The sequence below is a fragment of the Bifidobacterium thermophilum genome (assembly GCF_002846655.1).
Lineage (GTDB): Bacteria > Actinomycetota > Actinomycetes > Actinomycetales > Bifidobacteriaceae > Bifidobacterium > Bifidobacterium thermophilum.
Genome location: NZ_PCGX01000009.1, coordinates 1 through 56,182, shown reverse-complemented (window position 1 = coordinate 56,182; position 56,182 = coordinate 1). Strand labels below are relative to the sequence as shown.

Below are 56,182 nucleotides of genomic sequence, written 5' to 3'. Positions count from 1 at the left end.
CCTTTTTGCATATGGATGCGACTTCCTAGTTGCGACTTCCTGGTGATGCGGTAGCCACCATTGGTCGCGTTTCAGTGGTCGGTACTCAGCGGTGCCGTGTGTTCCAGGCTGGCTGATTTCCGGTGCCGCCAATCGACTCGTACCGTGCTGTCATATTCCTCAGCGATTTCGGTATCACGTCGAAACGGACAGGTATTCTTCCCTTTGACGCGTCAAGATATCGACAATGGGACTCGCCGCACACCGATTGTCGGTGTGACATCTGTTCCTAACCGCCACGAGGAGGCCACCATGCCGCAAGAGCATCCGTATGTGTCTGAAGCCAAAGAAGGCAAACCGGTATGTGAATGGATCGTGGCGCTGTTGGTATGTGTCAGTGGCATCCTTGCCGCCTTCGGATATACGATGGCCGCCACAGCGTTGCTCGCTGCGACGGCCATCGTCTTGGGAACAATGCGCATCATCCTACGTGAACGCAGCCCATGGAAGGTCCGGTCCGTGGCATTCGATGCGTCAATGTCCCTGTGTTTTGGTGTCGGAGTCTCACTGCTCGATCTGAGCATCCGCGTTATGCTCTGAAGCCGCGGACGTTTCCTGCTCGGCATGCTCGGCAGCGGTTTGCGCCGCATCGTTGCCGGTCTGGGTGAGTGCATCGGTATCAGCTACATTCTGTTGCGCGGCGGTGTCATTGACAACCTGCTGCTTGGCGTTGGCATTGTCACGCAGCAACTGCGCACCGATCATGACCATCGCGACAATCGCCGCAGCGAGAATCGGGCAAATCCAGAATACCCACAGCTGCTGCAGCGGGTTCTGAGACAGTCCGGCGTTGCGTGCGAACAGGGCGATGCCGGTGGAGCGTGCGGGGTTCATGCCGGCTCCGGTGACCGGATAGGTCATCGCGGCGCCCAGACCATAGGCGAAACCAATGGCCGCAGCGTGCGAAACCGCCGTGGTCTCCTTGTCCATGGTCGTCACAGCGGCGGCAATCACCACAATGCTTGCGATGATTTCGACCACGACAGCCAGGGTGATGTCAAAGGAGGCGCTCACGCTGCTCAGCGTGGATGCGGAGACGGAGCCGTTGCCGAAGCCGTTGACGGCATCGGTCAGCCAGATCTTCGCGGTGAGGGTTTCGGTCGTCGGCAGGATACGCACAATCAGCGCGCCGGCGGCGATACCGCCCAGCACCTGGGCGATGATGTAGAGGATACCGTCGAGTACCTTGGTCTTGCCGGTCAGTATTGCAGCGAGGGTGATCGCCGGGTTCAGCTGTCCGCCGGACACCTTTGAGAACACCAGTGTCACCGCGGCGTACGCGATACCGGTGGCCAGGGCGATGAACGCCATATTGATGCCGAACAGGGCGGTTCCGAAAGTTGTGAAGCTGTAAATCGCGAAGAATACGATGAAGCTTCCCGCAAGTTCAGCGCCCACGCGTACCGCAAGTGGTTCCTTCGTGCATGATGCCGCGTCACTGGCGCGCTGCGATCCCGTATCAGTCATTGATTGTTCTTTCTCTAGGGGAATAGCGGACAAGGCTCCGGCCTGAAGCGCGGCCATATCCGCCGGACGTGTGACATTCTACCAGCAGGGACGCTTTTCTGTGCCTTACGCTACAATATCTATGTCGTGTGTCTCGCAGTTCATGCCATGGCGAGTACCGTTGCGAGTGCATCACGACACCAGATATCTATCCATGACGGCTCCGATGGCGCCGTCCGGCCACGTTGGGAGAACGATGCCAAACGCATATTCTCGTGCATTGAAAGCACATGACAATAATCAAGAAGGCATTCGCCTGCAGAAGATCCTCGCACAAGCCGGTTTCGGTTCGAGGCGCAAGTGCGAGCAGATCATCCTCGACGGTCGTGTCGAGGTTGACGGCGAATTGGTGACCGAGCTCGGCACCCGTGCCGATCCGAGCAAGCAGGAGATTCGTGTCGACGGCTCCCGCGTCCGCCTGAACCCTAATCACATCACGCTTGCGCTTAATAAGCCGCGCAAGGTGCTCAGCACCATGGACGACCCCAAGGGGCGTTATACCTTGCGGGACATCGTCGGCGACAAGTATGAGCGCATCTTCCATATGGGACGCCTCGATTATGACTCGGAAGGGCTCATCCTCATGACGAATGACGGTGAACTCAGCCAGCATGTCATGCATCCCAAATACGAGGTGGAGAAAACCTACATCGCCACCCTGCAGGGCAGGATCAGCGGCAATGTATGCCGGCGTCTTGTCTCTCAAGGCGTGCAGCTAGACGACGGCTGGATTCGCCTTGACCATTGCGCCATCATCGACGCCAACCATGACACGACCTTGGTAAAGGTCGTATTGCATTCGGGCAAGAACCGGATTGTCCGTCGTATTTTCGACGCGGTCGGGTTCCCCGTCAAGCGCCTGGTGCGCACGCAGATCGGCCCGATCAAGCTCGGTGATCTCAAATCAGGTTCATACCGCGTGCTGTCTCAGACTGAGGTTCGTTCACTTGCCAAGGAGGTCGGACTGTGATCCGTGTCGCCATTGACGGCCCCGCCGGTGTCGGAAAATCATCCACGGCGAAGGAACTGGCCAGACATTTCGGTTTCGCATACCTTGATACCGGAGCCATGTATCGCGCATGCGCATGGTGGTGCCTCAATCAGGGCATCGATCTTGACGCCGCGCAGATTGATGAGCAGCAGATTACTGAGACGGTGGGGGAGTTCTTCACCGAAGACCATTTCGATATCTCAGTAGACCCTGACCGTCCGATTGTGCTCGCCGACGGTGAGGACATCAGCGAGGACATCAGATCTTCCGAGGTGTCCACCCATGTGTCGCGGGTGTCGGGCATCATCCCCGTCCGCCATGTGCTCATCGCGGCGCAGCGCGCGTATATCGCCCGTGAAGCGTCGGGGGATTCCTTCTCGCAAGGACGTGGCATCGTCGCTGAAGGACGTGACATCACCACCGTCGTGGCCCCCGATGCCGAAGTACGAGTGTTGCTGACCGCGCGCGAGGAAGTGCGTCAGGCACGCCGGAGCGGGCAATCCGCGCAGGGCGTTGGCGCTGAGGATGTCGCGAAACGCGATCGCATGGACTCGAAGGTCACCAGTTTCCTGACCGCCGCCGATGGGGTCGTGACCTTGGATAACTCGGATCTGACCTTCGAACAGACCTTGGACCAGCTCATCGCATTGGTTGATCAAGCGATCGAGGAGCAGCAGTACCAGGAGTACGCCGCGAATCTCGAAGGATACGAGCTCGACGAGGAAGACCGAGAACTCATCGCGGGCGAAGACGAAGGCGACGCCGATGCCGGTTCAGGCAAGCAGGTCGGTGTCATCGCGGTGGTCGGACGGCCGAATGTCGGAAAATCCACGTTGGTGAACCGTATTCTTGGTCGCCGCGCGGCGGTCGTTGAGGACACCCCGGGGGTCACCCGCGACCGCGTCAGCTACGACGCCGAATGGGCAGGTACCGATTTCAAACTCGTCGACACCGGTGGCTGGGAAGCCGACGTTGAAGGCATCGCCTCGGCGATTGCGTCCCAAGCGCAGGTGGCGGTAAGACTCGCCGACGCTGTGATTTTCGTGGTGGACGGGCAAATCGGTATGACCGACACCGATGAGCGGATTGTCAACATGCTGCGGGCGGCCGGCAAGCCGGTGACGCTCGCGGTCAACAAGGTCGACGACGCGCAAAGCGAGTATCTCACCGCGGAATTCTGGAAGCTTGGCCTCGGAGAGCCCTATGGCATCTCAGCCATGCACGGCAGGGGAGTCGGCGAGCTGCTTGACGCCGCGTTGGACTCCCTGAAGTCCGCTGACCGGACATCGGGATTCCTGACGCCGTCGCATCTGCGGCGTGTCGCGCTCGTCGGGCGGCCGAATGTCGGCAAATCATCGTTGCTCAACCAACTCGCCCACGAGGAGCGTTCGGTTGTCAATGATCTAGCCGGCACCACAAGGGATCCGGTCGATGAGATCATCTCGATGGATGGCCAAGACTGGCTGTTCATCGATACCGCCGGTATCAAGCGTCGCCAGCACAAGCTGTCCGGCGCGGAATACTATTCCTCACTGCGCACCCAAGCGGCTATCGAGCGTGCGGAACTTGCGTTGGTCCTGTTCGACGCGTCCCAGCCGATCGCCGATCAGGACCTGAAAGTCATGAGCCAGGCGGTTGACGCCGGCCGAGCAATCGTCCTGGTGTTCAATAAGTGGGATTTGATGGACGAATTCTCCCGTCAGCGGCTGGAGCGTCTGTGGGCAACCGAGTTCAACCGGGTGACGTGGGCTGAACGCGTCAATCTCTCGGCGAAGACCGGGTGGCATACGAACCGCCTGTCTCGTGCTATGCAAACGGCTCTTGAATCTTGGGACAAGCGCATACCCACGGGCAAGCTCAACGCATTTCTCGGGCGGATCCAGGCGGCGCATCCCCACCCGCTGCGAGGCGGCAAGCAGCCGAGAATCCTCTTTGCGACACAGGCTTCGACACGGCCGCCGCGGTTCGTGATTTTCGCGACCGGATTCCTCGAGCACGGCTATCGGCGGTATCTGGAGCGTCAGTTGCGCGAAGAATTCGGATTCGAAGGCTCGCCTGTCCAGATTTCCGTCAAGGTCCGTGAAAAGCGGCGGAAGTAGGCGCCTACCGAAATCGGAAGGGTACGCCACGCCGGGTTGCGTAGACTGAACTGCTGTGGTAAGTTAGCTCTTCGGCGCGTACAGCGCCGATCGGGCCGTAGCGCAGTTTGGTAGCGCACTTGACTGGGGGTCAAGGGGTCGCGGGTTCAAATCCCGCCGGCCCGACCGGAAAGCCGCGGAATCACAACGATTCCGCGGCTTCTGTTTTCCGCCCGGAGGGCGAACGTGCGACAAACGTGCGACACCGCCTACATATCCACGTCCGAATTGCCCTGCGGCGCCTGGGTCTGCGGGGCGGGTGCCTGGGGTTGCGGGGCCCGGTAGGTCTGCCTCGGCGCGGGCGCCCGATAGGTGCGGCGTGGTGCGGGTGCCTGGTGGGTGCGGCGCGGCGTGGGTGCGGCGGTCCGTTTCGGCGTGCTCTGCTGTGCTTTCCGCTGCGCCTCGGCTTCGGCCTGCGCCTGCGCCCTGGCTTGCGCCTCAGCTTGCGCCTGCGCCTGCGCTTGGGCTTGGGCTTGCGCCTGGGCGGCCGCGTCGGCGGCGGCCTTGTCGGCCTTCTCCTTGTCGGCCTTGGCTTGCGCGCTCTTCGCCTGCTCGGTCAACGCCTTGGCCTGGGCGCCCATGTCGGCCAGTTCGCCGGCCGTCCGGGGGGTGCGGGCGGCGAGGTTTTTCGCCTGGGCCAGGGTCGACTCCCCGCCGTCCGGGTAGGTGGAGGCGAGCGCGTTCAGCCCGTCGGCTATCGGCTTCCATTTCGCCTGCACCGCCTTCTGCAGGCTCTGTTCGAGCGCGTCGTCCCGGGTTTTCAATTGGCTTGTCGCGCGTTTCGCCTTGGCCGCATCCTGCGGGCATGAGACGGGTGCCGCGCCGGCCGTCACGCCGAGCGTCTTGGCCTGGGAGGCCAGGGTGCGGGCGCGGGACGCCTCGCTGTCGTACGTCTTGCAGGCGGCGGTGACGGCGGCCTGCCGGGCCTTGGCCGCGTTGGAGCGGCGGATCATGCCGACACCGGCGGCCGTGCCGAGGATCAGGGCGATGGCGAGGGCGACGATGAGGGCGATGCGCCCGATGCGTTTCAGGTCGGCCGGGTCGCGCGGCGGTTTCCCCCCGTCCGGGTCGTACATCGGCTCGTCGTCCCCGTCCCACGGGTCGGAGGCGCCCGGGGTGGCCGGCGTATCATCCGCGGCGTTCCACGGGTCGGTGTCCTCCGGTTCTGGTTCAGGCTCCGGTTTGCGGCGGTTGCGTGAGAACGGGCTGCGGCGTTCCGGCTCCGGTTCGGCGGGCGTATCATCCGCCAGTTTCCACGGGTCGGGGTCCTCCGGCTTCGGTTCGGGCTTGCGCCCGGACGGGTCATGCCGTTCCGGCTCCGGTTCAGGGTGCGTGTCCGTCTCCCGCCCCCACGGGTCGTCTCCTGCAGGCGCATCGCCCGGCAGTTCCCACGGGTCGGTATCGTCCTGTCCCCACGGGTCGGGGTTCTTCGGCTCCGGTTCGGGCTTGCGCCCGGACAGGCCGTGCCGTTCCGGTTCCGGTTCGGCGGGCGTATCACCCGGCAGTTCCCACGGGTCGGTATCGTCCAGTCCCCACGGGTCGGGGTTCTTCGACTCCGGCTCGGGTTCGGGCTCGTGATGTTTGCGCCCGAACAGGTTGTGCCGTTCCGGCTTGGTGTTGGCGGGCGCGTCCGTCTCCTGCTCCCACGGGTCGGGGCCGGCCTGGGGCGCGGGGGCGTCCTCCCCGTCGTCCGACCAGTCGAGGTCGAGCGGTTTGGAGGGTTGGGCGTGGGTCAGCCAGTCGGGTGCGCCGACCGCGCTGGCGAACGCCGCCGCCTCGTCATCCTCCTGCGGCGCCTGGCGTTCCGGCTCGCCGTCGTCCGTCGGGGCGGGTGCCGGTTGCGGCGCCGGTTCCGCCGGATGCTCGGGCATGTCATCGTACAGATCCGCCCACTCGTCACCTCCGGCCGACTGCGATGCAGGTTCCGCCGGTCGCGGTTCAACGGGTTGTGCCGGTTGTGGTGCGGGTTGTGGTTCAGGCCGCGGTGCCGGCCGCGCGGGCACATCATCGTACAGATCCGCCCACGCATCGTCTTCGGCGGACTGCGGTTCGGTGGGTTTCGCCGGTCGTGGTTCAGGCCGTGGTGCGGGTTTCGCCGGTTGCGGTTCAGGTTGGGACTTCGCGGGTTGCGGGTCGGGCTGTTTCGACCCGCCGTTCGCCGGTTGCGCCGGTACGTCGTCATACAGGTCGGCCCATTCGTTGTCCGTCGGGGCGGGGGCGGGTTGCGGCTTCGATGCGGCGGGCTGTTCCGGCTCCGCCGCCTGATCACCCCAGGCGGCCGCCCAGTCATCCTCGTCCGCTACAGGCGCAGGCGCGGGCGTGGGGGTCTTCCGGGGTTGGGCGCCGGTCCCGGCCGCCGGCTTGAACGGGTTGAAAGGCATACCCGCCCCTATGCAAGGGTCGTCTGCACCGGCGTGTCCAGCCGTTGGTCGATGAGCGGCAGGTCGAGCGGGTCAGACTCCACGCCGACCGCCCGACGTCCCTCCGCCAGGGCCGCCTGCAGGGTCGTGCCCGACCCGGCGAACGGGTCCAACACCAGCCCGCCCTTGGGACAGGCCAGGGTCACGAGATGCCGCATCAGGGCGAGCGGCTTCACCGTCGGATGGGCGAGCCGGCGCCGCCCCGCCGGACGGGTCAACGCCAACGCGCCCGCATCCAGCACGGACGCCGGATACGCCTTCGCGTCCGGGACCAGCCCCAAGCGGTCACACACCCCAAGCCATCGGGGGTCTTCGGGGTCGCGGGGGGCGGCCAGAGGCGCGTCCACGACCGGCCGGTCCGCCCCGTGCGCATGCCCGCCATACCACCAGGAGCGACCGGGCAGCGGCACGTCCGACACCGCGTCCGAAACGGCGGGGAACGCGCCCGTACCCCACACGGCGAGCGTATGCCCGAACGTGTCGTCACGCGGCGCCCGGGCCACCAGGATCGGCTCCCAGGCGGGACGCAACCCCGAGGAGAACCCCTCCCACGCCCGGGCAGCGTCGGTCCGCGGCCGGTACCGGTCGCGGTAGCGGACCCGGCGCGCGTACGTGCCGCCGCCACTGTCCGCGCGCACCCGGCCCTCCTTCACATCCACGCCCGCCTCACGGTCCAAGGCGTGCGGCGCGGTCTCCGACGTGTCCATGCCGTCGTCGAACAGCCAGGCGATCTGGTCGACCGGCTCCCAGCCCGCATCCTCGACCGCGCACACCATCCGATGCCAGAGCCGCCGGGCGCCGAACGCCAGGAGAATCCCGCCCGGACGGGTCACTTTCAGCAGTCCCGCCCAGAACGCGGGGTCGAACGCGATGCCCTGCCGGTCCCACGCGCGGGCGCCGAACCCCAGCTCGTACGGCGGGTCGGTCACCACCGCGTGCATGCTTTCGGGCGGCAGACACCCGGGGATGCGCCGCGCATCCATGTTCCACACTTCGGCGGGGTCCATTCGATACGGTCTCATGCCCGGCCCATATGCGTCCGCATAGCCGTATGGCATGGAACAGCCACGAAAACCAGCGGGAAGCCCCGGCGCGACCGGCGGCCAGTACGATACCGTCAAAGGCGGCGGGACGGGCGACCTGCCCACCCTGTCCCATCGCAAGCAGGTCAAAGAAGAACGCGCACGCCGGTTCCGCGAGGAACCCGGATGGATCTACAAGGAGGAGAACCTGCGCGCCACCCGGGGCGAACACGCCGGCGAAGCCGTCTGCTCGCTGACCGAGGAGGTCAGCATCGCCGAACGGTACACGCCCCGCCTCGCCGCCAGCCTTGAAAAATACTTCGGCCCCGAACAGGCGCGGGACATCGCCGAAACCTACATGACCAACACGCTCATCGAACTGCGCACCAACGTGGCCGAGGACCCGGAACGCTGCTATTCCGCCGCGCTCGTCAACGCCGTCGCCTGCAAGCCCGTCCACGCCGGCCGCATCCTGTGCAAGCCGCCGTGGAACCTGTCCGAACACCGGATGCGCGCCGGCCTGAGATTCAAGAAACGCTACAAGCAGTGGTGCGCCGACCATCACGTCGACGTGGCGCCCAGCCGTATCCGCGACCGGCTGTGGGACGAGGAGATGGACGCGTACGTCGCCGACAAGCGGGCGCGCGGCGTATCCTTCGGGCGCGGCCTCAACTATTCGGACGGGCGGAGCGCATCCAGCCCGGACAGCCCCGTCACCTACATCGACGAGAGCGTCTACCCGCCGAAACGCACGCGCGTGGCGACCAACCCGGACGGGTCGAAACGCCGCGTGTTCAACGGGCGCAAGGACTTCGAGGTCATGGTCGACCGCGGGCTGGGCCACTCGGAGAAAAGCACGGACATGCCCGACGGCATCGCCGACACCGGCGGGGGCGCCGGGGACGCGGAGGCCGCCTTCAAACTCGCCCTCGACCGCGGGCTGGACGAGCGTCGCGTCATGGACGCGCTCCACATCGGTGAGGAGCAGGCCGACCGGTGGCGCACCGAATGGGCCATGCACTCCACGCCCGGCGTCCGGGACGCATGACAGGGTGAAAACCGGGACGCATGCCCCGGGTGTCCCCTGACAGGCAGGATTGATTGAAAGGAGGCCATCATGGGACTGTTTCTACTGGGATTCTTCCTTACGCTCGGCGTGGGTGGCCTGCTCATCCTCGCCTTCCGCGTCATCACCGCCGTCATCGGCACCGTCCTCGGCATCGGCCGCGGCTTCTACAATGCGGCGACCGGCCAGGAGGGCGCGGGACGCAAGCTGACGGTCGAGGAGCGGGTGCGCCGCGAAAACGCGCGCATCGAGGCCATGCGGTCCGGCCGGCGCTGAGGCCGGCCGTTCACACGGCCGTCGGGCCGGCCACCGTCCCCACACGCCGCAACCACACCAGGCCATGCCCCTTGCCGTCCAGCGTCCCGTTGGCGGACAGGGGCTCGTCGTCATACCACCAGACCAGCCCGTCCGGGCCGCCGTCCACATGCAGATTCGCGCCATACAGGCCCTCACCGTCCGGGTCAAGGCCGGCGGGGCGGAGCATCCCGGCGAACACGCGCTCCAGCGCGGCCGCCTGCAAGGCATTCATATTCGTTCTCATACCCCGCCTATATGCGTCCTTACAACAGGGAATTATTGATGTCGATCTCCACGGGGATCGCCGACCCGTCCAGGCCGATATAGTAGCCGATGGAGCCGCGCAGCAGCCGGCCCGACTTCGGGTCGCGGCACGGGTAGAGGCTCGCCCAGTTCGGCGCGTGCGTCTCCGGGTTCGTGAACGGGTCCTCCGCCAGGCGCGCCCGCATCCGGTCGTTGTCCGTCTGGTTGAACAGCTCCAGCGCCGCATCCACCTGCGAGCCGCGGCCCGACATCTCGTTCTTCGAGCCGAACCCGTGGAGGATGCCACGGCCGATGAAATCCTGGAGACCCGCGTTGTTGAACTCGTCGACCTTCTGGCTGGCGAGCAGGAACATGTAATGCTGGTCGCGGGCGATACGGCCCATGCGGTTGCACACCTGCACGCCGAACTGGTCGCCCAGCAGACTCCACGCCTCGTCGATGACCAGGTAGCCGTCACGGCCGGCGACCGCCGCCGCCGACCCCAGGGCCGCCATGCGCACCACCCAACGCTGGATGTCACTCGGCGCGGCATCCGTCTTGTCCGCGATGATGTTCGCCGTCCCCGCGCTAAGGAGCGTCAACCCCTGCCCGATGGCCAGGCGCCGGCCGCCATGCCGGGTCGCGTACACGAGCCGGAACAGCCGGTTGTTCTTCGCCAGGCGGGACAACTGGGGGAAGATCGCATCCACCAACGGGTCCACGTCGTTCGCGTCCGGCGCCCCGTCATGCCGGGCCCGCCACGCCCGGTACACGGCCTCGCCCGTGCAGTCCGCGCCATGCCGCCGCCCGTAGCCGATGATCGAATACAGGGCGAGTTGGCGGGCGCGGTCCTCGAACTGGCCGCCCGTCACCTGCCCCAGCATTTCGACCGCCGTGTCCATCGCGTCGGACGCCATGTCGTCCGGGAACACGCGCAACGGGTCGAGGATGCCCTCCGCGTCCGGCGAGTCGAGCATGATCTGCGTGCCGTGCATATGCTCCACGAACGGCCCGAAATCCGACGATTTCGGCTTCGGGTCCAGGAACACGCCCGGAATGCGGGGCGCCCGCTCCGGGTGGTCGGGGTCCTTCGCCAGTTCGGCGGGCGAGTGGAGGAGCGCCCACTGGGAGGCGATGTGGAGCGCGGTACGGGTGTTGTGGGTGGGGAGGAACCCGTCGATGAGGAACACGCCGTCCGGTGAGCCGACGGTCAGGCACCGGTGCGGCGTATCCTCCGCCCGTGTGATAGCCGTGACGTACACCCACCCGTCCGTCAGCCGGGTCGCTTCCGGCAGCTTGTTTGCTTTGCGGGGCAGGGTGAATACGGGGAGTGTGGTCGTGAACGATACGCGCCACCGTCCCCCGGTCTCAATACGCCCGTCAGCCGTCCGATACGCGGAGCGGGCGAGTTTCGGCTCATGGACGACAACGCCGAGACTCCTCAACAGGAACACCAGGGCATCCACGATACGTTTATGGTCGGCACTCTGGTCGAACGAGCAATGCCCGTTCTTGTCGATACTCCCATCCTGGTCCATCAACCCTTGAATCAAGGCCAATCGTTGGGCGGGGGAGGCGTACAGGTATTCACTGGGGACATGCTTATCGTGGAGCAGGTTCATGCGGTTCAACACTTCCCGGAGGCCTTTCATGTACGCCATATGCTTCTCGGGGCGCATGGTCGGCTCGAATCCGGCCGTCTGGAACCTGTGGGCGAGATACTCCAGGTCACCGTTGTTCCCGTCTGAGGACATGGTGGCACCCTGTTCCTCGCCGTCGGCAAGCCATGCGCCGAGACACCACGGGTCCAACGGCAAGCCGACGGTATCGCCACCGGCCGCTTGTCCCATGTGAATGGCCCAATTCGACTGCCCATCCCGGGTTTTCACGCCTCCGGCGAGCATTTCGTCAACGGTGACGACCTGTTCGCCGCCGTACGTACTGCCGGTGAACCGTTGCGCCAAGCGGACGCCAATAGCCTTTATCAGTAAGGCGGCGTCATACACGGGAACGTTTCTGACGTGCGTCGCGTGTTCGGGTGCCGGGACCTGGGGGAGTCCGGACGTTTTCACCAGCCGGTAGGCTTGCTTCTTCGCGGTCCCCTTATGGTGACACAATGCGACCGCGTCGGGAATACGCAACGGGGCGAGCGTATGCTCCGCATAACCCGTAAGGATGTTCGCATCCTCCCGCAATGAGGGGATACCGGTGAACCCTTCCGCCAACAAGTTGAGGAGCTTGTCCCCTTGATACCATGCTCCGGGTGCGGCGCCAGGCACGCGAGACGGTTCATGCCCGACCACGGGGATGTCGTTGAATCTGATGATGGCTCGCACCCAATCACCGCCGCCGACGGTTTGCTCTCTGACCGGCAGATAGTCATGGACGAGTCGCCACGCGCCGTCCGCGCTCAACGTCGCACCTTGCGGTAGGACGGCGAGCAGCTTGTCCAACGCTTGGATGGCCGTGTTGACTTGACGGTATCGTTCGGTCATGCGCTCCCGTGGCCGGTTGCGATTATTCCAATCCCAGGCGACCCACTGATGCTGCCCGGATGCGAGGATGTGCCGCCCGTCGGAAAGCGTGAGATCATACACGTCGTCCGAGGCGACCGGATGCAGGTGTTCGATGGGGTACGTGTGTCCGTCCCGCCCGTACACGAGGTCACCCTCCTTCAAGTCGCCGACCGTGACGGTCGCGCCATGCGGCCACCGGCCTTGCGGAGGGACGGGGAGCCGCGTGGACAAGGCGAGCGCCTTCCCGGACCCCGTTCTTCCTAGGATCAGGAAGCCCGGCGCGGTATGGAACGCGGCCGCCGCGAACGGGGACGAGTACACGGGGATCCGGTCCGCCTCGCTGAACCCGACCAGGGCGCCCGGGATATCCGACTTGTCGCCCCGGCCCATGTCCTCGCCGGCCACCGACCGGCCGGACAGGCCGGCGAACGCGAGAATCGGGGCCGGCCAGAACACGGGGGACGGGTTGTACTGGATGGTCGAGCCGATCATCATGTCCTGGAACACGGAGTCCTGCCGGTCCGGGTTCAGTTTCACATCCCCCGGGAAGCCCAGGGATTTCGCGTTGAGCACCCGATGCCCGACCGCCGCATGGACACGCCCCTCGATGAGCGTCGGCCACGCCCGCTCCCGGCTCTGGTACTCCTGGTCCGCCTGGGTCAGCTCCTGCGCGACCTTCAGGTTCGCCTTATGGCTGTCCTGCATCTGCTTCATCGTCTTCTCGATGACATCCTCCTTGTCCTTGTCGACCTGGGCGCGGGACACCTCGCCCGGTTCGACCAGGCCGTCGACGGACAGGGCGATGACCCCCGTGCCGCCGCCGCGCCGGGCGGCGAGCAGTTGGGCCGCCCAGGCGGCGGACGGGTCGGTCTCGGACGTGCCCATGAAACTGGTCGCGCCGAGCGTGACCATGGTCATGGTGTACGACCCGTCGATATGGTCGGCCCACTCGTCGCACGGGATGTGGAGGCGTTTGAACTCCTCGGCGGTCGCGCACGCCTCGTTCGAGGGGAATACGTGCATGTGCGCGGGTTCGGTCATGACGCGCATGACCTCCGGGCTCCGGTCGGTCACCCACCAGGCGAGCATCCGGTCGGCCTGATGGCGGCCGATGGGCGCGCAGCCCGCGTCGTCGAAGATCTGCTGGATGACCTCCCGGTCCGCGTCGAACACGGTGTCCGGCGTGGACGCGGGGTCGTTGTCGACGGCCATGGAGTCGATGAAGTCCGCGGCCTTCGCCCAGAAGCCGTGCCCGCCGCCCGCGGCGAACAGTTTCACGCCGACGGCGGTGAACCGGTCGTGTTCGCTGGCATGCGGGTTCTCCCGGGCGAGCCGCACCCGGTTGGCCGGGTCGAGCGTGGGGGAGGGGAGGAACGGTTCGGGGGTGGCGATGGCGAGGATTTTCATGCGCCGGTAGAAGTTCTTCGCGAACCGGCGGCCGCCGACGGTGACGGTGGGGACGAGCCCGGCGAGCCCGTCCATGATGGTGAGGATCGGCCGTGCGGCCTTGATGAGGTCGGCTTTGCCTCCCGCGTCCCTGACGGGCGGCTGGGCGGGGAGTTCCGCGAACAGCCAGCCGGACCCGTCGATGGCGCGGAACAGCCCGCCGCCCTTGTATCGTGCGAATGTGCCTGCAGTCTGTACGGTAACCATACGCCCCGGCTATGCCGGGTGCGGGTGATATGAATGGGGCCGGGGTATTCTCCGGCCCCATTTTTTTAGCCGACTGATTTGATGATTGACAGAGCCTCGTCCGTCTTCGCGTGCTCGGAGAAGAGAGAGAAGCGAGTGCCATCTGTTTCGGTTTTCAATGTGAGTCCGGACTGATCGAATGGCTTACTCACGTAGTCGCCGTAATCCTGAAGCCCGTCACGAAACCTCCTGATGACAGCCGAGAGACTTTCCGGGCTATTGTCCGCTCCTATCCACCGTCTTCCCAGTTCTTGAGCTGCTCCAAGCGTGGTACCTCCTCCCGCGAAGCAGTCCATCACGTAATCCCCACTCTCGGAACTGGCCTGCACGATCATACGCAGCATATCGATGTTCTTTTCGGTCGGATAACCGGTCGTCTTCATCTGCTGGTTGATGGAATCACGGTAGTTCAACCAGAGGTCTTGGATGGGGACACCTTTCTTTGCATCGCAGTACACTTTGCGACGCGGGTTGCCGTTGGGACTCCAGTAGATGTCGCCCGCCTCGTCCAATTGGGTCAGCTTTTCCGGGGTGTACTGCCAATGCTTGCCTTCAGGGGGCATCATCCCCTTCCACTTTCCACCGGTTGCACCATGACGCACCCCCGGAGCATGGATGGGAACCTTCTTGTACCTTCGTCCGTCTTCCGTAACATAAGGATATTCGCGGAGCATCTTGTCCTCGTCCCACGGGTCATATGGGCGGTTCCATACGTAATCGCCTGTCTTGGAGTAGAACATCACATAATCACAGACGTTGCCGAAGGTGTTCTTCGTGTAGTTCTTCGTGCTGCACTTTTTCCGCGTGATGAATGCTCGGCAGTTCGACGCGCCGAAGATTTCATCCATAATGAGCTTCATCGGGAACGCCATGTTCCCATCGAGGTGAAGATACATGGAGCCATTGTCGGCCAACAGCTCGCGGATGAGGATGATTCTTTCTCTTAGGAACTCGATGTAATCGGCACCGGCGAGGGAGTCGGAATAGGCGTATTTCTGGTTGCGTCCGACGAACGCCGATTTGGTGGCATACGGCGGGTCTATGTACACCAGCCGCACCTTACCTGACATGCCAGAGTCAATCAGATGGTGCAGGACGTTGATGTTGTCGCCATAGTAGAACGAATTGTCTTCTTTGCCTTCAATGATGCGGTCGAAGATGCACCCCGTCCCGGACAGGATACTGTCAACGTCTTGCTTCCCGTCGTATTCGATGCGATAGCTTTTCACTCGGCGCTTGCTTGCACTCTTATCGGTGATTCCCGTAGCCATTATGCATTCTCCATCCCGGATGTCAGCCAGTCCTCCGTCAGACGCTCGGGAACCATACGCAGAGTGAGTACTTTGATGCGCTTAGGGTCGCGTTCCTCAATCCTTGAATAATCCTCCCACATGGTGCCCAACAGCAGACCGGGGCCGTCGTTCACGAACAGAATCCTGACGGGCAGTCCTCGGGAATCCGCATATGCGAGCACTTCGTCCGCGCAATTCTTGTAGCCGCCGGTGCGGTCGTCCTCCTGCGCCCCTCCACGGTCGCCGTCATATCGTGCCAAACCAACGGCGTATATGCGACTCTTGTCCTTATTGGAGATGACGAAATCCAACGGTCTGCTGTCATTCGGGTAATCAGGCCATATGCTCTTCGCTTGGACATCCTGTCCGGCGCGCTTGGGTCCCCATATGACGAATTCGTTTTCCGTTGAGAATAATGACTGGAATAGATCGAAGAATCTTTCCGTCAGGTCGTACCCCTTCTTGCCTCTATCCTTGTATTCCCACAGCAGTGCGCACAACGCTTCGTCAGGCAATGGTCTGGAGTCGAATTTCGCTTGCACTACCGGTATTGCACGGAAGTCCCGACCGAAATCGCGGCAGATGCGCTCCGCCTGCGTTTTCTTCTTCAACAGCTCCACGGGAGTCTCCGGCGACACGTATCTTTTGAATACCCGGCACAACTGCACGCGCATCCACGAATTTCGCTCTGCGGCGATGTTCATGAACAACTCCGTCGAACTTGCTGAAATCTCCAGTATCCGCCGGAAGCTCTGCAATACAGGCTCGTACAACAGGCACGCCTGCTCAAGGATGTCCGGGTAAAATTCGCCAGAGGACAGCGTTATGTAGTTCCGCCTCTCTTCGCGCCCGTAATCACGGAACGACTTCTCTGCCATCATCACTCCTTCGCCTGCGTCCGCTGCGCCTCATCCTTGACCTCGAATGGCAGTCCTTTTTCTCTGATAACCGCCTTGAGGAAGATGTTGACCGCGCTGGTGAGGTTCAGCCCTAATGGCTCAAGAACTTTCAGCGCCTCGTCTTTCACCTCGGGGTCGAGGCGCATGGTGGTGGTCGGGGTGTTCGCCATGCTCGGTTCCTTTCACGCTTGCCGATTACAGTGTACATACAGTCTATGCCGTGACGCCCCAATAATCCATGTACGGCGGCATCACGTGCGCCCAATCGCGCACGGTGTTGTCGCATGGGGTGACGTTGACCTGACGGACGGCGATGCTCTCCCGGTCCTGCGTGTAGGTTCGCCTCCATAGGAACCATGCGAGGTATTCGTCCAGCCGTTTCGTGCTTACGCCACGGAACCCACTGAGAAACCCATGGAAGGGGGAGTGGAGCGTATTGGCCCGGTTGGTGGCGTGGTCGTCCGTCTCCCTTCGCTCCGTCCCCGCCGTGACCTGGCGAAGACGCGAAGCCTCGCCGGAGGATATCCGGCGAGGCTTCGTCATGTTGTCAGCCTGGCCTCAATATACGCCGCACCGTGCGACACGGACAGTGTATAGGTGTATTGGAATACAGTGAGACGGTTCAGGATTTCCGGGGTCGGATGAGCATGCGGGCGTAGGTCTTACGCCCGGCAACCGTACAGTCATTGACCAGACCGTTCGCCAGGTTGGTGGACAGGGGATGGAACAGGTCTACGGGCGTGCAATCCGGCGAATCGTTATGCGCGCGTACGTAGGCCTGCCATTGATCTTGCCTTCGGCGTTCTTGATCATCCCCGGAATAGACGTCGCACAAGGACGCGAAAGTACGGTTGTACTCTCTCTCTCTCTCTCTCGGTGGTGAATACCAGGTCGCGGCCGTCGTCGCCCTTGCGGAACGAGACGATCTCGAACTGGTCGGGGTCGTATTTGTCGAGGAACGAGATGGGCACGCCCATGACGCCTTCGTAGTCGCTTGGGATGGCGTCGGTGTACGGGACCTCGATGGCGTCGTAATTGTCGTATTTGGGGTAGTGGAGAGTGTCGGTGGTCTGCCCGTACTTGTCGATGAGGGTCTTCCTGAGTTTTCGGTTGTATCGCAGATTGCCGGCCATGGTGTCGAGCATGAGCGGCTCGTGACGACGGGTGTGGTCGAGATTCGTGAACCAGCACACCGACGAGGGGCGTCCATACATCTTGCCGTCGATGATTTTGTAGGCGGACCCTTCCTTCTTGTTCTCTAGGAGATACTGCTTGTAGTCGTCCGGGATAATGAAATACATGTCGTCATTCATTGACCGGTAGCCGATCCACATGGCGCCGTTTTTCAGGAGCGGGAACACCTCCTTATAGGTCACGGCATTCTTTCCACCCAAAATCGAGAACCGCTTCCCGCCGTCCATAACCCACGCCAGGAACTCCCGGAACAGGCTGAACGGCGGGTTGGTGACGATGATGTCCGCCTCGTCGCGCAGGCGTGTCACCTCCGTACTGCGGAAATCCCCGTCCCCCTCCAGGTAGCCTTGGAGGGTCACGTCCTCCGCGTCCCCGTCACTCATGGCGAACAGCTTGCCGTGGGTGGCATGCCGGGCCGGGTCGTACACGGGCGACTCCTCCTCGAACAGGGTCAGCTGCCGGCTCCCCGCGCTTTTCGCGTACGACGTGCAGACCAGCCGGCGCAACCCCAGGCGGCGGAAGTTGGCGGTGAAATAGCGAGTGAAATTGCTCCACTCCGGGTCGTCGCACGGGCACAGCACCGTCCTGCCCCGGAACACGTCCGGGTCGGCCGCGAGATAGGCGTTCATCTCGGCTTCGATATCCGGGTAGAGGGTGTAGAACTCGTCGTTCTTCGCGCGTTTCGCGGCCGTGAGATTCCGATTGCTCATACCGACCGCGTATGCGTCCTACCGGTTGCCTTTCGCCCGGTTGTGCGTGACGCACAGCATCTGGCAGTTCGACGGGTCGGTCGCCCCGCCGCGCGACCAGGCGGTCACATGGTCGGCGTCCATCTCTTTGAGCAGCCAGATGCGCGTCCGGTTCGGGCCGGAGCCCAGGGCGCACAGCGGGCAGTTCGACGCGCCCTCCTCCTTGGCGCGGGCCGTCTGGCGCGCATACACGGTCTGCCGGGTCCTGGCGTCGAACACGCGCACGTTGAGCAGCCGCGTATCCGTGCAGCCGCCCAGCACGTAAGGGACGATGCCATGCCGGTCCGTGACCTGCGGGTCCGCGGCCAGGCGCGCCACCTGCGTGTCCACCTCCTGCCGGGAGTACGGGCGGGTGTGGTAGCGGCGGTACAGGTCGCCCCAGTCCAGGCCGCGCACCAGCGCCGCGTCATTCGTGCCGACGGTCGCGCCCGCCCACGCGATGATCGTATTGAACCCGTTGATCAGCCCCTGCGCGTCCGGGTCGGACCGGTGCCGGGCCATATACCCGTCCGGGTCGCCGTCCGACACCCACTCCAGGGCGGCCTGGAGGACGACCTGCCGTTTGATGTCCCCGTTCACATACGTGCGCCACCGGTTCGACATCGCACTGCCCGGATTCGACAGGACGGCGCGCGCCGCCGACGTGAACGGCCCCGCATACGCCGCGTTCCTCAGCTCCTGCGCGTTCAACGGGAGGCCGACGATGTTGACCGTGCGGAACCACGCCTGGATCTCCTGCGGCGTGCCGTCGCACTCGTAAATGGTCAGCGGCGTGTCCAGCAGCCGCCGCTGCATGTCCGGGTCGAGCGACTCCATGTACCGGGGCCGGCCGTCCACGTCCACGGCGAACGGGCTGGACGAGGCCACGAACCTGGCGAACGAGGTGATGCGCTGCTGGCCGTCCAGCACCTCGAGCCGCCCGTCGGGCGTATCGACGAAATACATGAGCCCCAGCGGGTAGCCTTTGAGCAGCGAGTCGACGACCGCGACATCCCGCCGCCCGTCGCCGTACAGGTAGTTGCGCTGGTACTCCGGCTGGATGACCAGGCGGCCGTCCATGCCGAACAGGCCGCGCCCCTCATTCATGTCGAACGTGAACCCGGCGGCGATGTCGCCGACCGTCCAATCCGTATGCAACACGGTCTTCACCGTCCGTCTCCTCCCATCGCGTACCAGCAGACCAGCGACTCGACACAGCCGGCGAGCATCCCCAGGCCGAAGCCGGGCAGTTGTCCGGCCGGCAGGAGGAGCGCGACGAGCAGGACCATCGCCAGTCCGGTCAGGTACGGCAGCCAATGTTTCATATCCCGGCCTCCTATGCGGGTTTGCACGCCATGCATGCGTCCGCGACCGCGAGCGCCGCCCGCCCCAGCAGCGGCGCGGGGATGAGGTAACGCACGTCCGGGTCGGCGGCGACCAGGCGGGCGAGCCCGTCCCTGTCGCCGGCCGCGATGAGCCGGGCGACCCGGTCGCTGCGCGACCAGACGGCATGCCGGAGCGCGCAGCGACCGCCCACGGGATGGGCACCCCCCAGGCGGCCAACTCCCCGTCCCGCCGGGCGAGCCGACCCAACGCGACCCAGATATCCAGTTCCATCGACGACAACGGCCTGTATGTCTCGCTCATACCGTCGCCGTATGCGTCCGGCGGATCAGGAGCCGGGCGTACAGGCGGCGCCCGTTCACCGTGGGGGAGCGGGCGGGCCCCAACGGCTCGAACTGCCCCGGATTCCACTTCGGCCAAAAAGAGACGGGCACGGCCATGCGGCCCGCCCAGTCGGACGGGATGCCGGATACGCTGGGCACCTCCAGGATGTCCGTCCCGTCCAGCACCGGATATCCGTCCGCCGACCCGGTCTCCCGGATCAGCGCGTTTCGCAGCCGCGTGTTGTACCTGAGATTGCCGGCCATCGTATCCAATTGCAATGGGGGCGGCGGCAATGGGGCGCCCATGTCGGACAGCCAGACCACCGGGCGCGGCTGGTACGACACGTCCGGGGCCGTCTCGGGGGTCGGGGACATCATGATCGGCCGTCCGCCGTCCACGGCCAGCTCCCCGTCGCGCAGCATGTGGACGATATTCGCATGGCACACGTCGACCATGCCGGCGAGCACGATGACATGCCGGCCGGCCGCCCAGTCGAGGAACCCGTCGAGCATGCCGAACGGCGGGGCCGCGGCCACAAGATCCGCCGCATCCCGCAACGCGGACACCTCGGGGGATCGCCAGTCGCCGTCCCCGTCCAGGTCGCGGACGAACCGGACCGACCAGTCGGTGCGCCCCGACGCCTCGAACAGCCGGCCGGGTCGGTAGCCGACGGCCAGCACCCGATGCAATCCCAGGCGGCCGTGCGCGGCCGCGAAGAACCTGGTGAACCCGCTCCAATCGGGGTCGTTCGCCGGGCACAGGACGGTCGCCCCGTCCAGGCTTGGCGCGCCGGGCGCGCCCAGCCGCCGGTACACCTCCAGTTCGACCTCCCTGAACGGCGTGAACCAGTCGCTCACCGGGGGATGCCGAGCCCCACGGTGCGGCGCCGCGCCACCGACCAGTCGTCCAGCCCGGATTTACCGGACCTGCCGAACAGATCGGCCTCCAGGGCGGGTGTCCAGATATCCAACAGCCGGATGCCGTCACGGGCGTCCAGTTTCCACCACGGGGTCAGGCCGGGCGGGTAGACGCCCGGATTGTCCCGGACGCGGCGGGTCGCGCGGACAAGCGTCTCCTGGGCGGTCCGGTCCGCCCACACGGCCGGGTCGTCCGCATCCACGCCCATCGTTTGGGCGACGTCCCGGGCGACTTGGGTGAGCGCATTCTGGTTGTCGGACATGTCCGCCGGGTCGATGCTCCGGGTGCGGAACCGTCCGAACACGATGCACACGTCACCGGCGCACATGTCGAACACGGCGGTCTTGACATCCTCCCCCGCATGAATGCGGGGGATTCCCGAACCTCACGATCCGGGTTTCTGTTCGACACGGCAAAACAAGAAGGGAGGAGACGCTAATGCGAGACCTTGGTTCCGGTTCTGCCGTCCTTGCAGACGCTGACCGCAAGCCCTGCGGCGAGGATGTTTCTGGCTGCGTTCAGGTCACGGTCGTGGCTTGTCCCGCAGTCCGGGCACGTCCATGCCCTGACGTTGAGGCCGGGCATGCCCTTCGGCCCGGTCTTCGCTCCGCAGTGGGAGCAGATTTGCGTGCTCGGATAATACTTGTCGATGGTGATGAGCTGTCGCCCGTACCATTCGGCCTTGTATTCGAGCATTCGACGGAACTCCGCCCATCCGGCGTCCATGATGCTCCTGCTCAGCCCGGTTTTCCGGGACTGCCCGTTGGGGAGCCAATGGTTCGGATCGTGCGGGTCGGGTTTCGGCGCACACCGTTTGGCCATGTCCTTCACGTTGAGGTCTTCGAGTATCACCGTTTGGTTCTCGCGGATCATCCTCGTGCTCAACTTGTGGAGAAAGTCACGGCGCATGTCCGTGATTCTGGCGTAGGTGCGAGCCACCTTGAGGGCTGCTTTCCGACGATTGTTGCTACCTTTGGTTTTACGGGACAATGCCTGTTGCTCCCGTTCCAACCGTTCGGCGAGTTTCCTGTAGTGGCGTGGGTTCGCTATGGTCTCCCCATCACTGGTGACGGCGTAACTGTCCACACCCAAGTCGATTCCGATGGCATGCTTTCGCGTGGGAAGAGTCTGGATGGCCTCCTCCACGAGAATACTGACGTGCCACCGTCCGGCGGCATCCAGACTGACGGTCACGGTGCTCGGCTCCGTCTTGCGGGGCAGTGTTCTGGACCATCGTACCGGCAGGGGTTCGCGCATTTTGGCGAGCGTGAGTTCGTTGCGCTCAGCGTCCCACTTGAATGCGCTTCGAGTGTATTCGGCGCTCCCACCATGGGATTTGGCTTTGAACTTCGGGTAGTCGCCGGTCTGTTTGAAGAAGTTGGAGAACGCCGTCTGCAAGTGCCTCAACGCCTGTTGCAATGGTACGCAGGACACTTCGTTCATGTACGAGTATTCGGCTGTTTTCTTCCATCGGGTGAGCATGGCGCTGGTCTGGACGTAGGTGACGTTCCTGTGTTCCGCTGTCCATGCGGTGGAGCGGGCTTCCAACGCGAGATTGTAGACTTTCCGACAGCAGCCGACTGTGCGCCTGAGCAGTTGTTCCTGCTCGGGTGTCGGGTAGAAGCGGAACTTGTACGCCCGCTTGTGTGCCTGCTGCCTGACCATGCTTCACATTATATCATCTATTTCTGTGAAAGGAGGACGGTTTGCTTCCCCCCCGCCCTAAAGGACGGGGTCTCCGCAAACCAAAAACCATAACCGCCCAGGCGCGGAACACGGTCTTCAGATACGGGCTGCCGGCCGCCCCGTCCGTGGGCATGGCGCGCCGATTCGGCGTCAGCCTGCCCGTGTCCAGGCCGGTGAATCGAAGCCGGCGGGAGAAGCAGATGGGCGGAAGCGTCGTCCCGTCACCCGACCGGCCCGGCGAGTCGCACAGCAGGCCGGCGGCGAACTGGACGGACAGGTCCTGGTATCTGCGGTACGCCATAGCGTCGATCCGCCCGCCCTCCATAACGAACAAGGCGCGCCAGGAGGCGGTCAGCGGATACAATCCGTCGCATGATCCGACGTCCTGTGTGTCCAGCAGGTAGGCGAGGAGATCTCCAGGGTAGGCGAAGGCGTCGGCCAGGGTGCCCACATCGACCAGCAGGTCGACCGACGGGCCGTTTGGTGCCAAGGCGCGGAGGTTGTTCGAGTATCGGATATCCATCGGCATTCCTTTCCGCCGTCACAGGTCCCGGTCCGCCGGGATCGGACCGCCCTTCTTGCTGACACCCTTGACGATGGACCGCCAGATGCCCTCCGTCTCACTGTCCGGCAGGCCGGATGCCCTGGCCTGGGCGAACAGGTCGGCCTTCACCTGCTCCGGGGTGTCGCCGTTCTTCGGGGAATGGAGCAGTCGTCCGAAATAGTAGGAGTTCATGGTCTCGTTGCGCGCCCCCTCGCCGATCACCTCATGGGCGCGGGGGTGCCAGTGCGTCCCGTCCGGATTGGTCTGGGAGGCCCCGCCGGTCTTCCGGTCGAACAGGTCGACATCCACCCCGTCCGGGTCGGCGGCCGGTTCGCCGTGCGCGTCCACGTTGACCGGCCGGTCCCCGTGCCCGTTCGGCAGGTCGGCCAGGCGTTGAAGCGCGGCGTGCAGACTGTCGGGCATGACCGTCACCGGCATGTCGTCGACGATGGCCCAGGATCCCTCAGGCGACTGGGAGCCGGGCGCGATGGCGAACGAGCGGGTCGTGCCGACCCGCAGATCGACCGGCACGCCGGCCGCGTAGGAGACGGGCTTGCCCATGACGGGCATGACCGCGAACCTGCCCTGATGCGCCTTCACCGGCAGCGGGGACTGGCCGGGGGCCAGCCGGTAGTACAGGTGCAGGCCGCCGGAACGGGTGCGCGCGCTGAACGTGCGCGGCAGACCGTCCGACCCGTAGGCGCCGGCCATGGACTGGAGGACGGTGAACCCGTCCGGTTTGCCCTTGTCCGCCTCGCCTTCGGGCACGTCGCAGTCGACGACCACGATGTCACGCGCCGGGCGCAGGCCGGCCATCGCGGTGTCCGGGCCGATGCGGTCCGCGTCCACATGGTCGTCGGGCGCCTCGTAGCCGCCCCACTTGCCGAGCGGCCGCTTGTCTTGGGCGACGGGGAACAGGACGCCCGCGACCCCGTCCTCGTCCATACGCACGACCGTCTCGTCAAGCCCGGCCTCCGGGTGGGCGGGGACCATGTCGGCCAGGGTCAGGGACTGCTCGGCCGTGCGTTCGGCCTGTTCGACCTGGGCCTTCTCCTCGGCCTCATCCTCGGCGCGTTCGACCTGCAGGTCGCGCCAGACGGGCGCCGCATACCGGTCGAACAGCGCCTGCGCGGCCGGATCGTCCATGACCTGCCACACCTGCGGGCGCGTGCCGCCATACCCCTCGAGCTTGTGGGGGGCGCGGCGGCGGGCCAGGCCGACGATCTGCTTCGCGTCCCGCCATTCGCGGCTGGACGGGGACGGAATCGGCACGTCGTTCGCCTTGAGCCACCGGTCGGCCGCGAACCCGTCCCACACGTCCGGCATGGAGCCGTCCGGCTTGGGGGTGGTCGTCAGGACGATGCCGCGGATGATGGCCTGGACGAACGGGTTGTCCTTGATGAACCGGCGGCCGGCGATATGCACGACATCCGGGTCCTCGTTCGGGCATGCCGCCCACAACTCGCAGGAGACGGCCATCATGGCGAATTGGGCGTCCGAGTCGGGGTCGGTCACCCAGTCGATGAAATCCTGGAACCAGGGTTGGGGGGTGCCGTCCGGGGTGCTCGTGGCCGTATGGTCGGCCATTTCGACCAGGGCGATGCGCCGGTTCAGGGACTGGTCGTCCAGGCCGCCGATGAACTCGTTGGTCGCGGCGACGATGGACGCGTTCGGCCGGTACTCGTTCGCGTTCTGGCCGATACGCCGGTAGGTGACCGGCTCGCCGCTCAACGCGCTTTTGAGGGCCGGATTCGACAACTGGAGGGCCGGCGTGTCGGAGCTGATGGCGACACGGTTGCGGGCGAGCGCGCCGCGCGCGTTGCTCGTCTCCATCATGCCCTCCGGCCCCAGGAACGCGGCGATGGGGATGTTGCCCGCCTGCCCCTGGCACACGGGCTTCAGGAGCCGTTCAAGCAGGAGCGACTTGCCGTTGCCGCCGTCGCCGGACAGGACGGTCATATGCCGTTTGAACCGGTCGGACAGCCATGCGTCCGCGGGCATGCGCAGCAGGTTGAACAGGCTCGGGTTGCGGCGCCCGCGTTTCATGTCCTTGAACAGCTGCGCCCACGAGTGCTCCGGGTAGGACAGGGGCTTCACGCCGGGGACGGGGGCGAGCATCCGCTCCACGTTCGACACGTACCGCCACATGGCCTCGCTGACCGGATGCTTGGGGTCGACGCCGGTCGAATTGAACCGTTTCGGCTTGGGCACCTCCAGGCTCCACGGGATGTCCGGGTCGGTGATCCATTTGAGCCGTTCGTCGTCCGGCAGGGGGTGCGCGAACAGGTCGTAGGTGCGGCGCACCCGGTTCTGCTCATGCCCGTTCCCGTCCCGGTATTTGCACCGCCAGAACCCCTGGGTCGGCTCGCCGCCCAGGCGGATGCCGTCGACGGCGCGCAACGGGATGATGTCCCCGTCCTCGGTGACGAACGGGAGGCGTGCCGCCTCGTCGTGGATCATCTCCGCGAACCCGTCGATGTGCTCCTTGGCGGAGATGCCGTATTCGGCCTCGATGTCGAGGACCGGGTAGTTGCGGCTGGGCTTGCCGACGGGCAGGAGCTTGATGAGCGTGTCCTCGTCGCCGTGCATGCACACGAGGCGCCCGCACAGCAGGTCCCAGACCATGCGCGCGTAGCCTTTGCAGACCATGGGTGTGGTGCGGGTGCCGGGGGCGGGCGGGACCTTGAGGATCTTGGTGGCGCTGAGCTGGATGAGCAGGTTCTCGGGCTCGCCCCAGACGAGCTGGTTCATCTCCTCGATGTCATGGTATTCGATGGCCCTCAGCCCCTCGAACAGGTTGCACAGCATCGGCAGGGACGGCTGGTTCGTCCGTCCCAGCGGCTTCCAGTGCCGGGCGGGGATGTCCTGTTTGCGCATCAGCCTGTAGTCGATGTGCCCGTCGTCCCTGCACGGGAAGCAGTCGATGTCGAGAAGCGGGTCGGGGGTGACGCCGTCGTCGGTGGTGTGACGTTGCCTGTATGTGCTTTTCATGCCAGCCCCCTATGTGTCCGGTCAAGGTGCCTTGTAGTCATGACCCCCCCATATGCGTCCGCCCTCCGGCATTGACGCGATCGCAAAAACCGCCCGTTTGGTTCGTCATGACTTAGCCCTACTGCGAGTAGGCGTGAGGGGGGTGGATGACGAACGTGACGACCCATTTTCCCTTAAAGAGAGAAGACAGGTGAAAATTACGAAAATCACCTTGACACGTTCGTCATCCACCCCCTCAAACCCTTGCGGGAGTAGGCGTGAGGCATGACGAACCGAATGGCATGTTTTTGCGATCGGGCGAGACCGCGGCATCGTCTTTCCGGGGCACGCCAGTCGAGATGATTTCCTGAGGTCAGGAAATCATCCCAACGACATCGTCTTTCCGGGGTACGCCAGTCGAGGGCGGGCGGTTGCGGGTCGGCTTCCCGATTCCCGGGTATCCCCTATAAGAGAAGAAGAATAATTTTTTGTTCTTCTCTTATAGAGAGAGGGAGGGGCGGGTGCTTCACCCTGGTGTCTCTCCCTGCTGTCTGCAGGCCGTGGTGTCCGACATTGACATGATCGCAAAAACGGCCCATTCGGTTCGTCATGCCTCAGCCCTACTGCGAGTAGGGCTGAGGGGGGTGGATGACGAACGTGTCAACCCGATTTCGGTCATTTTTACCTGTCTTCTCTCTTTAAGGGGAAATGGGTCGTCATGTTCGTCATCCACCCCCTTAAACCCTTACGGGAGTAGGGCTGAGGCATGACGAACCGAAACGCCTGTTTTTGCGATCGCATCAAAAGCCGGCATAGCCGGCAGGCGACCCCATCGGACCAACCTGAAAGGACAATACCGTGGGTTTCATCATCCTTCTCGTCATCGTCGCCGTCGTCGTCGGCGCCGGCCTGTACGTCGTCCCCCAGCAGCAGGCGGTCGTCATCGAACGGCTCGGCAAATACCTGAAGACCCAGGGCGCCGGCCTGCATGCGCGCATCCCGTTCGTCGACACCATCGCCACCCGCACCTCGCTGCGCGTCCAACAGCTCGACGTAAGGCTGGAGACCAAGACCCGGGACAACGTGTTCGTCACCGTGGTCGCCTCCACACAGTTCCGCGTCGACCCGAACGCCGTATCGACCGCCTACTACGAACTGCAGGACCCGAAAGGCCAGCTGCGCAGCTACATGGAGGACGCCCTGCGTTCCGCCATCCCGTCCCTCACCCTGGACGACGCCTTCGCCCGCAAGGACGATGTCGCGGCCGACGTGCAGAGGACGGTCGGCGCGGAGATGAGCCGCTTCGGCTTCACTGTCGTCAAGACCCTCATCACCGCCGTCGACCCCTCCGACCAGGTCAAGAACGCGATGGACTCGATCAACGCCGCCCAGCGGGAGAAGGAGGCGACCCGCCAGCGCGCCGAGGCGGAGCGTATCCGGATCGAAACCCAGGCGGCCGCGGAGGCGGAGCGCACCCGGCTTCAGGGCGAGGGGCAGGCGAACTACCGGCGCGAGGTCGCCAACGGCATCGTCGACCAGATCAAGAGTCTGCAGGCCGCGGGCATGGATATCGCCGACGTGAACAACGTGGTCCTGTTCAACCAGTATCTCGACGTGATGCGTTCGCTGTCCGAGTCGCCGAATGCGAAGACGGTCGTGCTTCCGGCCTCCACGCCCGGCGGGTACGGGGAGCTGTCCCGTGAGCTGACCCAGGCGATGGCGACGTCGAAGAGCATCTGACCGTCGTTATCCCCGTGATATGCCCGGAAACGCCCGTTCCCGCCCCTCTACGCCCCTTTGCCTACGTGTCGCGGCGACCATACCGGAATCATGCCAATCGCATCTACGGGGCGTGGAAACGCCTTACAAGGGCAAGTCACGAATCCCCCTTGTCGCCCATCCGGCTCCGGCCAGCGGGCGGTGGGGCATGGCACTTGGCCTAGACGCGATCGCAAAATCATGCGTTTCGGTTCGTCATGCCTCAGCCCTACTGCGAGTAGGCGTGAGGGGGGTGGATGACGAACGTGACGACCCATTTCGCCCTTAAAAGAGAAGATAGGGAAAAATCACGAAAATCGGGTTGACACGTTCGTCATCCACCCCCTCAAAGCCAATCAGGAGTAAGCGTGAGGCATGACGAACCAAATGGCATGTTTTTGCGATCGGGCGAGACTGCGGCATCACCTTCCCGGATACGCCAATCAGGCGATGGAGGCGGTCGTGGGCCGGTTCCTTGGTTTCCGGATACTCTCCCTATAAGAGAAGAAGAATAATTTTTTGTTCTTCTCTTATAGAGAGGGGGAGTGGGTGTTTCACCTTGGTGTTCCTCCTCATCGCCACCTGCAGGCCGTGCCGCCGCCTTGACACGATCGCAAAAATCGCCCGTTTGGTTCGTCATGCCTCCGCCCTACTGCGAGTAGGGCTGAGGGGGGTGGATGACGAACGTGTCAACCCGATTTTCGTCATTTTTACCTGTCTTCTCTCTTTAAGGGGAAATGGGCCGTCACGTTCGTCATCCACCCCCTCAAAGTCAAGCGGGAGTAGGGCGGAGGCATGACGAACCAAAACGCATGATTCTGCGATCATGGCAAGGCCACGGCATAGCCGCATGGGCACGAAAAAACCTGGCGGAAAGGAGACGGCCATGCGGCAGCCGAGGAAACCGAAGGGCTCGCCGGGAGGCGTCGGCGGGCAATACGACACCGTGAGGGGAGGAGGCGCGGAAGGGCTTCCCGCGATGGGCGGGCCCACCGTCGCCGACGTGGAGCGGGCGCTCGCCCCGCTGGTCGAACGCGCCCGTGTCGAGGAGCGGGACGGTGTCATCCACATCGACCTCAACCACGCCGGGCTTGTCCGACCCGAACCCGATCCCGGAACCGGGAGGATGCCGGACGAGTACGACCCGAAACGGACGTTGTGGGTGCCGTCCCGGCTGGCCGACTTGGACGCGCCCGTCGGGTCGGTGCGCCGCCGCCGGGCCGAGGAGACGCTCCGCTGGTCCGGCCTGACCCGTTCCCAGGCCGAACGGCTGGGCGACGGGCATTTCGCGGAGGCCTCCAAATACGCCGGCTCGTACAGCCTGGACCCGGATGTCGCGGACGCGCTGGAACGGCTGGGCGGGCGCATCGAGGTCGACGACCGGGAGCGCACCGGCGCTCTGGCCGCCGGGAATGTCAAGGTCACCTCTCCGATGAAGGACGATCCGCGGCGCGGCGTCGTCTATGCGGACGGGTCGCGCGGCGCATGGCATCCCGTGCCCGGCCGGTCGGTCACGGACATGAGGACGGGCGACACGACGATGTCCCTGCTTGACCGGGATTCCGGGCGCGAGATCGGCCGGCTGGTCTCCCATGACGGAGTCCGGCGTCTGGTGCCCGGCCGTGATGCGGTCCGGTTCTACGAGAACTCGCCCTACGAACCCGATTAGACTTAGGACGCATACCGTCGGTCGGCGGGGGAACGGCCCCCGCCCGTGAAAACATGTCACGCGACGTGTAACTCGCCTTGGCGGCGTCCGGAAGGGCGCCGCCAAGCGCGTCTCCGGGGACGCATAGGCGGGTGCGGGCGGGGATGGTCCCCGTCCTGCAAAATCACACTCAGCACGACATCCGGGCCGGCATCCCATAACGGGACGCCGGCCCGGGCGCATAGCGGGCGATTGCGTGAACGTCGCCCCCAAGGTTTCGAAGCATGGCCTTGGGGGAGCGATGGTCTGGGCAGCGGGGGCATCCTTACCCTTGATTTTTGTTTTGGCGAGAAAGCCGCGTCACCTTCAGTGTCGCGGATGAATCGCCTCAGCCTGTTGCTGCCCGTCTATATAGCGTTCGACTACGCTTTCGCTGTTTCTTCCCACGGTTTCGCAATAGTATCCCCCAGACCATAGCCTGTGATGCTCCCCCCAGTAGTAATGCCTGAGATGGTCAGGGCGTTTTTCCCATAGTTCATGTGTAGAGAGTTGTTTGATTCGGCCGACGGTTCCACTGATGGTCATGTCAGGCGGGATGCTGACAAGCATGTGTACGTGGTTGCCGTCGCCCGTGTTGATTCGATGAATGGTGAACCGTGAGCGGCATTCGGCATTGCGGATGCTGGCGAGAACGTCTGTTTCTATCCCCGCGAGAGCGCGTTTGCGGTATTTTGTGACCAGCACGATGTGGTATCTGGTTCGCACTTTCGCGGAAGCCTTGGGCTTGTATTCGTCAGGTTCCATGTCACACACCTCTATGCTATAATCATGCTAACAGCAGTTTAGCAAATTCGGAGGTGTTAGCATGACGGTCACTCTCATCGGCTCGCCACGCAAAACCTCCGAAGAAGCAAGACTGGACAAGAACCGCAGAATCAGAGAGTCCATCAAGGCGACCAAAGCCAAAAGGAAAACCCAAACCTGCTCCACGTTCGACCTGAAAATCGTGGGCAACAAACTATCCCGGACCCAACGCGAGGCATTGGCCCGCGTGTTCTTGGAAGCGAAATGGCTGTGGAACGAATGCATCGCCAGCGGAGACCCGTTCTCCTATAAGCCAAGGAAAACCGTCCTAGTCAAAACCAAGGACGGCGCCATGGATGAACGGGAATACCGCGTGCTCGGCTCCCAGATGAAACAGTCCCTCGTCAAAACCGTCCGCTCCAACATCAAAACACTTGCCACTCTCAAAAAACAAGGCCGCAAGGTAGGCGAAGTCGGGTTCACAAGCGAAGTCAAGTCGCTCGGGCTTCCCCAACCGGAAACCACATATCGCATACGGGGGCAAAAGGCGAGGATGCAGAACATCCCCGGCTGGGTTCGCGTGCGCGGTGTCAGGCAACTGGAGGGATGGGAACAGGCGAAGGCCGTTCTCACCCGTGAAGCGGACGGGTGGCATCTGCACGTCACCTGCTACATGGACAAGGAGGAATACCGCAAGCGGCGCGAAGCCAAGAAACTAGCGCCGATGAAGAATACTGTTATCGGGCTGGACATGGGCGTGAAGACCGCCATCACATGCTCGGACGGAACGGAATACGATGTCATGGTTGAAGAAACCGACCGCCTCAAACGGGAACAACGAAAACTGTCCCGCAAGAAGAAGGGGTCGAACAACCGGCAATGCAATCGCATGAGAATCCGTCGGGCGTATATGAAACAGCAGAATCGACTGGACGACGCCGCCAACAAGATAGCCGCGGAACTGCTGCGCAATGAGGTTGTCTTCATGCAGGACGAACAGGTCAAATCATGGCACCGCCGTTATGGGCGCAAAATCCAACATAGCGTCCTCGGTCGTGTCAAGAACAGACTGATCCGCCATACGGGGCAGGTGGTGGTGCTCTCCAAGTGGGAGCCGACCACGCAATTGTGTCCTATCTGCGGGGTGAAGACCAGAATCCCACTCAGGCAACGCATATACAAGTGCGCCAATTGTGGGTACACGGCACCCAGAGACATCAAGGCAGCCCAGACCATGGTGTGGATGGGACAATCCAAGTATGCAGAAAAAATACCCTTGGAACGAGGGGAATACAAGCCTGTGGAGAACGCATCGGAGTCATACGCGGACAATCTGCGTATGTTCTCCATGCGTTCGGCGAAACAGGAAACCGTGACGGCTTCAGTCTCACGGTAGTTCATTTCCCGCGTCAGCGACCCAGCCAGCGTGCCCCCGACGGGTCTTCCCTGTCGGGACGCATATCGCGGGTTGCGTCAACGCCGCCGGCCGGGTTTTCCCGCGCCGGAACGATGGCGGCGAGCGGGTTTTCCTACTTTCTTCCCGCCTAGACCCGTCAGCGCACGGGCGCCCCTTCGGCCATAGGTGGCGCCCGGCCTTTCCCGCATAGTATGGCCGTGCGGCGGGCTATTCCCCTTCTCACCCGCCCATGGGACGCCCCGCCAGGGCATCGATGCCTTGGCGGGGCGTTTCCTTTCTCTGTCTGGCATGCGGGACGCATATAGCCCGGTGTCGGGCGCGTCAACGCCGCCTGCCGGGTTCCTGTAAACCTTTCCCGGCGGGAACGATGGCGGGCGAGCCGGGTTCTCAATTGCCCGGCCGTGACCCCGCCAGCGCGCCCCGGCACCCCTGTTCGGCGTGCGGGACGCATACCGGTGGTCGAGCGCGTCAACGCCGCCCCGGCCCGGCCCGTCATTCCAGTCCGGGGAACGATGGCGGGACAGGTTGTCACTCCTATGGACCGTTTCCCGTCAGCGCGCCGGCATCCGGACGCATATGTCCGGACGCCAAGCCTTGGTCGCCCAGCGGATAGGGCGTCCGCCTCCGGAGCGGAAGGTCGTGGGTTCGAATCCCATCCAAGGCACGAGGCCGGGGTCCGGTGCTGTTCCGACTCCTTTCCTCCTATATCCCCCGGCCTTAGGCGGTGTTCGCACAACGGTCAGTGCGGCGGCTTCCCAAGCCGCAGACGCGGGTCCGACTCCCGTACACCGCTCCGACGCCCGCATAGGGCGTCTCCACGTCGATAGCACAACGGCAGTGCGGCGGTCTCCAACACCGTCCATGCGGGTCCGAATCCCGCCCGGCGTGCCGCGTCGGTGATGTAACCGGGAGCATCCCATGTCCGGTTGGGTGTGCGGGTCCGAGTCCCGTCCGACGCACAAGGGGCGCCGTCCGGCGGCGGGAAGCAACGTCGGGCGGCACCCCGCTTTTTCGCGGCTGTCACGCCTTCCCGTCGGGCGGGAGTGGAAGGTCTTCCGGGAACAGGATGCCGCCGTACGTGGGGCCGATCTCCAATCGCCTGTCCGGATGGACGATGATGGTGAAATTCCCTCCGTCCCTGCCGATATACCACAGGTCGGAATCCGGATCGTAATCCACGGTATCCTGGTATTCCCGGCTGATGAGCGGTTCGGCGGCCTTACGGGCCTCCTGTTCGGTCAACGTGCTGGCCATGATGCGTGTTCCTTTCTAGTCGACGCTCCGTAAAGCGTATTCCCGGTTTCTTCTGTAGGTATCCCACAGGTCGATGTCCTGGTTGACGTGACCCAGTTTGCTTTTCGTCCACTGGGTTTTCCGGCCGGCCGGCTCACAGTAGGGTACGCCGTATATGCCGCCGTCGAGGATACGGTCGCATGGTTCCATGTCATCCACGCGAAGATAGGCGACGTTGTGGAAGTCCCTGGAGTACGCGTCGGTGCGGTCTTCGTCACTGCTTCCACTGCGCTCCTGTCGGTATTGGAAGTTTTCGTGGAAGTACGACTCGTATTTGGTTCCGTCGAAAATGTTCTGCGCGAGCGGTTTCTGCATGTCGTAGTAGACGAGTCGTTTTCCGCCCGGGGCGGTCTGGTCGGCGATGATTTCCGCGTTCCAGATGTGCCCGACTTTTTTGCGGTGGCCTTGCATGCCGGTGATGAAGAATCGGCTGCCGACCGGGTATTTGGCGAGCATGGTTCGGCTCATGGTTGCGGTGCTCGCGTATTTGTCGCTGAACCGGCGTTGATACCGGTCTTTGGTTTGGAACATGTCGGCGATGTCGACGGGTTGGCTGTCGACCATGCGTCGTCCGCTGCCGACGGCGTTCACGTCGTATCCGCGCATGCGGAGTTCTGCGGCGACGACGGCCCGCTGGCAGTTGCAGTTCCATGGGTTGTAGGCGTTGATGAGGTTGGGGTTGTGGTTTTTGATGGCGCGGTTGAGGAGGTTTTCCATTTCCTTCTGGTATCCGGGGTTGACGTCCTGGGGTGTCATGCCGTCGAAGTGGTCGCGTGGCGGGAGGGTGCGGTACTGGTCGAGCAGCGGGTGGACGGCCGGAGTGGTGTCGCCGGTGTCCTGCCGTTCATGCCGGCGGCGGGTGCCGTCGGCGAAAGTGGTGGTTTTGAGGCCGTCCGGGGTTTCAAAACTGATGGTGGATACTTCGGGCTTTTCTTCCGGCTTCGGCTCCGGCTTCGGGATAGGCTTCGACTCTGGTTCCGGGATGGGCTTGGGTTCCGGCTTCGGAGTGGGCTTCGCTTTCGGCTTCCGCTTCGGTTCGACCGTCACCTGGGGGTTTTCCGTCTTGCGTTCCGCCTGCCGTGCGGTCTGGCGACGCTTGTTCAGCATGGCGACGGCGCGTGCGGCGGCGGACATGTTTGGCAGGTCACTTGTCCCGCTTCCCGGCATGACATCGAATCGGCCGCCGGTGCCTCCCGGCGACCCCATCGGTTTCCGAGGCTGTCTCATAGCGACTCCTTTCCCGCGTAGTCCTTTCGACTATGCGCGGGACGACACGGGAGGCCGGGCATGGTTCGCCGCATGTTCGGGGCACAACAGCCATTCGCCTACATTTTCCTACATGCGCTCTACCCGCCTATAATCGCACTCCAATTCTCCATCACAACAACAAACAACAACAACGCCAACACAAACCAACAAAGAGGGACAAGATCCCAGAGCGGCGATTCCTGTGGCTCCTGTGGTTCCTGTGGTTCCGACTGAACATCATCCACGGTTGGAGTTTGAGGTTCCCGCCGGTTGCTGTCCCCATCATCGAAGAAACTCATGGGTATCCTTTCTATCAAACAGACAACGGGTTCACGCGCACACTAAGCGCGATGCGGCGATACGGGAGGCCGGGCATGCTTCGCCGCGCACTCGGGGCACAACAGCCGGTCGCCGACCAGAGCGCCGCCTGATGCGCGCCACCCGCCGGTCGTTTCCACGGCCGGCAACCATCCGGCGCGTTTCAGGCGATTGCGGGAGGCGATGGTATGTTGCCCGCACTTCACACAAGTGACATGCCAATGCTTCGGACAGTAGGCGGTCTGCCCGCCGATCTGCCACCCGTTTTTTCGGGCTTCCCGCAGGAGCTGGTGTTTGGTGCCGACTATCGGACGGTTCGGCCAATCCCGGCCGCAAAAGCAGGCTTGACAATAATCGCAGCATAACGTGTACCGTTCCACAGACTGGAAACTCATCGCCGTTCCTCCTCACCCCAATACTCGTACCATGTCGCGCACTGGGGGCATGCGACCCCCCAGCCGGGCGCGTAGGTCAGGTCGTGCCGCACGTCCCCATACTTTCGGGCGGGCAGGGGTCCGGGCACGGCGTTGACCCATCCGTCCTGTTCCAGTCGGTCGAGCGGGGCGACCGCGCTTTTTCCGCATTTCCGGCAGGTGACGTGCCAGTGTTCCGGGCAATACTGATAGTCGTCGCTGGTATAATCGTCGCTGGCCTGCCAGTCGTCCGCCGTAGCGCGGTCGAGCAGACTCTGTCTCGTATCCACGGCCGGACGGGCGGCGCCTTCCTCCCGGTAGGGTTGTCCGCACATGTCGCATTTCAGCGTGTATCGCGTTGATTTCCGAAAACCCATTGTTCCTCCTTCTCTTAGCAATCAGGGCACATATGCAGCGTGCCGGTTGACGTACCGGCAATCTTCCAGTCGTGTGTCAAGACGACATGGTCGGCGATGCCCCGGGACAGCCAATGCGAACCGTTCCCGATCTTCAACGGCCGGCCGCACCGGTCGCAGACAAGGATGAATGCCGTCAGGCAGCCATGCGCGGCGGGCAGGTAGCTCATGGCCGGGCTCCTTCCAAGTAGTCGAGGTCGTCGAATCGTCGCAAGGCGAGCAGCTCGTCCCCACTGATGGTGCCCCGCATCTGCGTCCTGCGGAGGGTCGCCTCGCTCCCGTATTGCTGTTCCAACACTTTGCGGCGCTCTTTGATGTCGCGGTCGGATAGCATGACGGGCTTCCCGATGGTATGGTTCACATGGTCGTCCATCCGTCCGCCTTCTGTTCTTGTTCTTTCGGTTTGAGGCAGCTCTCTTCCACTTTTGTGGCGAAACCGCCGGTCGGATCCGTGAAGAGCCGGCTGCTCTCCTTCCATAGGGCGCGTACATGCCGCCGGTACTCCCACAATGCGGTTTCCACGGCCTCATGGTTACGCTTGTCGAACAGTCTCCACTGCTCGTCCGTGAACGGGCCGCTGTAAATCAGCATGTCGGTCACCGTGGCAATCCCACGGTCGAGAAGAGTCTCCAATTGCGGAACGGTGAGATGCCGGGAGACGCTGGCGAACGAGGTGCGCGTCCATTCGGAGAGAGAGTGCGGGGCGTCGAGGATTTCCGGGATGTCGATATGCGGGAGGCGGGTCGGGTCGATGGATTGGATGGTCGCGCCGACGACGCCATCCCAGCCGTCAATCAGCCAGTGATGGATGATGTCGTCACTCGCCTCGGGATGGGTGTCCAACCATGCCGCTACCACCTTACCGTCTTCTGTGTCGCGGATGAGCTGTTCGTCGGCGATGGGGGCGACGATTTCGGCGAGTGTCGCACTGTCCTGGTCGACGCCACGGAGAATGTCCGCGATGACATGACGCCACTTGTCGGTCACGTCATGCTCATGGTGGTGGGCGGCGTAATGGGTGGCGGCGGCTTCACGGACTTCGCTTGACGTGGATGTGCGGATGATGTCCAACAGTTGGGTGTCGTCCGGCTGGTTTTCGCCCGTGTACGTGGTGAGCCAGAACAGGCGTTCCCCTGTGGTGAGCTTCTTGTACCCGGTGTTGAGATGCTTGGTGAATCGTTCCCAGAGGGCTTGTCCCCGTTCGGTCGGCCGGCATGGGGTGCGGTCGTCGATGATCTCGTCCACGTAGAAATGGTAAGGAATGTCATACCGGCCGATGTCCGGATTGCCGACGACTGCTTGCAGCGCTTCGAGTTTCTGCGGGATGGTAAGCGTGTTCATCGTGTCTCCTTGTCGGGGTGGTTTTTGCCTGCCTGCATCATGCGTCCCGCACTGTTCTTGCCGGGGGAGAGGTCCGCGTTCAGGGCATGGGTGAAGCCGGGGCCGGCGGTTATGCGAACGCGGCGGGACCCGAAGGGGTTCCGCCGCGTTCTGTCAGTCGGCTGTTTCGGTCAGGGTGACGGCCTTGTCGCCGAGCCGGATCGTCCCGTGCCGGATTCTCCCGTCGCGCGTGTACGTGACCCGGTGTTCCGTGCCAAGCGGCTGCCAGTCCACGCCGGTCAGGCCGGCCTGGGTCAAACCGTGGATGTCGGCGGCGTGAAGCGTCCGGGAGGCGCCGAAAGCGCAGACGCCGACGGTCAGGCCGACGGCGATGAGCGCAGCCCCCACCGCCGCACGGGTGCGACGGCGCAGCAGCCCGTCCGCGAACACGATGGCGCCGGGGGCGAGCAGGGCCAGGCCAAAGAGAATGCCGACGGCGAGCAGACGACCGGAGTCCAACCCCATGAACGTGTGCAACGGCACTGATATGGTCATGGGCGCCCCCGTCACAGCATCATGCGGCTGACCAGTTGGAGGACCGGACCCGAGCCTTCGATGAGGATGGGCTTGTGCCCGTCGGGCAGGTAGAACGCGGTCTCGTCGCCGTCCAACGCGCCGAGCGCGTCGAGCAGGTACTGGGCGTTGAGCCGCAGCTCGTCGCAATCCCCGTCGACGGCCGCGTCGACATGCCGGTCGCCGTCCAGGTCGGCGCCGTCCAGGGCGAGGGTCATGCCCGTGTCGTCGCGGCGGAACAGGATGCCGGTCTTGCCGCCCGTGAAGTCGAGGGATTTCAACCCGCGGACCGCGTCCGCCAACGCGGCCCGGTCGAAGCGCAGGGTCGCGGCCACGTTCGCCTTGTCGGGGATGGTGCGTTCCACATGCGGGAATTCGCCGGCGATGACGACGGTCGCGTCCGTGGCCGTCCCGTCGGAGGCGACGACCCAATGGTCGTCGAAGCCCAGGCGGGTCATGGTCTTCACGCGGGTCAGCCATGGGGCGGGGATGATGGCCTCCCCGTCCAGCGGCAGGTCGCCCGTCCACATGCCCATCCGGTACCGGTCGGTCGCGCACGCGGTCACGGTCTGCCCGTCGCCGGTGATATGCACGCCGGTCATGACCGGCCGGTTCGGGTCGGGGCTGGCGGCGTGGACGGTGGCGCGGACGAGCGGCTCCAGTGTGCCGCCCAGGTCGGCCGTGGCGGGCAGGTCGGGGAGGGTGACCGGTTCGACGCCGTTCATGAGCGCCATGGTCGCCTTCGCGCCCTCCCCGTCCAGGCGCAGACGCTCCCCGTCCAGGCGGACGGTCGTCTCCCCGGCGGGCAGGGCGGCGGCGACGGCGGCGAGCCACAGCCCGTTGACGGTCGCCTGTCCGGCCTCGAGCACGTCCCCGTCGAGCGTGACACGGCTGTAGCCGCCCGGCCCGGTGCCGGTCAGGGTGATGGTCTCGCCGCCGTCGAGGGTGACGGCCTGCCGGGCCGGGTTCGACCGGTCGAGCACGGGGAGGATGTGGCGGGCGGCGTCCGCCAGGTCGCGTTGTCCGATGAGCAGTCGCATACGACAAGTCCTTTCATGCGTTTGGTATGTACCGAATCACCGGTATGCGTCCGCGGCATAGCCGCCTGTCATGTGGTTCGAGCTTTCCCCCGCGCCCCGGCCGGACGACGGGGATGACCGTGACGCGTATCGCCGCCGCGCCGCCAACGCGGCCGCCCGGCTGGGCCTGGCCTCCCGGCCGAGCATCGACACGCTGACCCAGGCGTGGCGCCGTGACGACGGGTGCATCCTCGTGGCGAACGGGGCGCGACGCTACCTGTGCCTTCCCGACGGGGCGGACCCGGAGGCGGCGGACGCGCTGGCGCGGGCGGCGGATGCGACCGCCCGCGAATGCGATCCGCCCGACATCCCCGCGGGGCTTGTCTGGGCGCACGCCTTCGTGCCGCGGGGCGCGACCATCTCCCGGACCGCGTTCGACGAGCCGGACAAGGATGACGACGTGCGGTTGGACCCTCCGGCCGGCCAGTGGGTGGTCGTCAACGTGCGGCGCATGGGCTGGCTGGAGTCGCGCCGGTCGAAGAATTGGCTGGGCGACGAGTTCAACATGACGCCGGACACGTCGAAGCTCCAGAAGGCGGGGGTCGGCGTGTGCCGCGTGTCGGTCGGCGACCGGGACGGCGGCCGGGCGCATCGGGCGGCCGAGATGGCGGCGAACGCGCTCGACCTGGGCGTCACCCCCGGGTTCGCCTCCCACACGAGCCGGCCCGCGTGGGGGCTGGTCGCGCTCATGCTCCCCCTGGTCGCGGCCGCGTTCGCGGGGTTCATGCTTCTCAACTGGCCGGCCTGGGTGCTGCCCGTCCCGATCCTGGGGTTCATCATGGCGGTCGCGCGGCTCGCCCTGACGCCGCGGGATGCGGCCGTCTGGCAGCGCCCCCGCCACTGGTGGGGCCTGACCCGCTACCGGGAGGCGCAGTCCGCGGATTTGAAGACCCGCAACTCGGGTGACGACCTGGAGGCGTTCGGCCCGCATCGCAAGCGCCGCGTCCACGCCTACGCCTTCCAACGGTCCACACTGCCGGTCCCGCCGACCGCGTTGGCGGCGCTCGCCCGGCCGTCCGCCTCCCGGTTGAGCCAGGGGGCGGCGCTGACCGTCCGCCCGGTCGGTTTGGAGACGGCGGACGGTCCGCGTCTGGGCCGGGATGCGGACGGCCGGGATGTGCGCCTGGCGTCGAACGTCCTGTACGGCGGGGTCGTGCTGTTGGGCCGGCCGGGCGGCGGCAAGTCGAACAGCATGCACGGCCTGGAGCGTTGGGCGTCCGAGCACGCGTCCAACCGGGATGCGATGGTCGTGTTCGAGTCGAAGGGCGTGTCCAGTATTCCCGTGTTGAAGCGGCTTATGCCCCGGCTTCTGGTCGTCGATGTGGCCGACCCGTCGACCCCGATGATCGACCTGCTGGGCCCCGGCACGCCGGGCGAGCGCGGGGAGCGGTTCGCGTCCCTTATGCGCGCGGCGTTGGGCGACGAGCAGGTCGGCCCCGCGTCCCGTCTCATGATCCGCGACGCGGTCGCGTTGGCCCTGACCGTCATGCCCGAACCCCGGTTCCGTGACCGGTGCCGGGCGGCGGGCCTGGTCGCGCCGGACACCTGGCCCCAGTTCGCGCGTGTCGTCCTCGCGGGCGACGGGGTGAGCGCGGCGCGCGCCCTGGCGCATGCGGCGGTGCTCGCCGCCCCAGGCCCGGACGTGCAGGCGATGGTGGAGCGTCTCCACGGGGCGGTCAACCCGAAGACGGGCCGGCCCGCCGTCTCCGACGGGGAGCTGGTCAAGCGTCTGGCCGCGCCGATGAACAAGATGGATCTGCTCGCCCGGTGCCCGGGCGTGTTCGCGCCGGGACGGCGGACGGTCGGCTGGCGGCAGGTCATCGCGCACGGGGCGACGCTCGCCGTGAACCTGGGCGGAACGGTCAAGCCGCCGCACACGACGCTGGGCGACGACCAGCGGAGCCTGGTGGGCGCGCTCCTGTTGCGGGGCCTGCGCGAGCAGATGGAGTCGTCGTGCGCCGGCTGGTATGATGCGGGCCGGCATATGCGCGTGTTCGTCGACGAGATGACGGAGGTGCTGTCCGGCGGCGGGAATGCGGAGGTGTTCCGCTGGTGCCGGACCCAGGGTCGCGCGTTCGGCGTGGAGATGACATGCGGGACGCAGTTCCCGGAGAATCTCGACCCGTCGCTGTTCAGCCTGCTCATGGATTTCGATACGCGCTGCACGTTCGTCATGCGGTCGGTCGCCTCGAGTACGCAGGCGGGGCAGGCGTTGGGTGTCGACCCGTCCATGGTGTCCTCTCTGGGGGAGCATATGCTCCTGGTGCGGACGGTGGACGCGGATTGGAATACGCTGCCGCCGATGGTGGTCCGCACCCCGTGGTTCGACAACGGGGAGCCGGCCTGACGCCGGACGCATATACGCCGGGCATGGGATTGAACAGGGCTCAGAGAGACGAACTGGACCGGCGGGTCCAGGCCATCGACTGGACGGACGAGGCGCGCGCGTTCGGCTCGCCGCAACGCCTCCAACTGGTCGACTGGATGCTGTCCAGCCGCATGGTCGAGGATGAGATACGCAAGTCGTTCCGCAACCCCGCGCAGGCGGAGCGGATGATCGAATACACGCGGCCGCGCATGGTCGAGAAGGTGACGGGCACGCCCATCGTGTCGAATCCGGCGCAATGGAATCCGGGCAACATCCTCGACCCGCAGCCCGACTGGAGTTTCTGCGGGTGGGTGCGGCGCACCACGTACACGATCAGCCACCGGAACGCGCGCCGCGTCCTCCACCCGCAGGTCCGGGACACGACGAGCTACGAGACGATGGGCGAAGACGGGGACGACCGGCTCACCGTGTTCGACCTGGCGGGCACCCGCCCCCTGGTGCCGGTCACGCCCGGCCTGTTCGACGCGCACCCGCGGCTGTGGGTGCTGCGCCCCGACCCGCCGCAGGCGCAGGCGATGCGCGCGCGGGTCGCGCGTCTCGGCGTGGATATCGTGCCCGCGATGATCGCCGGCACGGTGTTGGACAATCCGGAGTACCGGCATCTGGAGCCTGGCGACGTGGCCGCGCTCCTGTTGTCCCCGCTGCCCCAGGGGTCGCTCGCGTTGGCCGCAAGGATGACGCCGCCCCGCTACCGGCGGCTCATGAGCCTGTGGGCGCCCACCCAGTTGGCGTCGCCACGCCGGGTGGACGGGGCGGCGCTGCGTCGGGAATTGGATTCACTGGGCGGGGATATCCGCGCGTGGCGTACCGTCGGCACGGTCGTCGCCCGCCTGTCCGTGTGAGTACGGGTCGGGCGGGTCGAGCCGGAAGCCCAGGCCGAGCCCGACGGCGAGCAGCCATGCGGTGAGCCTGGCGCCGCCGGTCCGCCCGTCGAGCAGCCAGCCCAGGGTCGCGGTCGCGGGGCGGAACGGGTGCTGCCGGCGTGCGGTCCTGGGCTTGCGGCCGCCCGGCGAAACCGGCCGGCACCACTCGTAGGCCTGGGCGACGTGACGGCGGGCGACGAAGCGGGTCGCGCCGAAGACCGCCTGGTCGACCATCCAGACGTGGATGGCGAGGAGCCTGGGGTCCTGTTCGGTGCGGGCGATGAGCCATGGCAGGCAGTCGGTGTCGCCCCGGTCGGCTTTGCGTCGCAGTTCGGCCAGGCATTCGGCGCGCGCCTGCGCGGCGGCCGCGACCGGGTTCACCGTTTGCGTCCCTTCATGAAGTCCGCCTTGCGGCCGCCGGCCCACAGGCAGGCGTGGACCAGCCAGTCGGGTTCGGCCCCGGCGGGGTAGCCGGAGCGGCCCTGGTCGAGCATACGGGTGCTGGTCTTGTCCCATTGGCAGGTGCCGCCGAAGTGCGCGACGGGTGCGGTGACCTGCCGCCACCCGGCCTCGGGACGGGGTTTGGCGAGCTGCCCGCATTGGGCGAGGGCGAGGACGCGTTGCGGCTGGTGGATGGCGGCGAGCGCGTCGAGCCCGTCGTCGACCTGGCTGCCGGTGGAACCAATGATGAATATCATGCGGGCGAGCCCCAGGTCGATCATGGGGCGCATGACGCCGCCGGCGAAGGTGGTGGGGGTGGCCCAGAGGGTCGGGTCGACGCGGTCGGCGTCGACGATGATGATGTCGCAGGAGGTTTGGAGCGCGGTGATGGCGCTCCCGTAGAGGGTGACGAGGTCGCCGCGCCTGGGGTCGACGGGGCCGGGGAGGAGCGCGTAGGCGGCGTGGGTCTGGCCGGGCATGACGAGCGCATTGGGAAGGCTGTCGAGGGCGGCGTCCTCGAGGCCGCCGGTGCGGATTTTGAGGAAGGCGCGTTGGGATTGCTGGCCGGGGTTGCCGTCGATGAGGACGGTGCGCATGCGGCGGAGCCCCAGGGCGTGGGCGATGGCGCGTGCGGTGGTGCTTTTGCCCAGTCCGCCGGAGCCGCCGGTGACGAAGGTGACGGGCGCGAGATGATTCATATGGTCCGGCTATGCGGAAACCGGTGGCGGGAGGCGTGCTTCTGCCGCTTTTTTGCATTTTCCCGGTTTTCCCCGCCTTGATGATTAGTTGATGTTTTGGCTTGTGTTGCTAGTTTTCTGGTTTCTGATTGCTTGTTTTCCTGATTGTATGTGTGTTGATGATGGTTGGCTGGTTTGTTGTTTTCCGTTTTCTTGGTTTGCTGTGTCGTCTGGTTGTTGCTTGATGTTGGTGATTGTGTTGGTGAGTGGGGTGTTGTGTTTGTTGGTTGTGTTGCGTTTGGTTGGTGATGTTGCGTGAGTGGGGTGTTGCGTGAGTGGTGTGTTGCGTTTGTCGGGTGAATGTGTTTGTGAGTGGGTGGTGTTGCGTTTGTGATGTGGGTGTTTGTTGCGTTTGATTGGATATGCGGATTGGTGTCGTGGTTTGTCGTTGTTGTCTGCAGTCGGGGTTTGCAAGGGGGCGTGGTTTTTCTCGGGGGGTTTGCGGGGGGCGGTGTCGTCGTCGGGCCCGGCCTCGCGCGGCTCGCCTCCGGCCCCGGGGGGCGCGGACGCATTGGCCGGCGCGCATAGCGTGCGGGTGACCCGTTTGGTTTTGAAGAGAAAGGTCTCCTATGGGTTTCTTCGATGACAACAGCAGTCAGTGGAACGCGGAGCCGCAGCAGCCGGCCCAGGCGGAGGGGTTCGGAGAGGAGCCGGCCCAGGCCGAGCCGGAGCCGCAGCCGGAGCCCCAGGTCGAACCGACCCCGCAGCCGGAGCCGGCCAAGCCGAAGGCGCGCCCGTCGCACGCGGCGAAGACGCGGCTGGCGGTGGCGGACATCCGCCGGGTGCTTGACCTGTCGGCGCGCCTGGAGGACGGGCGGGTGGCCGCAGCGGTCCGGCCGTTCGCGACGGGCGATGACCGGGCGCAGCTGGTGTCGGCGCTCCTGTCGCCGCGTGTCGGCAAGGCGGCGCGTCTGCTCGTCTCGTGGGCGGGCGAGTCGGATGAGTTGAAGCGGAACGGCGAGGTCATCGCCGCGGGCGTGAAGGACGGTGCGGGTGTGCGTGATGCGATCCGCATGCTCGGCGCGCTGGTCCCGGACGCGGAGGGGCTGGATGCGCGTGACGTGTATGCGCGTGCGGCCGCGGTGACGCGCGCGGTCGGCCGTCTGGACGCGTCCGTCCTCGAAGGGCTTGCCTGATGGTGTCGCCGGGCGAGTTGACGCGCGCCCAGGTGGCGGGCGTGTTGAAGTGCCCCGAATCGTTCGTCGGCGTGCTGGCCGCCCGCGGCGTGCTGCCGTGGCCGGTGGATGTGCATGGCCTGTCGCGTGCGCGTCTGCGTCACCGGTGGCTGAATGTCCTGGGCGAGCCGGTGGGTGAGCGTGAGCTGGTGCGTATCGACCCGCGTTTGCATTTGCCGGCGTCGGGGACGACGATGCTGGGCGGCCGACGGTATGCGCCGTTGTGGCGTGTGCTTTCCGAGGCGTGGGCGTCGGACGAATCGGCTGCCGCCCTGTCCGAGCCGGCATTGCCGGTCCATGAGCAGGCGTCGCCGGATGAACCGGCTGCCGCCCTGTCCGAACCGGTTGCACCGGTTCAAGAACGGACTGTCGCCCTGTCCGAGCCGGCGTTGCCGGTTCGGGGACGGGCTTCCGCCCTGTCCGAACCGGTTGCACCGGTTCAAGAACGGACTGTCGCCCTGTCCGAGCCGGCGTTGCCGGTTCGGGACGCATGATAGAGGGTATGACCGATACCGAACCCCTGATGCTGTTCGACGCCGACCGTCCGCTCGTGCGGGCGGCCGGCGTTCGCGCCCCACGACGCCTGTCGTTCTCCCAGCTGTCCGCGTTCACGCAATGCCCCGGACGCTGGCTCGCGTCCCGTCTGCTCGACGTGCCGCCCGACTGGCAGTCCCCGCTCGTCCTGGGATCGCTCGCACACGGCGCCCTCGAGGCCGCCGTCCATGAGAGCCCGCAGGTGAACGCGCCCGACTGGCGGGTGGAGGTGGAGCGCGGCGTGGAGCGGATCCGCGCGCGCATCCGGAGGCGCGGCTGGGGCGACGACCCGCTGCCGGAAGGGGTGACCCGCCCGGACGGGTCGGTCGTCACCGCCACGGACTGGATGGACGCGGCCGCCGGACGCCTGGACGGGTTCGAGCTGGACATGGCGTTGGGCCGGCCCCCGGTCCCGGCGGCGACGGAACGTCACGTCGAGGGTGTCATCCAAGGCGTCCCCGTGTCCGGCGAGGTCGATTATCTCGACCGGTCGGGTGATGTGGTCGACTGGAAGACGGGGCGCGTCCCGTCCCGCCGGGACGGCAAACGCGCACACGCCGACCAGCTGCGCGTCTACCGGATGCTGCTGGGCGACGAGGGTGTGCCGGTCGCCAGCGCGGCCGACGTGTATGTGACGGCGGGCGGGACGCGCGTGGAGGCCGACCTGTCACGGGATGCGTTGGAGTCGACCGCCCGTTGGGTCGGACAGACGGGCCAGGCTATCGGCCGCGCCTGCGAGGCGCGGGTGTTCGACCTCAACCCGTCCCCGTTGTGCCCGTGGTGCCCGTTGGCCCGCGTCTGCCCGGTGGTGAGGGTCTCGGGGGCGCGGGGCCGCGAGACGGCGGGCTGTCAGCCGTTCGCCCCGTCCGACCCGCGGTTCGCCGTGGGCCGGCTTTCGGGGACGCATGACACGGACATATCGGACGGAAAGGAGCCGCGTATGGCGGACATGGATGAACTTATGGCGATGATGTCGGGCGAGACACCCGCGCCGAAACCGAAGCCGAAGGCGAAGCCGGCGGACCCGTGGGCGAGCGAGGCCGGACAGGCCGCACTCGACAAGTGGGGTGTCGGCGAACCGGAGGCCACGCCGAAGGAAGAACCAAAAGCCGAACCGAAGGAAGAGCCAAAGGTTGCGCCGAAGCCGGAACCGAAGCCCGCGACCCCACGCTGGCGGCCGAGCGACGGACGGCCCTACGACGCGCCCGTCATCAAGGGGAGCCTCAACACCGCGTCCTACGCGGTCACCCATCTCGAACTGACCGCCGCCCACGCATGGCGGTACGCCGCCGAACACTCATGCGACCCGCATGAGACGCTCATCGTCTGGCTGAAAGCCCAATGGGCGGTCGCCCAATGCGCGTGGCCGGAACTGAACCCGCCCGTCAAGGGACTGGCCGAAGGCCACCCCGATCCGGCGGGGCTCCTCGACTGGGCGCAGCATGTGTTCGTCCGCGACGCGGACCGCGCCCTGCGCGACCTGCTCGACGCGGACAGCACCAGCCGGCCGGGCGCCGCGACCGGACGGCAGGCGCTCGACTGCGTGACCGACGCGGCCCGCCGGGCCGGCGAATCGATGCAGGCGGTCCGCGCCCTGCTCGCATAATACCCAACCGGGAAACCGAACAACCCAAGTGAAAGGGGTCAGCAATGACCGCACAGGATAACACCGAGTACGCGATCCGCCGCGACGACGGACTGTATCTCTACGACGACACCATGGACGGCACCCATCCGGAGTGGGTGCAGCTGGCCGACAACGCCGCATGGTTCGGCACCGCCGCGGAGGCGCTCGCCTTCGCGGAACTCGCCGGCTACGCGACCGACGGCCGTCTCGACAAGGGCCTCGAGATGACCGACCGCCCGTGGGTGTGGGAGGAGGACATCGAGCCGGACGACACCGACCTGGAACTCGACCGGGAAGGCCTCTGAGAGAGCGGACAACAGGGGAGCGCCCCCGGAGCCATGACGGTTCCGGGGGCGCTCCCTTGTGATCGGTCAACGGCCGACGTCGATGCCGAGCCGTTTGAAATCATCCGCGTACGCGGCGTGGATGAACGAGCGCATCTCCGTCAGACGGGCGGGCGTCACGTCCCGCATCTTGCCGGTCGCCTTGTCCCGCTTCCGGGTCGTCCACCGGGTGTTGGCGAGCCGCTTGTCGCCCGGCCCCATTTTCAGGAACTCGGCGGCCGCCTGCGGGGTCAGGGCCTTACGGTAGGCGAGCATGCGGGCCACGTTCCCGTTGCCCCGCTCCGCGGACGCGCGGTCCAGCCGGTTCCAGCCGCGCCCCTCGGACGAACGGTTGGACCCGAGCATGCCGGACATGTTGCGCGGCGTACCGTTCCCGTAGCACACCTCGTAGAACACTTCGGCCTGCACGTTCGGATCCCCGTCCATCTGGCTCAGGGCGCGGCACATGTCATCGACCTGCGCCTTGTCGGGCACGCCGTTCGTCGGCTGCCAGAGCATGCGAAGATAGCTGCGCGCGTTCTTGCCCTTCGGTTCGGCAATCGACTGCCCGTTGCCGTCGCGCATGATTTCGCCGCGCTTATGCCCGTTCTTGTCGTCGGCCGCATACCGTTTCACCTTCGTGTAGTTGATGAACCGGAACGCGCCGTGCTTGTCGTTCGGGAAGCCCGCGCGGATGACGTTCGACGCGGCGGCCGCATCCTCCAGGTAGAGGCTGTTCAGCCGGTCCAGCGCCGCCTCCTGGTCGCGCCGGTGGGCGAGGCTGTGCGCGATGTAGGAGCCCGGAAGATACCGGGCGTTCGGACTGTGGTCGATGATGCCGCGCCGCGAGTACGGGCTGGCGAGCCGGAACGCGGCCTTCGCGCGGGCGCGCCTGGCGGACGGGGTCATCGCCGCGTCGCCCGTGTCCATCGGGTCGGCGAGCGCCTGGCGGACGGCCCTCTGGGTCTTCGGGTCGTGGACGAGTGTCGCCTGGTCGAGCCGGTGTTCGTCGGACTCCTGGAACAGCAGGTGCCCGTCCTTGTCGTCGATGCGCAGTCCGTCGCCGGTGACGTACACGCTGCCCGCCTGGTCGAGGATGCGGCGGGTCTCCTCCGCGTCCTCATACCGGGTGACCGCCTGTCCCGCGGGCGCGAAGGACGGGAGTCCGGCGGCGCCTCCCGTCGGATCGTGGTCGAATTGTCCGCCGGTGCCGCCCGGGCTTCCCGCGGGCTTTCTGGGCTGGTCCATGATGATGCTCCTCTCCGTGAAAGGGTGTTGGTCTTGCCGCCGTCCGGCTATGCGCCCGGCATAGGCGGGGTGTATGGCTTACCGTCAGCAACGTTCCCGTTCCCCCCGTCGTGACGAGGAGCGTCCCAGCCCGCATCCGCTGGTCATGGCGGGCGGCGTGGCGCTCGCCGTCCTCGCCGCCCTGCTCCGACTCCCGTGGGCGTTGCCGCTCGCCATCCTGTTCCCGGCCGCGGGGAGTGTGGCGCGCGGGCCCGTGAAGCCGACGGGACGCGACCCGTACGGCCGGCCCGCGCCCGCGCCCGGCATGGAGGCGAAACAGGACAAGGCGGCGCGTCGCGCCCGCCTGTGGTGCCCGCGCGTGACGGACGTGCTCGACCCGCGCCGGCCGCGCATGGCGTTCGGCCTGGGCCTGGGGCTGCTCACCGGCTGGCTGTGCCGCGCCCCATGGCTGGGCGTCGTGCAGGCCGTCTCCCTCATGGTGTTCGTCTGTCTGGCCGCGGAACGCTCCCGGGGCGGGGACGGCCCGTACCGGGTGAAACGCCGGTCCGTCACCTGGTCGAAGAAACAGGCGCGCCCCTCGCTTATCCTCGCCGGGGTCGGGCTGCTCGCCGGGTTGACGGGTTGGGCGTTGGGCGCGCCCGCCTGGCTGTTCGGACTCCCGTTCCTGCTCGCCCCTCTCCCCGCGTGGCGGGCCGTCAAGGGCGCTGGGGTCGCGTACCGGGCGGACCGGGACTCCGAGCGGATGCTCTCCGGGTGGATCGACGCGTCGCACTCGTTGAAGGTCGCCGCACCCCCCACCTGGCTGTCCGACACGAAACTCGGCGCGCACGGGGAGCGGCTGTTCCGGCTCCGGGTCGGCGGCCGGCAGGCGTGGGTCGACAAGTCCGTCCGGGATGCGATCCGCCCCGCCGCCCAGGCCGACGGGTATGACATCGCGTTCACCCTGGAGGAGGATGCGGACCATCCGAACGACGTGTGGGTGGATGTCGCGCCCATGGACCGGCCCGACCCGAAGGCGCTCGCCGCCGACCCGGTCGGCATGGTCGTCCGCTGCGACATGGAGGATGCGCGCCTGGGCTTCAACTACTCGTGCTGGCCCGCCCACTGCAAGCTCGACCAGGTCGGCACCGTGGACGGCAAACCGGCCGCGTTCAAGTGGACGATCCTGGGGCCGCAACCGGATTGGACGCGCGTCCGGCTCGACTGGCTGCGCGGCTCCACGGACGGGGAGCTGGGCGACTGGGGGACGCTCATCGGCGTCCACATGCTCGTCGACCCGTCGTTCGCGTTCGGCTGGGTGTGGGTCGGCGACCGGAAGGCCATCGACTTCGACGACCGGACCGCCTCCAAATGGTTCAACCATGATTTCAGCGCCACCCGGTCCGCCGCGCATTATCTTGACCTCATCGACAGGTGGGGGGCGGACGAGTCCGCGTGGGACACCGCGCTGGACGGGGGCAAACTGCCCGTGCCCGCCGCGTTCTACTACGACAACGAGCAGACCCTGGAGGCGGACGACGGGTGGACGCTCACCGCGATGCCCGTCGCCCTGCCCGGCAAGGGCTCCTACCAGGCGTTGGACTACATGGCGTTGGACGTGCGCCCCTCCATGGGGGATGCGACCGTCGCGGACGCGCTGCCGATGCGCAACCCGCGGGACAACGGCTGGTTCACCCGCTACTTCACCTGGGTGCGCTCCGACCCGGCGTTCCAGCCGGCCATCCCCGCCGCGTTGCGCGACCTGAAGGGCGACGGGCCGGCGGAGACGCTCATGGCGCGGGTCATCGTGTCCCGCGCGTGCGCGTCCGCGTTGAAACGGCCCGCCCTGGTCGGCGACCCCGTGCAGGCGGCCGGCCCGGACGCGGACTGGACGATGTGGCGCGTGCCGATCAGCCTGACCGGCGGCGTGACCGCCGCGGACGCGCGCAAGGCGCAGGTGCGTCTCCAGGCGTTGGCGGGCGCGGACGTGGCCTGGTGGCGGTGGCTGGACGCGGGCACGGTCGAATTGTGGGCGGGCGACCGGTTCTGCGACGACGAGGACGAGTGGGAGGATCCGGACGACTACCGGACCGCGCTCCGGCTCCGCCTGTCCGCCGCGTGGGCGGCCGCGAAGGCCGTCGCCCCGGACGGGCGCACCCCCGAGGCCATGGATATCACGCCCGCGCCGGGCGGCCTGACCCGTGTCGGCTTCGACATCCCCACCGGCCTGTCCCGGGAGAGCGTGGAGGCGTCGATGGATGATTTCGCCGCGAACGCCGGCTACTCGTATGTCGCGCCCGTCACGGCGACCCGGTTCACGCTCCTGCTCGGCACGCACGACCCGCTGCCCGACCGCGCCCCGAGCGACTGGACGCTCCTGAAACCCGGGACCCGGGTGCTGCCGTTCGGCGTGCAGGCCGACGGGCGGCCCGCCGTATGGGATCCGGCCGTCACCCCGCACCTGCTGGCCGCGGGCACGACCGGGTCGGGCAAAAGCTCCGTGTCGGTCACGCTCGTGTGCGCGGCGCTCCGCCTGGGCTTCCAGGTCGCGGTCGCCGACCCGTCGAAGGGCGCGAACGACTTCCGCCCCATCAAAGACCATCTGGTCGCGTTCTGCGACACACTGCCCGACACGTACGCCCTCGCCCAGTGGATGGTCGCCGAAATGCACCGGCGGGTCGCGCTCATCAAAGCCAACGGGGGCGGCGACCTGTTCGATCTGCCGGCCGACATCCGGCCCGCCCCGCTGCTCGTGCAGATCGACGAGTTCAATTCACTGCTCGGCAAGTCCGGCGGGAAACTGGATAACGCTTTAGGCGACCCGGATATCGACAACGCGAACGCGCGCATCGACTGGGAGAACGGGTTGCGGGCGACCATCGGCAATGACATCAGCCAGATCCTGACCCAGGCACGGTCGGCGGGCATCATGCTCCTGCTGGGCGCGCAGAAGCTGCGCGCGGAGGATGTGAAGTCGATGAGCCCGACGGCGCTCGGCATGCTCGGCCGCGTGTTCCTGGGGCTCGCGGACAATACGGCGGGCAACATCAGCCAGGCGAACGTCCGGGAGGCGAACCGGCTGCTACGTCAGGCCGCCAAGTCGGGCGGCATGCCGAAGGGGCGTGGCCTCTATGAGCCGCTCGGCGGGCAGGTGCGCATGGTGCAATGCTGGTGGTCGGGCGCCAGTCAGGAGCTCGCGGACGCCTGCGATGGGCTGCCGCGCCCCGCCCAAATCGACCTGTCCCGGTTCCGGCCGCCACAGCCGCGCACGGTGGGCGTGGCCGCGCCCGTGCCGGACGAAACGCCGGTCGAGGCGGCGCAGGCCTCCGAGGAGGACTGGGACTTCTGATCTAGACTGGATTCCGTCGGGACGCATGTCCTGCGCGACCCGACGGAAAGGAGCCGAGATGTTCGGAAAGACAAGAGGCAAGCGGCTGATCACCCGGGATGAGGCGCTGGGACTTCTGGCGACATCCCCGGAAGGCATGAGGATGCTGGAACGCCAAGGGTTTCTGCATGCGCTCCACCATGACATGTTTGATGCGGACGAGGTCAGGGAAGCCAGACGTGAACTTGACGGTCGACGTGCAGCTATGGCGGAATTGCACAGCATTAACGAAATGCTGGAAAATTGACCCGGGGCGGTGGCACTGCGCCTGCGGCATTCCTTGACACCAACGTGTTGTACGGGGGACTGGTATCCGACGTCTTTCTCTCACTGGCCGACACGGATAGGCCACTGTATGAGCCGAAATGGTCCTCCTACGTGGAAGACGAGTTGAGAGAGCATCTGACCGAACGTTTCACCCAATTAGGGTATGGGCACCCCCAGATGCTGACCGAAAGGAAAATCCATGTCATCGATACGGCCTTTCCAAAAGCGAATATCGGTGAGGTCGTCGTCGGCGACGATATACGACAGGCGGTCAGGGATCCGGACGACGCCCCGATATTGGCCGGTGCCGTATTCGCGCGCGCGGATGAACTGGTGACCTTGAATGTCAAAGATTTTCACGCCGATATCATCTCCCGGCGTTGGCGTATCGCCATATCGACCCCAAACGCTTTCCTTGAAAGACTGTACGCCGAGGACGACGAGGGATTCGCCGCGGCGATGGTGAAAATGGTCAAAGCCCATAGGAAAACGCCACGGACCCTACAAGAACTCGCAGAAACCTCCCAGAGACACGACGGCATCTCCGCACTTGGCGGCATTCTCGAACGCGAGATGGAACGGCAGCACGCCGCGATGCGGGCCGCCCGCCCCGTTTCGGGGCCGCAGGGGCGGGACCGACTTGGACGGTTCACCACGAAACACGGGGGCGCCTCTGACCTGCCGAACCCCCTGTATGGCATTTGGGGGCCGGACGGCAACGGCTGGGCCTAGTCCCCGGCCCGCTCCAGGCGGGCGAGCGCCCGGTCGAGGGTCCCCAGCCCCTGTTCCGGGTCGGCCGCGCAGTCGACCCGGGTTTCCGGCAGCGTCCCGCCGCCCTTGTAGTCGCGTGTCCGTTCAGCGAGCAGGGCGGCCCGGGTCTCGCATCGGGCGACCTGGAGCCGCCTGTCCCGCGCCTGCCGGGCATGCCATGCCGCGCCGCAAGCCAGGCCGACGGCCAGCAGGACGGCGAGGACGGCGAGCAGACCGCGGCGGAGGAGACGCCTGAACCGGCGGGCCTGCCACCGGTCCGCATCCGCGACGCCGCGGGCTATCAGCGTATCGAAATCGGAGGGGCGGCCCATGTCAGCGTTCCGGGGAGAGGGGCAGCCCGGGGTTCTCGGCGACGAGCGTCAATTCCGCAAGCGCGGCGTTCAACGCATGGGCGAGCCCGTACTGGCCCGTCTCGCAGGCGCGCCGAAACATGGTCTCCAGGCGTGCGGGCGTGTCCCGGGGCGCGTATCCGTCCGGGTTGACGGGCAGGGGGAGTGCGGGGGCGAGACGGGCGGCGGCGCGTCGTTCACGCGGCGTGCCGTTCGCCAGCCCGTTCGCCAGGCGCATGGTGTCGGCGGTCAGCTGCGGGTCGGTGATGATATCGGCCATGACGGTCCTTTCCGTTATCCAAGAGAAGATCAGTCCCCGTGCATGCGTCCTTGAAGCAGGACGTGCGCGGGCCGGTCCGGGTCGCGGGCCGGCCAGACGGTCACCGTGCCCGAGTATGCGCGTCCGTCGCGCCGCCACGTACAGTCCGTGTGGCTGTCGCGGGCGGCCAGCGTGTCCGGCGCCTTCAGGGGAGTGGGGCAGGCGAGCCGGCTGATCCGCGCCTCCTGTTCGACCCGCGTGGTGAAGTCGGCGGGACGGGGTGTGAGGAGGGCGCAGACGGCCATGGCGACGGCCAGTCCGGCCGCCACGGCGGCGGTCAGGGGTCGCCGCTCCAGGAGCGCGGCGAGGAACACCAGGGCGGCGAGCAGGCCGACGGCGGCGAGCGTCAGGAACAGGACGAGCGCCGTGTGGTGGGAGGCCGTCCAGCCGGACAGGTCAAGCTCGATGGTCGAGGTCATCATACAGACCGAGTTCCCGGTATCGGTCGGACATGGCGGAGGCGTCGTGCAGGACGACCGCCAGGGTGTAGGCGAGAAGGATGTCGGCGACAATCAGTGTGGTCATATGTCCCCGCTATGCCGCCGGGAGGGGCTGTGACACGATCGCAAAAACGGCCCGGAGGGTTCGTCATGCCTCAGCCCTACTGCGAGTAGGGCTGAGGGGGGTGGATGACGAGCGTGACGACCCATTTTCCCTTAAAGAGAGAAGACAGGTGAAAATCACGAAAATCGGGTCGTCATGTTCGTCATCCACCCCCTCAAACCCTTACGGGAGTAGGCGTTAGGCATGACGAACCGAAACGCCTGTTTTTGCGATCGGGCAAGGCCTCGGCACTGCCTTTTAGGGCGGCGCCAGTCGGAGGTGTGGTGGCGGTCAGGGTCGGTTCGCCGTTCCCGGATGTCCCCTATAAGAGAAGAAGAATATTTTTTTTGTTCTTCTCTTATATAGACAGGGTGGCGGTGTGCTTCACCCTGGTGCCCTCTTTCTGCCGTCTGCAAGCCACGGTGTCCGACCTTGGCACGATCGCAAAAATCGCCCGGAGGGTTCGTCATGCCTCACGCCTACTGCGAGTAGGGCTGAGGGGGGTGGATGACGAACGTGTCAAGGTGATTTTCGCAATTTTCACCTGTCTTCTCTCTTTAAGGGAAAATGGGCCGTCACGTTCGTCATCCACCCCCTCAAACCCTTACGGGAGTAAGGCGGAGGCATGACGAACCAAACGGCATGATTTTGCGATCGGGCAAGACTGCGGCATCGCCTCCCCGATGCGCCAGTTGGAGGCGGGAGACGGTTGCAGTCACCCCCGGATTTCCGAAACTCCCCTATAAGAGAAGAAGAATATTTTTTTTGTTCTTCTCTTATAGAGAGAGGGAGGGGTGGGTGCTTCACCTTGGTGTTCCTCCTCATCGCCACCTGCAGGCCGTGCCGCCGCCTTGACACGATCGCAAAAACGGCCCGTTCGGTTCGTCATGCCTCAGCCCTACTGCGAGTAGGGCTGAGGGGGGTGGATGACGAACATGTCAACCCGATTTTCGTAAATTTTCCCTACTCTCTCTCTTTAAGGGAAAACGGGTCGTCACGTTCGTCATCCACCCCCTCAAAGCCAAGCGGGAGTAGGGCGGAGGCATGACGAACCAAAACGCATGATTTTGCGATCGGGCTAGACCGTGGCATCGCCTTTCCGGGATACGCCAGTCGGGGTATTGCCGGCTCCCCGATTTCCGGATACTCCCTATAAGAGAAGAAGAATAATTTTTTTGTTCTTCTCTTATATAGACAGGGAGGGCGGTGTGCTTTACCCCGATGCCTTCCTTGCCACCGCCTGCAGGCCGTGGCTGTCGCCTTGACGCGATCGCAAAAATAGCCCATTTGGTTCGTCATGCCTCACGCCTACTGCGAGTAGGGCTGAGGGGGGTGGATGACGAACGTGTCAACCCGATTTTCGTAAATTTCCCCTACTCTCTCTCTTTAAGGGAAAACGGGTCGTCATGTTCGTCATCCACCCCCTCAAAGCCAAGCGGGAGTAGGGCGGAGGCATGACGAACCAAAACGCATGTTTTTGCGATCGGGCAAAGCCGGGCCAGGTCGGCGTCCGGGACGCATGACGCAGGTTGCATATGGGTGGATACCCGGGGATGCGGGTCCGTGACGGGACGCATGACCGGGCGTGAACACCGGCGACGGCCGCAGGGCCTTACGGGCGCCGCCCACCGAAAACCTATCCTTGCAAGGAGGAACAATGGCCGACGACAAGAAGAAGTTCATCACCGTCCCCGTCATGCTGCGCAACGTGCGCCTCGTGCAGACGTTCAACCTGTTCGAGCCCGACTCCGGCTCCAAGTACTCGGACGACAAATACCATCTCAACCTGCTCGTCTCCAAGGACGACAAGGAGAACATCGACGCCATCAACACCGCGCTGAAGCAGGTGACCGCCGAAGCCATCAAGGCCGGCGAACTGCCGCAGGAACAGACCATCGAGTTCGTCCGCAAGGCCATCACCGGCGGTTCGACCGACGAGTTCCCGTCCCCGCTCCATGACGGCGACAAGGACAAGAACGCCGACAAGTACACGTACCTGAAGGGCAATTGGCTGGTCCGCGCCTCCTCGAAGAACCCGGTCCGCTTCTACGACCGCCACGCCGAGCAGATCGAGGACGTGCCGGCCGCGAAGCGCGAGTTCTATCCGGGCGCCGTCGTGAACGCGAAGATCACGCTCATGGCGTTCGGCGCGAGCCGTGTCGCCTCCAACGGCGGCGTGACCGTGTGGGCGTCCGGCATCCAGAAGGCCGCCGACGGCGAGCGTCTGGGCGGCGCCTCCGACGGCTTCACCGACCTCGGCTCGGACAACGCGGACGGTTTCGCCCCGGCGGGCGCGACCGCCGACCCGTACGCCGCGATGGGCATGTGAGCGGGTATCGTCACCCATAGGACACAAGGGGACGGACGGGGGACCGTCCGCCCCCTTGTTCGCATATCGGGCCAACTGAAAGGAAACAGGCTTATGGACGATACCGGCTGGCTGTATGATTCACGGTTCAACGCGCCCCCGGACATCCCGTGGCACGACTTCGAACACCGTCGCAACCTCGTGGTCAACCGTCTGCGCGCCATCGACCCCGCGTGGGGGGAGAGGGCCGCCGAACGCCTCCACGACGTGGACGACGACCTTGCGCTCTACGGGTCCGGCGGGACGGCCGAACCCGACCGCTCCCAATTGCACGCCTGGGAGCTGTGGTGCCTGGAACGGCCGGTGAAGGGCATGCGCGGCGGTTCGACCGCGCTCGACTACGCCTGGAGGAGCGGCGACGGCCTGGTCAACTGGCTGACGACCGAACCCGACCGGGGGACGGCGGGGCGTATCGCCGTCGTGACCGGCACGCCGGTCATCCGCGTCTGGGTGGAGGGCGGCGACGGCCTGCCCGGCTCGTTCCGCCTGCTCGCCGTCCCGGTCGAACCCGACCCCGCCCGGCGGGCCGACCTCATGGCCGGCTGGCTGGCCGACGGCTCCCTGCCGCCCACGCGGGCGGTCATGCTCGACCGGCGGTACGGGCACTCCGACTAGCGACAACGGGGGCGGATTCTTCAAGAGTCCGCCCCTGTTTTGCGTCACGGGCGGCGAATGCCGGACGCATACCGGCGGGCATGCGCGTTTTCGATTGGCTGAAACCTTGGTCGGGCATGGTCCCGGACGCCTTCCATGGATTGTGGCCGC

General features: G+C 65.5%; 53 protein-coding genes and 5 tRNA genes. 24 read left to right on the top strand and 34 right to left on the bottom strand.

Annotated elements, in window-relative coordinates:
• Positions 1-291 precede the first annotated feature (291 nt).
• Positions 292-579: a hypothetical protein gene (locus CQR48_RS05240; RefSeq protein WP_015450571.1), complete on the top strand. Its 288-nt coding sequence runs from the start codon at positions 292-294 to the stop codon at positions 577-579.
• Here CQR48_RS05240 and CQR48_RS05235 read toward each other — a convergent pair.
• Entirely contained in the window at positions 544-1,506 is a 963-nt protein-coding gene (locus CQR48_RS05235) for an MIP/aquaporin family protein (protein ID WP_101452269.1), read from the bottom strand. The genes CQR48_RS05240 and CQR48_RS05235 overlap by 36 nt on opposite strands.
• A gap of 235 nt (positions 1,507-1,741) precedes the next feature.
• Here CQR48_RS05235 and CQR48_RS05230 point away from each other — a divergent pair, with 235 nt between their 5' ends.
• From CQR48_RS05230 to CQR48_RS05220, 3 genes are all read left to right on the top strand, one after another.
• A complete protein-coding gene (locus CQR48_RS05230) occupies positions 1,742-2,515 on the top strand; it encodes a pseudouridine synthase (RefSeq protein WP_029576735.1) in 774 nt (257 codons plus the stop codon).
• Positions 2,512-4,635 (top strand): bifunctional cytidylate kinase/GTPase Der, encoded by a 2,124-nt coding sequence (gene der / locus CQR48_RS05225; RefSeq protein ID WP_033492530.1) that lies wholly within the window; start codon positions 2,512-2,514, stop codon positions 4,633-4,635. Before CQR48_RS05230 ends, der begins: the two co-directional genes overlap by 4 nt.
• Before the next feature lie 91 nt (positions 4,636-4,726).
• Positions 4,727-4,800: transfer RNA gene (locus CQR48_RS05220), tRNA-Pro, on the top strand.
• 83 nt (positions 4,801-4,883) lie between these two features.
• On the opposite strand, the gene CQR48_RS05215 is transcribed toward CQR48_RS05220, so the two are convergent.
• Positions 4,884-7,055, bottom strand: a complete 2,172-nt coding sequence (locus tag CQR48_RS05215) for a hypothetical protein (protein ID WP_101452268.1) — start codon at positions 7,053-7,055, stop codon at positions 4,884-4,886.
• An 8-nt stretch (positions 7,056-7,063) separates the two neighbouring features.
• A complete protein-coding gene (locus CQR48_RS05210; RefSeq protein ID WP_244898949.1) occupies positions 7,064-8,101 on the bottom strand; it encodes a DNA methyltransferase in 1,038 nt (345 codons plus the stop codon).
• Between the two features lie 49 nt (positions 8,102-8,150).
• On the opposite strand from CQR48_RS05210, the gene CQR48_RS05205 reads away from it, so the two are divergent.
• Positions 8,151-9,164 carry a hypothetical protein gene (locus tag CQR48_RS05205; RefSeq protein WP_101452267.1) on the top strand — a complete coding sequence of 338 codons (1,014 nt, stop codon included), beginning with the start codon at positions 8,151-8,153 and terminating at the stop codon, positions 9,162-9,164.
• A 69-nt stretch (positions 9,165-9,233) separates the two neighbouring features.
• On the top strand, positions 9,234-9,458 hold the full coding sequence (locus CQR48_RS05200) for a hypothetical protein (RefSeq protein WP_101452266.1): 225 nt from the start codon (positions 9,234-9,236) through the stop codon (positions 9,456-9,458).
• Between the two features lie 10 nt (positions 9,459-9,468).
• Here the strand turns inward: CQR48_RS05200 and CQR48_RS05195 are convergent, their stop codons facing one another.
• From CQR48_RS05195 to CQR48_RS05125, 14 genes are all read right to left on the bottom strand, one after another.
• Entirely contained in the window at positions 9,469-9,723 is a 255-nt protein-coding gene (locus CQR48_RS05195; protein WP_101452265.1) for a hypothetical protein, read from the bottom strand.
• A 19-nt stretch (positions 9,724-9,742) separates the two neighbouring features.
• The gene (locus CQR48_RS05190) at positions 9,743-13,891 is read right to left on the bottom strand and encodes a hypothetical protein (protein WP_101452264.1); all 4,149 of its coding nucleotides are present in this window, start codon (positions 13,889-13,891) and stop codon (positions 9,743-9,745) included.
• A gap of 65 nt (positions 13,892-13,956) precedes the next feature.
• On the bottom strand, positions 13,957-15,201 hold the full coding sequence (locus CQR48_RS05185; RefSeq protein ID WP_101452263.1) for a site-specific DNA-methyltransferase: 1,245 nt from the start codon (positions 15,199-15,201) through the stop codon (positions 13,957-13,959).
• The gene (locus CQR48_RS05180) at positions 15,201-16,100 is read right to left on the bottom strand and encodes a hypothetical protein (RefSeq protein WP_218971687.1); all 900 of its coding nucleotides are present in this window, start codon (positions 16,098-16,100) and stop codon (positions 15,201-15,203) included. The genes CQR48_RS05185 and CQR48_RS05180 overlap by 1 nt, the downstream gene beginning before the upstream one ends.
• 2 nt (positions 16,101-16,102) lie before the next feature.
• Positions 16,103-16,291, bottom strand: coding sequence for a type II toxin-antitoxin system RelB/DinJ family antitoxin (locus CQR48_RS05175; RefSeq protein WP_101452261.1), 189 nt, complete (start codon positions 16,289-16,291; stop codon positions 16,103-16,105).
• 43 nt (positions 16,292-16,334) lie between these two features.
• Complete coding sequence (locus tag CQR48_RS05170) at positions 16,335-16,664, bottom strand: transposase (RefSeq protein WP_101452260.1); 330 nt, start codon at positions 16,662-16,664, stop codon at positions 16,335-16,337.
• A 266-nt stretch (positions 16,665-16,930) separates the two neighbouring features.
• Positions 16,931-18,025, bottom strand: coding sequence for an adenine-specific methyltransferase EcoRI family protein (locus tag CQR48_RS05165; protein WP_101452259.1), 1,095 nt, complete (start codon positions 18,023-18,025; stop codon positions 16,931-16,933).
• Positions 18,026-18,043: 18 nt separating this feature from the next.
• Positions 18,044-19,213, bottom strand: coding sequence for an HNH endonuclease family protein (locus CQR48_RS05160; protein ID WP_101452258.1), 1,170 nt, complete (start codon positions 19,211-19,213; stop codon positions 18,044-18,046).
• On the bottom strand, positions 19,210-19,368 hold the full coding sequence (locus CQR48_RS09145) for a hypothetical protein (protein WP_180335121.1): 159 nt from the start codon (positions 19,366-19,368) through the stop codon (positions 19,210-19,212). Before CQR48_RS09145 ends, CQR48_RS05160 begins: the two co-directional genes overlap by 4 nt.
• Positions 19,369-19,686: 318 nt before the next feature.
• Positions 19,687-20,568, bottom strand: a complete 882-nt coding sequence (locus CQR48_RS05150; RefSeq protein ID WP_143252497.1) for an adenine-specific methyltransferase EcoRI family protein — start codon at positions 20,566-20,568, stop codon at positions 19,687-19,689.
• On the bottom strand, positions 20,565-20,966 hold the full coding sequence (locus CQR48_RS05145) for a hypothetical protein (protein WP_180335120.1): 402 nt from the start codon (positions 20,964-20,966) through the stop codon (positions 20,565-20,567). The genes CQR48_RS05150 and CQR48_RS05145 overlap by 4 nt, the downstream gene beginning before the upstream one ends.
• Positions 20,967-21,064: 98 nt before the next feature.
• The gene (locus CQR48_RS05135) at positions 21,065-22,294 is read right to left on the bottom strand and encodes an RNA-guided endonuclease InsQ/TnpB family protein (protein ID WP_101452253.1); all 1,230 of its coding nucleotides are present in this window, start codon (positions 22,292-22,294) and stop codon (positions 21,065-21,067) included.
• A gap of 13 nt (positions 22,295-22,307) precedes the next feature.
• Positions 22,308-22,838: a hypothetical protein gene (locus CQR48_RS05130; RefSeq protein WP_101452252.1), complete on the bottom strand. Its 531-nt coding sequence runs from the start codon at positions 22,836-22,838 to the stop codon at positions 22,308-22,310.
• Positions 22,839-22,856: 18 nt separating this feature from the next.
• Complete coding sequence (locus tag CQR48_RS05125) at positions 22,857-25,850, bottom strand: bifunctional DNA primase/polymerase (RefSeq protein WP_101452251.1); 2,994 nt, start codon at positions 25,848-25,850, stop codon at positions 22,857-22,859.
• Positions 25,851-26,687: 837 nt separating this feature from the next.
• Between CQR48_RS05125 and CQR48_RS05120 the strand changes: the two genes are divergently transcribed.
• Together CQR48_RS05120 and CQR48_RS05115 are read left to right on the top strand one after the other, a co-directional pair.
• Complete coding sequence (locus tag CQR48_RS05120) at positions 26,688-27,569, top strand: SPFH domain-containing protein (RefSeq protein WP_101452250.1); 882 nt, start codon at positions 26,688-26,690, stop codon at positions 27,567-27,569.
• A gap of 844 nt (positions 27,570-28,413) precedes the next feature.
• Positions 28,414-29,256, top strand: coding sequence for a hypothetical protein (locus CQR48_RS05115; RefSeq protein WP_143252494.1), 843 nt, complete (start codon positions 28,414-28,416; stop codon positions 29,254-29,256).
• A 345-nt stretch (positions 29,257-29,601) separates the two neighbouring features.
• Here the strand turns inward: CQR48_RS05115 and tnpA are convergent, their stop codons facing one another.
• On the bottom strand, positions 29,602-30,039 hold the full coding sequence (tnpA, locus tag CQR48_RS05110) for an IS200/IS605 family transposase (RefSeq protein WP_101452248.1): 438 nt from the start codon (positions 30,037-30,039) through the stop codon (positions 29,602-29,604).
• 61 nt (positions 30,040-30,100) lie between these two features.
• Here tnpA and CQR48_RS05105 point away from each other — a divergent pair, with 61 nt between their 5' ends.
• The 5 genes from CQR48_RS05105 to CQR48_RS09140 all read left to right on the top strand — a co-directional run bounded on the left by CQR48_RS05105 (position 30,101) and on the right by CQR48_RS09140 (position 32,415).
• A complete protein-coding gene (locus tag CQR48_RS05105) occupies positions 30,101-31,435 on the top strand; it encodes an RNA-guided endonuclease InsQ/TnpB family protein (RefSeq protein ID WP_101452247.1) in 1,335 nt (444 codons plus the stop codon).
• A 612-nt stretch (positions 31,436-32,047) separates the two neighbouring features.
• A tRNA-Arg gene (locus CQR48_RS05100) sits at positions 32,048-32,120 on the top strand.
• A 57-nt stretch (positions 32,121-32,177) separates the two neighbouring features.
• Positions 32,178-32,249, top strand: a tRNA-Gly gene (locus tag CQR48_RS05095).
• 24 nt (positions 32,250-32,273) lie between these two features.
• Positions 32,274-32,344: transfer RNA gene (locus CQR48_RS05090), tRNA-Trp, on the top strand.
• Between the two features lie 2 nt (positions 32,345-32,346).
• Positions 32,347-32,415, top strand: a tRNA-OTHER gene (locus CQR48_RS09140).
• 61 nt (positions 32,416-32,476) lie between these two features.
• Here CQR48_RS09140 and CQR48_RS05085 read toward each other — a convergent pair.
• The 9 genes from CQR48_RS05085 to CQR48_RS05040 form a co-directional block, all read right to left on the bottom strand.
• Complete coding sequence (locus CQR48_RS05085; protein ID WP_101452246.1) at positions 32,477-32,710, bottom strand: hypothetical protein; 234 nt, start codon at positions 32,708-32,710, stop codon at positions 32,477-32,479.
• A gap of 15 nt (positions 32,711-32,725) precedes the next feature.
• Complete coding sequence (locus CQR48_RS05080; RefSeq protein ID WP_143252493.1) at positions 32,726-33,976, bottom strand: toxin glutamine deamidase domain-containing protein; 1,251 nt, start codon at positions 33,974-33,976, stop codon at positions 32,726-32,728.
• 119 nt (positions 33,977-34,095) lie between these two features.
• A complete protein-coding gene (locus tag CQR48_RS05075) occupies positions 34,096-34,296 on the bottom strand; it encodes a hypothetical protein (protein ID WP_101452244.1) in 201 nt (66 codons plus the stop codon).
• A 410-nt stretch (positions 34,297-34,706) separates the two neighbouring features.
• Positions 34,707-35,105 (bottom strand): hypothetical protein, encoded by a 399-nt coding sequence (locus CQR48_RS05065; RefSeq protein WP_101452242.1) that lies wholly within the window; start codon positions 35,103-35,105, stop codon positions 34,707-34,709.
• Positions 35,106-35,119: 14 nt separating this feature from the next.
• Complete coding sequence (locus CQR48_RS05060; protein WP_101452241.1) at positions 35,120-35,314, bottom strand: hypothetical protein; 195 nt, start codon at positions 35,312-35,314, stop codon at positions 35,120-35,122.
• Positions 35,311-35,517, bottom strand: coding sequence for a hypothetical protein (locus CQR48_RS05055; RefSeq protein WP_101452240.1), 207 nt, complete (start codon positions 35,515-35,517; stop codon positions 35,311-35,313). The genes CQR48_RS05060 and CQR48_RS05055 overlap by 4 nt, the downstream gene beginning before the upstream one ends.
• Positions 35,502-36,485 carry a hypothetical protein gene (locus tag CQR48_RS05050; RefSeq protein WP_101452239.1) on the bottom strand — a complete coding sequence of 328 codons (984 nt, stop codon included), beginning with the start codon at positions 36,483-36,485 and terminating at the stop codon, positions 35,502-35,504. Before CQR48_RS05050 ends, CQR48_RS05055 begins: the two co-directional genes overlap by 16 nt.
• 153 nt (positions 36,486-36,638) lie before the next feature.
• Positions 36,639-37,019 carry a hypothetical protein gene (locus tag CQR48_RS05045; RefSeq protein ID WP_101452238.1) on the bottom strand — a complete coding sequence of 127 codons (381 nt, stop codon included), beginning with the start codon at positions 37,017-37,019 and terminating at the stop codon, positions 36,639-36,641.
• An 11-nt stretch (positions 37,020-37,030) separates the two neighbouring features.
• A complete protein-coding gene (locus CQR48_RS05040; protein WP_101452237.1) occupies positions 37,031-38,077 on the bottom strand; it encodes a DNA polymerase III subunit beta in 1,047 nt (348 codons plus the stop codon).
• Between the two features lie 70 nt (positions 38,078-38,147).
• Here CQR48_RS05040 and CQR48_RS05035 point away from each other — a divergent pair, with 70 nt between their 5' ends.
• Positions 38,148-40,463, top strand: coding sequence for a hypothetical protein (locus CQR48_RS05035; RefSeq protein ID WP_101452236.1), 2,316 nt, complete (start codon positions 38,148-38,150; stop codon positions 40,461-40,463).
• Between the two features lie 23 nt (positions 40,464-40,486).
• Complete coding sequence (locus CQR48_RS05030) at positions 40,487-41,347, top strand: hypothetical protein (RefSeq protein WP_101452235.1); 861 nt, start codon at positions 40,487-40,489, stop codon at positions 41,345-41,347.
• Here CQR48_RS05030 and CQR48_RS05025 read toward each other — a convergent pair.
• Both CQR48_RS05025 and CQR48_RS05020 read right to left on the bottom strand, forming a co-directional pair.
• Positions 41,282-41,749: a hypothetical protein gene (locus CQR48_RS05025; RefSeq protein WP_101452234.1), complete on the bottom strand. Its 468-nt coding sequence runs from the start codon at positions 41,747-41,749 to the stop codon at positions 41,282-41,284. The two genes, CQR48_RS05030 and CQR48_RS05025, sit on opposite strands and share 66 nt — an antisense overlap.
• Positions 41,746-42,507 (bottom strand): nucleotide-binding protein, encoded by a 762-nt coding sequence (locus tag CQR48_RS05020; protein ID WP_101452233.1) that lies wholly within the window; start codon positions 42,505-42,507, stop codon positions 41,746-41,748. The genes CQR48_RS05025 and CQR48_RS05020 overlap by 4 nt, the downstream gene beginning before the upstream one ends.
• A 608-nt stretch (positions 42,508-43,115) precedes the next feature.
• Here CQR48_RS05020 and CQR48_RS09405 point away from each other — a divergent pair.
• Genes CQR48_RS09405 through CQR48_RS05000 form a run of 4 tightly spaced genes read left to right on the top strand, consistent with a single transcriptional unit; the run spans position 43,116 to position 46,187 of the window.
• Entirely contained in the window at positions 43,116-43,682 is a 567-nt protein-coding gene (locus CQR48_RS09405) for a hypothetical protein (protein ID WP_101452232.1), read from the top strand.
• Positions 43,682-44,215, top strand: coding sequence for a hypothetical protein (locus CQR48_RS05010; protein ID WP_101452231.1), 534 nt, complete (start codon positions 43,682-43,684; stop codon positions 44,213-44,215). Before CQR48_RS09405 ends, CQR48_RS05010 begins: the two co-directional genes overlap by 1 nt.
• A gap of 8 nt (positions 44,216-44,223) precedes the next feature.
• Positions 44,224-45,861, top strand: coding sequence for a PD-(D/E)XK nuclease family protein (locus tag CQR48_RS05005; protein ID WP_180335119.1), 1,638 nt, complete (start codon positions 44,224-44,226; stop codon positions 45,859-45,861).
• Between the two features lie 44 nt (positions 45,862-45,905).
• Positions 45,906-46,187 (top strand): hypothetical protein, encoded by a 282-nt coding sequence (locus CQR48_RS05000; RefSeq protein WP_101452229.1) that lies wholly within the window; start codon positions 45,906-45,908, stop codon positions 46,185-46,187.
• Positions 46,188-46,253: 66 nt separating this feature from the next.
• Here CQR48_RS05000 and CQR48_RS04995 read toward each other — a convergent pair whose 3' ends face one another.
• Positions 46,254-47,453 carry a hypothetical protein gene (locus CQR48_RS04995; RefSeq protein ID WP_101452228.1) on the bottom strand — a complete coding sequence of 400 codons (1,200 nt, stop codon included), beginning with the start codon at positions 47,451-47,453 and terminating at the stop codon, positions 46,254-46,256.
• Positions 47,454-47,526: 73 nt separating this feature from the next.
• Here CQR48_RS04995 and CQR48_RS09010 point away from each other — a divergent pair, with 73 nt between their 5' ends.
• From CQR48_RS09010 to CQR48_RS04980, 3 genes are read left to right on the top strand one after another with little or no spacing between them, the layout of a single operon-like run.
• A complete protein-coding gene (locus tag CQR48_RS09010) occupies positions 47,527-50,781 on the top strand; it encodes an FtsK/SpoIIIE domain-containing protein (protein ID WP_143252492.1) in 3,255 nt (1,084 codons plus the stop codon).
• 58 nt (positions 50,782-50,839) lie between these two features.
• Positions 50,840-51,067, top strand: a complete 228-nt coding sequence (locus tag CQR48_RS04985) for a hypothetical protein (RefSeq protein ID WP_101452227.1) — start codon at positions 50,840-50,842, stop codon at positions 51,065-51,067.
• Positions 51,064-51,819 (top strand): PIN domain-containing protein, encoded by a 756-nt coding sequence (locus CQR48_RS04980; protein WP_101452226.1) that lies wholly within the window; start codon positions 51,064-51,066, stop codon positions 51,817-51,819. Before CQR48_RS04985 ends, CQR48_RS04980 begins: the two co-directional genes overlap by 4 nt.
• Here the strand turns inward: CQR48_RS04980 and CQR48_RS04975 are convergent.
• Genes CQR48_RS04975 through CQR48_RS09400 form a run of 4 tightly spaced genes read right to left on the bottom strand, consistent with a single transcriptional unit; the run spans position 51,816 to position 53,031 of the window.
• Complete coding sequence (locus tag CQR48_RS04975) at positions 51,816-52,169, bottom strand: hypothetical protein (protein WP_101452225.1); 354 nt, start codon at positions 52,167-52,169, stop codon at positions 51,816-51,818. The genes CQR48_RS04980 and CQR48_RS04975 overlap by 4 nt on opposite strands.
• Position 52,170: 1 nt before the next feature.
• A complete protein-coding gene (locus tag CQR48_RS04970) occupies positions 52,171-52,467 on the bottom strand; it encodes a hypothetical protein (RefSeq protein ID WP_101452224.1) in 297 nt (98 codons plus the stop codon).
• Between the two features lie 29 nt (positions 52,468-52,496).
• Complete coding sequence (locus CQR48_RS04965) at positions 52,497-52,928, bottom strand: hypothetical protein (RefSeq protein WP_143252491.1); 432 nt, start codon at positions 52,926-52,928, stop codon at positions 52,497-52,499.
• Positions 52,903-53,031 (bottom strand): hypothetical protein, encoded by a 129-nt coding sequence (locus CQR48_RS09400; RefSeq protein WP_272867210.1) that lies wholly within the window; start codon positions 53,029-53,031, stop codon positions 52,903-52,905. Before CQR48_RS09400 ends, CQR48_RS04965 begins: the two co-directional genes overlap by 26 nt.
• 1,675 nt (positions 53,032-54,706) lie before the next feature.
• Here CQR48_RS09400 and CQR48_RS04960 point away from each other — a divergent pair.
• Both CQR48_RS04960 and CQR48_RS04955 read left to right on the top strand, forming a co-directional pair.
• Complete coding sequence (locus tag CQR48_RS04960) at positions 54,707-55,378, top strand: ssDNA-binding protein (RefSeq protein ID WP_101452222.1); 672 nt, start codon at positions 54,707-54,709, stop codon at positions 55,376-55,378.
• A 93-nt stretch (positions 55,379-55,471) separates the two neighbouring features.
• Complete coding sequence (locus CQR48_RS04955) at positions 55,472-56,032, top strand: hypothetical protein (RefSeq protein WP_101452179.1); 561 nt, start codon at positions 55,472-55,474, stop codon at positions 56,030-56,032.
• The last annotated feature ends 150 nt before the right edge of the window (positions 56,033-56,182 follow it).

Coding starts and splice junctions, on each gene's coding strand:
- CQR48_RS04975 (WP_101452225.1), bottom strand. CDS start 52,169: ATGGGCCGCCCCTCCGATTTCGATACGCTGATAGCCCGCGGCGTCGCG.
- CQR48_RS05105 (WP_101452247.1), top strand. CDS start 30,101: ATGACGGTCACTCTCATCGGCTCGCCACGCAAAACCTCCGAAGAAGCA.
- CQR48_RS09400 (WP_272867210.1), bottom strand. CDS start 53,031: ATGACCACACTGATTGTCGCCGACATCCTTCTCGCCTACACCCTGGCG.
- CQR48_RS09145 (WP_180335121.1), bottom strand. CDS start 19,368: ATGAAACATTGGCTGCCGTACCTGACCGGACTGGCGATGGTCCTGCTC.
- CQR48_RS04970 (WP_101452224.1), bottom strand. CDS start 52,467: ATGGCCGATATCATCACCGACCCGCAGCTGACCGCCGACACCATGCGC.
- CQR48_RS04985 (WP_101452227.1), top strand. CDS start 50,840: ATGTTCGGAAAGACAAGAGGCAAGCGGCTGATCACCCGGGATGAGGCG.
- CQR48_RS05050 (WP_101452239.1), bottom strand. CDS start 36,485: ATGAACACGCTTACCATCCCGCAGAAACTCGAAGCGCTGCAAGCAGTC.
- CQR48_RS05215 (WP_101452268.1), bottom strand. CDS start 7,055: ATGCCTTTCAACCCGTTCAAGCCGGCGGCCGGGACCGGCGCCCAACCC.
- CQR48_RS09405 (WP_101452232.1), top strand. CDS start 43,116: ATGGGTTTCTTCGATGACAACAGCAGTCAGTGGAACGCGGAGCCGCAG.
- CQR48_RS05030 (WP_101452235.1), top strand. CDS start 40,487: ATGGGATTGAACAGGGCTCAGAGAGACGAACTGGACCGGCGGGTCCAG.
- CQR48_RS05010 (WP_101452231.1), top strand. CDS start 43,682: ATGGTGTCGCCGGGCGAGTTGACGCGCGCCCAGGTGGCGGGCGTGTTG.
- CQR48_RS05175 (WP_101452261.1), bottom strand. CDS start 16,291: ATGGCGAACACCCCGACCACCACCATGCGCCTCGACCCCGAGGTGAAA.
- CQR48_RS05190 (WP_101452264.1), bottom strand. CDS start 13,891: ATGGTTACCGTACAGACTGCAGGCACATTCGCACGATACAAGGGCGGC.
- CQR48_RS05240 (WP_015450571.1), top strand. CDS start 292: ATGCCGCAAGAGCATCCGTATGTGTCTGAAGCCAAAGAAGGCAAACCG.
- CQR48_RS05165 (WP_101452259.1), bottom strand. CDS start 18,025: ATGAGCAATCGGAATCTCACGGCCGCGAAACGCGCGAAGAACGACGAG.
- CQR48_RS05135 (WP_101452253.1), bottom strand. CDS start 22,294: ATGGTCAGGCAGCAGGCACACAAGCGGGCGTACAAGTTCCGCTTCTAC.
- CQR48_RS04995 (WP_101452228.1), bottom strand. CDS start 47,453: ATGGACCAGCCCAGAAAGCCCGCGGGAAGCCCGGGCGGCACCGGCGGA.
- CQR48_RS05080 (WP_143252493.1), bottom strand. CDS start 33,976: ATGAGACAGCCTCGGAAACCGATGGGGTCGCCGGGAGGCACCGGCGGC.
- CQR48_RS04960 (WP_101452222.1), top strand. CDS start 54,707: ATGGCCGACGACAAGAAGAAGTTCATCACCGTCCCCGTCATGCTGCGC.
- CQR48_RS05055 (WP_101452240.1), bottom strand. CDS start 35,517: ATGGACGACCATGTGAACCATACCATCGGGAAGCCCGTCATGCTATCC.
- CQR48_RS09010 (WP_143252492.1), top strand. CDS start 47,527: ATGGCTTACCGTCAGCAACGTTCCCGTTCCCCCCGTCGTGACGAGGAG.
- CQR48_RS04965 (WP_143252491.1), bottom strand. CDS start 52,928: ATGATGACCTCGACCATCGAGCTTGACCTGTCCGGCTGGACGGCCTCC.
- CQR48_RS05005 (WP_180335119.1), top strand. CDS start 44,224: ATGACCGATACCGAACCCCTGATGCTGTTCGACGCCGACCGTCCGCTC.
- CQR48_RS05045 (WP_101452238.1), bottom strand. CDS start 37,019: ATGACCATATCAGTGCCGTTGCACACGTTCATGGGGTTGGACTCCGGT.
- CQR48_RS05115 (WP_143252494.1), top strand. CDS start 28,414: ATGGCAAGGCCACGGCATAGCCGCATGGGCACGAAAAAACCTGGCGGA.
- CQR48_RS05230 (WP_029576735.1), top strand. CDS start 1,742: ATGCCAAACGCATATTCTCGTGCATTGAAAGCACATGACAATAATCAA.
- CQR48_RS05065 (WP_101452242.1), bottom strand. CDS start 35,105: ATGGGTTTTCGGAAATCAACGCGATACACGCTGAAATGCGACATGTGC.
- CQR48_RS05075 (WP_101452244.1), bottom strand. CDS start 34,296: ATGAGTTTCTTCGATGATGGGGACAGCAACCGGCGGGAACCTCAAACT.
- CQR48_RS05000 (WP_101452229.1), top strand. CDS start 45,906: ATGACCGCACAGGATAACACCGAGTACGCGATCCGCCGCGACGACGGA.
- CQR48_RS05040 (WP_101452237.1), bottom strand. CDS start 38,077: ATGCGACTGCTCATCGGACAACGCGACCTGGCGGACGCCGCCCGCCAC.
- CQR48_RS05170 (WP_101452260.1), bottom strand. CDS start 16,664: ATGACGAAGCCTCGCCGGATATCCTCCGGCGAGGCTTCGCGTCTTCGC.
- CQR48_RS05210 (WP_244898949.1), bottom strand. CDS start 8,101: ATGGACCCCGCCGAAGTGTGGAACATGGATGCGCGGCGCATCCCCGGG.
- CQR48_RS05020 (WP_101452233.1), bottom strand. CDS start 42,507: ATGAATCATCTCGCGCCCGTCACCTTCGTCACCGGCGGCTCCGGCGGA.
- CQR48_RS05205 (WP_101452267.1), top strand. CDS start 8,151: ATGGAACAGCCACGAAAACCAGCGGGAAGCCCCGGCGCGACCGGCGGC.
- CQR48_RS05180 (WP_218971687.1), bottom strand. CDS start 16,100: ATGGCAGAGAAGTCGTTCCGTGATTACGGGCGCGAAGAGAGGCGGAAC.
- CQR48_RS05200 (WP_101452266.1), top strand. CDS start 9,234: ATGGGACTGTTTCTACTGGGATTCTTCCTTACGCTCGGCGTGGGTGGC.
- CQR48_RS05085 (WP_101452246.1), bottom strand. CDS start 32,710: ATGGCCAGCACGTTGACCGAACAGGAGGCCCGTAAGGCCGCCGAACCG.
- CQR48_RS05195 (WP_101452265.1), bottom strand. CDS start 9,723: ATGAGAACGAATATGAATGCCTTGCAGGCGGCCGCGCTGGAGCGCGTG.
- CQR48_RS04955 (WP_101452179.1), top strand. CDS start 55,472: ATGGACGATACCGGCTGGCTGTATGATTCACGGTTCAACGCGCCCCCG.
- CQR48_RS05035 (WP_101452236.1), top strand. CDS start 38,148: ATGTGGTTCGAGCTTTCCCCCGCGCCCCGGCCGGACGACGGGGATGAC.
- tnpA (WP_101452248.1), bottom strand. CDS start 30,039: ATGGAACCTGACGAATACAAGCCCAAGGCTTCCGCGAAAGTGCGAACC.
- CQR48_RS05235 (WP_101452269.1), bottom strand. CDS start 1,506: ATGACTGATACGGGATCGCAGCGCGCCAGTGACGCGGCATCATGCACG.
- CQR48_RS05130 (WP_101452252.1), bottom strand. CDS start 22,838: ATGGATATCCGATACTCGAACAACCTCCGCGCCTTGGCACCAAACGGC.
- CQR48_RS05185 (WP_101452263.1), bottom strand. CDS start 15,201: ATGGCTACGGGAATCACCGATAAGAGTGCAAGCAAGCGCCGAGTGAAA.
- CQR48_RS05060 (WP_101452241.1), bottom strand. CDS start 35,314: ATGAGCTACCTGCCCGCCGCGCATGGCTGCCTGACGGCATTCATCCTT.
- CQR48_RS05125 (WP_101452251.1), bottom strand. CDS start 25,850: ATGAAAAGCACATACAGGCAACGTCACACCACCGACGACGGCGTCACC.